Origin of the sequence: Levilactobacillus wangkuiensis (assembly GCF_016861605.1) — a bacterium.
Lineage (GTDB): Bacteria > Bacillota > Bacilli > Lactobacillales > Lactobacillaceae > Levilactobacillus > Levilactobacillus wangkuiensis.
Map to the genome: position 1 here is coordinate 1 of NZ_BOLM01000023.1, position 40841 is coordinate 40841.

The window sequence follows — 40841 nt, forward strand, 5'->3', positions numbered from 1 at the left end:
CACAGGTCTTCAAGAACATGCATCCGGTTATGCTTACGCCTTACTGTCCTGTGTTGCACTTGATTTGACAATTGGGGTCTAAAAGATTGCGTAGAACTGAACGAATTAAGCGCCGGATGAACCCTTTTTCTAGTACAATGAAGGTGTATTCTTACAGGTGCTTTGCTATGGCGCCGGGTTACCTCGTCTTTGAGATTGAAAAGAGCCTCAGAGGCCGGTGACACTAGCGTAAGAGGCACAAATATAATGGTAAAAACATCGTGGGTTAAACGTCTGTGAGTCGGAAGGTCGGTGAAAATAGACTCAGCCGTGGGAGTTTCCTTAGTGGCTGTGCCACTTAGGAAACTGATATTTTTGAGACGTGAACTTCGGCTCAAAATAAGGCTGGAGACCGGTTTATGGCTCCGGCCGTGCGCCCACCGCGTCCCAGTCTATTTTCACCGACCTGGAGACGCAAAAAACGAGTAACCCAAAGAAAGGGAGGTTGCGGGGAAATGACCACAACAGAACGTTATGAAACGCCGTTAGATCAAGGACTAACCGCGGATGAAGTTGCGCAGCGGGTGGCTGCTGGTCTGCAGAATGACCCCTTACCCCCGCTGACCCGAAGTGTGAAACAAATCTTTCGGGATAATTTATTAACCCTCTTTAATTTAATCAACGTGCTGCTGGGGGCCTTGGTTTTGGTCACCGGTAGCTATAAAAATCTACTCTTCTTGGGCGTCGTCGTGGTCAATACGGGGATTGGTATTTTCCAAGAAGTTCGGTCCAAACGGCAGGTCGACAAGCTGGCACTCCTGTCTGAAGGCACGATTGACGTGCTGCGGGACGGTCAGCTGACGGCACGGCACCAAGATGACATCGTGAGTGACGATCTGCTCGAACTCCATCGCGGGGACCAGATCCCCGTCGACGGCCTGATTCGGGATACCGCCGGACTAGAGGTCGATGAATCCCAGATTACTGGGGAGTCCACGCCAATCTTAAAGGCGACGGGCGACTCCCTAATTTCCGGCAGTGTCCTCCTTGGGGGGCGGGCCATGGTGCAGGCCACCACGGTCGGCCACGGTAGCTTTGTGAAACAATTGGCGCACTCGGCCAAACAAAAGCGGCGGAGTGCCAGCCAGCTGCTCATCATTATTAATCGTATTATTAAAGTATTGACGTTTGCCATTATCCCTTTAGGGGCGGCCTTGTTCGTGTCCGCGATGTTGCGGGGACAGAGCCAGAACCGCGCCATTCTGGGAACCGTGGCCTCAATGGTCGGCATGATTCCGGAGGGCCTGGTCCTACTGACCTCGGTAGCGCTCGCGGCCGGGGCGTTTACCCTGGGGCGTCACAACGTGTTGGTGCGGGAATTACCCGCCATCGAGGCGCTGGCTCGGGTCGACGTCCTGTGTTTGGACAAGACCGGGACCATCACCAACGGTCAGCTACAACTTGACCGGGTGGAACCGTTGGCAAATGTGCCAGCGGCAGACCTCCAGACGCGACTGGCACAGCTAGTGGCGGCAACCGGCGACGATAACGAAACGGCACAGGCGGTCCAGCAGGCGTACGGTTCACCAGAAGTTGCGGCGCAAGACGTCTTACCGTTTTCCTCCGGGCGTAAATGGAGTGGGGCGGTCATCGACGGCCACGCAACGCTCATGGGTGCGCCGGAATTCATTTTCGACACGGTGCCCAGCGACGTCCAGCGACGCATTCAAACCTTAGCGGCCGCGGGCTACCGGGTCCTGTTACTGGCGGAAGCGGAACAGCTCACGACGCCCAAGCCAACGAAACCGCGAGCCATCGGGCTAATTTTAATTACCGATGAGCTCCGGCCGCGTGCCAAGGATACGTTTGGCTTCTTTGCTAATCAGGACGTGGCTTTGAAGGTCATTTCCGGGGACAATCCCGTGACGGTGGCCAGTATTGCCGGCCGGGCGGGCATCGCCGGGGCGCAACAGCTAGTCGATATGAGCCAGGTGGGCGCTAACCCAGACTACGCCCAGCTTGTGGCCGACTATAACGTGTTTGGTCGGGTCACGCCGCAACAAAAGGAACGGTTGATCAAGGCCTACCAGGAAGCCGGGCACACGGTCGCCATGACCGGTGACGGCGTCAATGACCTGTTGGCGCTGCGTCAAGCCGACTGCAGTATTGCCATGGCCTCCGGGAGCGAAGCCACCAAGAGTCTGGCCGATTTTGTCCTGGTCAACTCGAACTTTGACGCCATGATCAATGTTTTAAACGAAGGCCGCCGGGTCATCAACAACATCGAACGGGTGGCCTCGCTGTTCTTGATCAAGACCATGTATTCGGTCGCGCTCACGCTGATTTTTATCTTCATGAGTCGCAGCTATCCGTTTGAACCCATTCAGCTGACGCCCATTTCTTCATTGATGGTGGGAATCCCCACGTTCTTCCTGGCGCTACAGCCTAACTACGCGCGGATTGCCGGTCGTTTTATGAAACAAGTTATGGAAATTGCGGCGCCGGCAGCCATCTGTGTGGTCGGCTACATTCTGGTCATCATGGCGATTGGCACGCAATTCCACCTGACCTTCGCGACGACCTCCACGTTGAGCGTGCTGATCACGGGGCTGATTAGTCTCAACGCCCTGGTCATGGTCGCGCGGCCGCTGAACCGGTTCAAGGTCGGCCTGGTCGTGTTGATGGCGAGCTTGTTTGCGGTCATCTTCATCTTCTTTGGCCCGATTTTCTCGCTGGTCAGCCTGTTGAATTGGCAACTAGCGCTGATTTACCTGCCCTTGATGATTAGTGTGATTCCGGTATTCATCCTGGTCCAAGACGGACTGGGTCACCGGATTCTCAGTAAGATTCGTTGGCGCTAGATGAATTGCCGTTTTTAGGTTTTAGCTAGTCACTAAGACTAGATTATATGTTATAATCAGAACTAGAAACGGAAGGGTAGGGAAAAGACATGGCTGATTTCAATCAATATACGCGGTGGGAACACCAGATGCACGGGGTTAAATTACCCCGGTGGGACGATTTACCCAAGTTTGACCTCTATATGGACCAGGTAACGGCGCTGATCAATGATGTTTTGGGCCCCTTGGGTGTCGACACGATTACCCCGGCGATGATCAATAATTACGTGAAACACAACGTGATTTTGGCCCCCGTCAAGAAGAAGTATCAGACCATGCAGCTGACCGATATTTTAATGATCAGCCTCCTGAAGCCCATGTTCCAAACGGATACGGTCCGTTCGGGGATCGACCAGATTACGGCGGGCGATTACCCCAAGCAGGCCTATGACAACTTCATTGACAGCCTGGAAGACCGGCTCCACCATTTAGGTGAGGACCAGGTTCAACCGGCAGCCAAGGACTTGAACGAAAAACTCATGCAGGTCGCCGTCGACGCGGTTGTGGCGCGCTTGCAATCAGAAAAGCTGCTACATCTCATCAAGCGACCTTTACGAAAAATTGAAAAGAAATAATCAAAAAATGCCATCCCGACTATCAATGGGATGGCATTTTTGGTTGCAGTAGTCAGGGAAATTCCCGGTTACTAGGTGTTTTTAGCGTTCAGTCTATTGCGTCTGCGTCTCCAACGACAAATCATTCATAAACGTCAAAAGTAAGTTGGCGTAGCTCGGATGATCCGTGTTGTCCTTGATTTCCTGTTGAATCAGCGACAGGTTATTGGTGATGACGCCGTTGACACCCATGAACATCATTTGGTCCAAATTGGTGATGGTGTCAATATCCCAAGCGTAAACCTTCTTGTGTTCACGAGCTGCCTGGTCGATAAAGGTATCGTTCAAAGTCGTCGATTCCATGGTGTAGGCGTTGGCCCGGGTCTGCGGGAACGTCAGGTTGTAGGGCATGATGTAGCTGACAAATAGCTGCGGGTGCTCTTTTTTCAGTCGGTTCATAATTTTGTAACTCAGTGTGTGCACCTGCTCATGATTTGCCATGATGCGTGACCCAAACTGCCGGTAGAAGCGTTCGGGCAAGTCCTTAGTGTCGGCCCCGCCCGTCTTGATCTCGATCAGTAATTTCTGGTGATGGGCAATAGCCGTGTTCAGGTAGTGGTTGAAGCTGGGAATCTTTGCCTGATAGCCATTTTCCGTGACGGTAATCTGAGTCAGTTGTTTCAGCGTCAGCTTAGACACGGATTTCTTGATGTTGGCGAGGGCCTTCAGGTTGGCGTCATGCATGACTACAAACTGATGGTCCTTAGTCATGCGAATGTCCATTTCCACGTAGTCGGGCCGCTCCTTGCTGGTCTTGACCATGGCGGGAATCGTGTTCTGTACGCCGTTGCCGTTATCGACGCCTCGGTGGGCAATCGTCAGCGGCTTGCTCATGGCGAGGCCGTTTAGATAGACCAGGTTGAACCCAACCAGGGCGGCGCTGATGACGACCAGACCGCTCGTAATCAACAGTCGCGTCCGGAACTTAGTCTTCGCTGGTTCGCGGAAACTGAACAGGGACAGTGGTGTCCGGCGATGGGCCTCGTGACTGCTGAGGATGACCATCATGAACAGCACGGTGGCGTAGCAGACGATAAACTCCGTAATGACTTCCATCAAAAAGAGGTTCACGGTAGCGGCAACCAAGCCGAAGCTGGTCTTGTCGAAGAGCACTTGCCCGATGTAAAGCGCGGCATAGATGACAAAGACGGCGGCACTGACCAAGGCCAGCGTCACAATAATTTTGCTAAAGTAGTTCCAAAAGTTTCGGCGCGTCTGTTGCCAGCTGAGGCGAATGGCCTCGCGGCTGTGGTAATGGTCAATCATCATCAGGGGCAACACGGCAATCAGCCGAATCCCCAGATAGGCCGCACCGACGTAGAAGATTCCCAATAGAGCCGTCCACACGGGATTTTCCATTAAATAACTAATGATAAATGCCGGAATCTTGGCCTTGTTGAGCAGTGGCGTGGTAAACAGCTCGCTGCCAAACGGGATAATGACGATGAAGTACCCAATAAAGAAGAGAAATGTGCTGGGGGAGGCGCCGGCAATGCTACGGATGGTGTCGCCCAGTAGCGCCCGCGTGGAGTCCGGTCGCCCAGTCCGAATGTTGGTGATTCCCAGTAGGAGAAAGGCAAATTGCCAGTAGATCAGCGTGACCACCGCTAACAGAATTAGTAGGAGACCGATGATGGCCAGGGGATGCTGCAACGTGATAGCAGCGATGTTGGTGTAGGACACGTAAGGGACGTGCTGCCATTTCAACAGCGCCGCGGTCAGCCAGGTAAAGGCCGGCACCGCTAAGTAACTAATGACCAAGTTGGTGATAAAGACTAGGGTGACGTAGCTGCCCCAGTGTTGGAAAAAATGGCGGGTTGATTCTCGCCAGAACTGCCATGCCTGCACAGTCCTCAACTCCTCTCAGTAACAAATATTATGTAGGTGATTCTGTTAAATTGGTCTTGGTTGCCGCCTCCGGGGCGCCAGAAATGGGCTGTGACGCTGTGGGGAGGACGCCCCGAGCCAAAGGGCGGTCTCGGGACTTACTTTGAGCCGCCAAGAGCGCGTCTCAAAGTCACCATTTCCTGAGGTTCCCTCAGGAAATCCCACGGCTGAGCCCATTTCTGGCGCCCCTGCGGCTGACACGGTGACTCTGATTGTACGGCGGTGGTATTTGTTTCTGGTCGTTTTCTGGTTTTGTTCTTACCAACAGAATGTTGGCTTGGTGCGTTTCATTGTGAGATGGAAGCTCAGTTGTTGCGAATTCTACATATAGTCAGTCACCAAACAATTATTCCCTTAAACGGCTTCCATATCTACTACTTTAGCATAATCTCTATGGAACAACCGGAGAAAATAGTTGGTTACTTCGGGTCATTTCGGCTAGTGGGGGATGTGGGGAGGGGGAGTGGGCTAATTTAGGTTATTTTCATAGAAATCATGAAAACAAAACAGTTAGGTAGTGATTTAATTCACAGACTTATTTAACCAGAAATTTCTTTTCCAATTGTGTATGCGCTTTCATTACAGACAGTCCTATGCCTTGATACTAATGGGTTAACCAGCTAAACAAATTAATTGTGATATTTTTAACAAAAAGGGCTTGCGTAATCTCAAAATCATGATATGATATATCTCGTGAAGAAGTTAACAAGGATGTTTTCAAAAATGGAGGCATAAGAATGTTAAAAGACGTGAAAGAGAAAAAAACTACTAAAAACCAAGAAAGCACTGAAACCGTTGATCAAATGATCGACCGGCTCACTGCTAAAGCCCACGATGCTTTATGTGCTATGGACAGTTTCGACCAAGAAAAGGTTGACCACATCGTCCACCAAATGGCCATCGCCGGCCTGGACCACCACATGGAGTTGGCTAAGGCTGCCTTCGACGAAACCGGTCGGGGTGTTATGGAAGACAAAGCCATCAAGAACATGTTCGCCACTGAAGAAATTTGGCACTCGATTAAAAAAGATAAGACGGTCGGCATCATTAAAGATGACCACGAACGTCAACTGATCACCGTTGCTGAACCGCTGGGGATCTTAGCCGGGGTTACCCCCGTTACCAACCCAACGTCCACGACGCTGTTCAAGTCATTGATTGCTGTGAAGACGCGGAACCCAATCATCTTCGCCTTCCACCCACAAGCCCAAAAGTCATCCGTGATGGCCGCTAAAGTCGTTCGCGACGCTGCTATCGCTGCTGGGGCCCCAGAGGGTGTGATTTCCTGGATTGAAACGCCAAGTATCGAGGCCACGACTGCTTTGATGAACCACCCAATGGTTGCCAGTGTTCTGGCTACCGGTGGTCCTGGCATGGTCAAGGCTGCTTACTCAACCGGGAAGCCAGCCTTAGGGGTTGGTCCTGGTAACGGTCCAGCTTACATCGAAAAGACCGCCAACATCAAGCGGGCCGTCTACGACATCGTCTTATCCAAGACGTTTGATAACGGGATGGTTTGTGCTTCTGAAAACAGTGCCGTTATCGATCACGAGATCTACGCGGAAACGAAGAAAGAAATGCAAGACCGCGGTGTCTTCTTCATTAAGAAGAGCGACGAAAAGGCTTTGGCCGACGCAATGTTCAAGCCTGAAGGCGGCGTTAAGGGACCAATTCCTGGGATGTCTGCTCAAAAGATCGCTGACATTGCTGGCATCAAGGTTCCCGCTGGCACCAAGGTCTTAGCTGCTGAAATCACGGGTGTGGGGCCAAAATTCCCATTATCACAAGAAAAATTGAGCCCAATGATTTCCGTTTACAAGGCTACCAGCAAGGAAAACGCCTTTGATCTCTGTGACCAATTGCTCCACTTCGGTGGGCTGGGCCATACGGCTGCCATTCACACCATGGATGACGATTTAGCAACCGAATTTGGGATCAAGATGAAGGCTAGCCGGGTTCTGGTTAACACGCCATCCGCCATCGGTGGGATTGGGAACCTCTACAACGAAATGGTGCCTTCATTAACGTTAGGTACTGGTTCATGGGGTAAGAACTCCGTGTCCCATAACGTTTCCTCATTTGACCTGTTGAACATCAAAACGATTGCAAAGCGGCGAAATAATATGCAGTGGATTAAATTACCTCGAGTTTACTTTGAAAAGACGTCCGTTCGTTACCTCGACGACATGCCTGGTATCAAGCGTGTCTTCCTCGTGACCGATCCAGCCATGGTTGAATTGGGTTACGTTGACACGGTGCTGAACGAATTGAAGCGCCAACCAAACGGCATCGAATACTCGCTGTTCTCCGACGTTGAACCTGACCCAACGACTGACACCGTCAACCGTGGGGTTACGCAGATGCGGATGTTCAAGCCAGATACCATCGTGGCTTTAGGTGGGGGCTCCGCAATGGATGCTGCTAAGAACATGTGGTTATTCTACGAAGACCCATCCGCAAGTTTCTTCGGTGCCAAGCAGAAATTCTTGGACATCCGGAAGCGGGCTTACAAGTTTAACAAGCCACACAAGGCGCAATTCGTTGCGATCCCAACGACTTCAGGGACTGGTTCCGAAGTGACACCATTCTCCGTCATCACCGATTCCAAGACCCACGTGAAGTACCCATTGGCCGACTACGCTTTGACGCCAGACGTTGCCATCGTGGACTCACAATTTATCGAAACGGTGCCTAAGAAGACGGTTGCTTACTCTGGACTGGACGTTTTGACCCACGCCATCGAATCCTACGTGTCAAACATGGCGTCCGACTACACCCGTCCATGGTCACTGCAAGCAATCAAGTTAGTGATGGATAACCTGACCAACTCTTACAACGGCGACATTACTGCCCGCGAAGAAATGCATAACGCCTCAACGTTAGCCGGGATGGCCTTTGCCAACGCCTTCCTCGGGGTCGACCACTCTATCGCCCACAAACTGGGTGGGGAATTCGGTCTGCCTCATGGGTTAGCCATTGCCATCACTTTGCCACACGTGATCCGGTACAACTTCCAAGAACCAACGAAGCTGACCATGTGGCCTAAGTACGAATACTTCCGGGCTGACGAAGATTACGCCCAAATCGCGCGCTACCTTGGCTTGCCAGGAACGACCAAGGAAGAACTGAAGGAAGCCTTAGTCAAGAAGATCATCGACTTGGCGCACTCAGTTGACGTGACCTTGAGTTTGAAGGCTAACGGCGTGGACAAGGCCCACTTCGACAAGGCAGTCGACAAGTTAGCCGAACTGGCCTTCGAAGACCAATGCACGACCGCTAACCCACGGGAACCACTGGTTTCTGAACTGAAGCAAATTATGATTGATGAATACGACGGGAAGAACGTTGAAAAGTAACGTTTGCAATGCTTGTCGGTAGATTCGAAAAATCCGCTTGGCCTGAGGGCTGAGCGGATTTTTTGTGCGTGGTCAAAAGGGGTGATCGATTGGGAGATCTTTCCACTTAAATGATCGGTTTCTACTATAATATAACGAAATTTATTTAACTGATTGGCGGTGGGATTTTACGATTGGTGATTGGTTTATTTTGATTGGTTGGGCAAAATGTTGGGAGAGTTAGGGTAGCTAGGCCAGTTCAAAACGGCCGATTCTGCTTAACTGTTAATACGCAGAACTATGAAAATGGCCATAAATGGACCGGAATTTCATCAAATTTTCATGAAAACAGGCAAAAAAAACACGATTTTAGGTGCAAAAAGCACTCAAATACCGACCTCGTTTCGCCTCATCTGGGTAAAAACAGGGGTAAAAAAGCGGTTTATGTGACAGTGACGTTACAAATATTACGGAATGTCATACTGTAATATTTTTCTTAATGCTGGCGTAACGTAACGCCAATCTAACTGACACAACCATCAGTTATTCTAATAGCCGTTAAGCAAACAAAGGAGGACGTTCATTTATTATGAATATCAAAAAAGCTTTAGTTAATACTTTGGGTACGGTTGCCATTGTCGGTGCCGGCCTCTTCGCCACTAGCGTAACGGCCAACGCCGATACGAATGTTACGGTCAAGCAGGGGGATTCTGTTTGGTCATTAGCCAACAAGTACGACTCATCCGTTAACGCTATCGAAAGTGCTAACAGCTTGAGCAACAGCAACTTGATCTACGTCGGCCAAACGCTGAGCGTCCCTTCAAGTCAACAAGCTACCACAACTTCTACTAACAATGTTGCTAGCCAAAACACGACTGCGACTGCCAACCAAACTAGCCAATCCACGACTAGTCAAAGCAGCCAAGCAACCACGAACACCCAAGCTAGCAGCAAGACTGCTTCAACTGGTGTGTCTGGTTCAGAAGCCAGTGCTAAGGCTTGGATCGCCAACAAGGAATCTGGCGGTTCATACTCAGCAACTAACGGCCAATACGTTGGTAAGTACCAACTGAGCTCTTCCTACTTGAACGGTGACTACTCAGCCGCCAACCAAGAAAAGGTTGCCAACTCATACGTATCTTCCCGTTACGGCTCATGGTCAGCTGCGCAAGCCTTCTGGCAAGCAAACGGCTGGTACTAAACTAGAAATAGCTTAGATAAGCCAATAAATTAACGTTTAAATTCAAGTGGCGCCCACAGATGCAGGTCTGTGGGCGCTTTTTTAGAGTGCGGAGCGGGGCGGTTAACTGGCGAGCATTAACGGCGTAACGGGAGTGCCCCCGGGTTTGGGGCGTTTCCGTTACGGTGTTAAGCGGAACCAGTTGCCCCGCGTAGCACGTTTCAGAGGCCGCCAGCATCGGGATAGGACCCGTGGAGAACCGGTCAAACGGTCTAAGGCAAGCCAGATTGAACGAAAGTCTCGGGCTTGGGTCGTTACTGAACCGGGGTTAAACGCAGGGACCTGGCTGTCGTAGCACGTTTCAGAGGCCGCCAGCATCGGGATAGGCCCGTGGAGAACCAGTCAAGCGGTCTAAAGCAAGCCAGATTGAACGAAAGTCTCGGGTTTGGGTCGTTGCTGAACCGGGGTTAAGCGCAGGGGCCTGCCCCGCGTAGCACGTTTCAGAGGCCGCCAGCATCGGGATAGACCCGTGGATAACCAGTCAAACGGTCTAAAACAAGCCAGATTGAACGGAAGTCCGGACTAGAATTTCGGCCTAACGCTATGTGGTGCTGGCAATCATCAGTAGTCCCACTGAAAATAATTTCTAATTACTATAGAAGAAACGATGATTAACCATACGACAACAATCATCTTTTAACGCGGATCAAAGGCAGTTCACAACGACTGCTTCGCCATTATTAACGGCAATTTCAAACAAAAGCCCAAATTTAACAACAACATTTCTGAGCTCCAGACAATCTCAACCGCTAAGTTCAAGCAAATCAGGACCGTTACCCCGTCCGTAATCGTCACACGACCGCAACGTAAGGACCGTAAACCCGGTTAATGTTGCAACGGGATTAACCACGTTACGGTTTGTCATTTAAGCCGGTTTTTCTTAATGTGGCCGTAACTTAGGAACAATAGCGGTGTAACCTCCGCGGGTTATGATAGGTCTCGTTAAGTAATTGATAGACAGATTCACTAATCAAAAGGAGGACATTCATTTTTATGAATATCAAAAAAGTTTTAGTATCTACTTTAGGAACTGCAGCCGTATTAGGTGCCGGGTTATTTGCCAGCACTACTTCCGCCAACGCCGACGTCCGGGTAACGGTGAAGTCGGGAGACACGGTTGCTAAGATTGCTAACCAGTACAAATCTAGCGTCTCCTCAATCGAAAAAGCAAACAACTTAAAGAACGTTAACTTGATTTACGTGGGTGAATCCTTAGAAATCCCTGACGCCACTAGCACCACGACGTCAACGACTAGTGCCGCTACTACTACGCCTAGCCAATCCACGACGACTAACACCACGACCAACAATACCGCTTCAACCAGCAACTACAGTAGCCAAGCAACCACTGGGACGACCAGCAGCGCTTCTACGGCCACTTCAACGACGTCCACCTCTGGCTCTTCAGCTAAGGCTTGGATCGCTAACAAGGAGTCTGGTGGCTCTTACACGGCCTCTAACGGTAACTACTACGGGAAGTACCAATTGAGCAAGTCATACCTGAACGGGGACTACTCAGCCGCTAACCAGGAAAAGGTTGCCAACTCTTACGTTAGCTCCCGTTACGGTTCATGGGCCGCTGCGAAGTCCTTCTGGCAAGCAAACGGTTGGTACTAAACCCAACTTGGTTCGGTCAATTAAATAAATAATTCAGAAAACGACGGTGCAGTGCCTTTGACTGACCGCCGTTTTTTCGTGGTCCCACCGGGCTTAAACGACAATATATTACACCAGACGGGCCAAAATGGGGTGGGTCGTTACAGGTTTGTAACATTTAGACAACGGGGCTGTAACTTAAGAACGTTATGATATTCTTAACAAATTCATTAAGGAGGGTGTTCAGTTGAAACTTAAAACTCTATTCATGGTTATCGTGATGGTCGTTTCACTGACCCTCCCTAGTGTTTCATCCGTTGTGAATTCAACAACGACTGCCGAAGCCAGCGTGACCTACGTGTCCAACTTATCCAAGAAGGAACAACGCGCCAAGGCCTGGATCGCCGTTAAGGAATCCGGTGGCAACTACCGCGCCCGTAACGGCCGGTACTACGGCAAATACCAACTCACCATTTCCATGTTGAAGGGTGACTACAGTAAGGCCAACCAGGAAAAGACCGCTGACCGCTATGCCCATAACCGTTACGGCTCATGGACGCAGGCCAAGCATCACTGGTTAGGCTACGGCTGGTTCTAAAAACTTAAATTTAAACGAATCTCACTGACAATTAATTGTTGGTGGGATTTTTTGTTGCTTGAGCTTTCAAGAAGCACCCTTTTGCAAGTCGCGTCTAAAAATTCTCACAGAAAGTCATTCTTTTCTTGAAAGCGGTTACAGAATCATTTAAACTGGGAAGTAACCGAGAAAAGATTGGGAGGATCGACTCATGGCAAAAACATTGGCAATTAACGCAGGTAGCTCAACTTTGAAGTGGAAGCTCTTTTCTATGCCGGAAGAGACTGTTATCGCATCAGGAATGGTAGACCGGTTGAATTTACCGGGCTCCATTTTCAAGGTCAAGCTGCCCGATGGTACTAAGAAAACGGAAACACAGGATAACATTACGAACAAGCTGGCGGCAGCGATGGTCCTGACGCGGCTGAAGTCTTACGGGATCGTGAAGCACCTGAGTGAAATCACCGGTGTGGGTCACCGAATCGTGGCCGGTGGGGAAGTCTTCAAGGACTCCGCGGTCATCACGCCCGTCGTTTTGAAGCAGATCAAGGAACTGAAGGATTATGCGCCACTGCACAACCCGGTTCAGGCTTACTACATCGAGGTCTTCCAACAATTATTGCCGGAAGCCAAGCAGGTCGCCGTTTTCGACACATCTTTGTACACAGATATGCCAGCGGTCAACTATATGTACAGCATTCCTTATGAATATTACGAAAAATTTGGGGCCCGGAAGTACGGGGCTCACGGGACCAGTCACCGTTACGTGGCGCACCGGGCAGCCGAAATCTTAGGCAAGCCATTGGCCGAACTGAAAATGATTACCTTGCACTTGGGATCAGGCTCCTCCATTACCGCCTTCAAGGACGGCCATGCGCTGGACACCTCCATGGGCTTTACGCCACTAGCTGGGGTCATGATGGGGACGCGGTCCGGGGATATCGACCCCTCGTTGGTGGCCTACCTAGCTGAAAAGCTCCACAAGACCATGCCAGAAATGATCGACATTTTGAACCATAAGTCTGGGTTGCTGGGGATTTCTGAGCTGTCACCCGACCAACGGGACCTGGAACAGACCCAGGATGAACGGCCAAAGTCTAAGCTAGCCTTGGACATGTTTGTGGACCGGGTTGTCAGTTACATTGGTAGTTACATCGCCGAATTGGGTGGCGTGGATGCCATCGTCTTCACGGCCGGTTCCGGTGAGAACGGCGTGGACATGCGGCAAGCCGTTGCTGATAAATTAAACTACTTTGGCATTGCCATCGACCCTGCCAAGAACGACTTCCGTGGGGAAGAACACATTGTCAGTCCAGACGACGCCAAGGTTAAGACCCTGGTCGTGCCAACGAACGAAGAATTAATGATCGTTCGTGATGTGGAACGGCTAACAAAATAAATTAAGTTGCGAGGAGGTCCGGGAATCTTTCCTGGGCCTTTTTTGTTGTCTGCGCTTAGAAAAATGGCGATTAGCAGCGTAAACCAAGGCAACTATACCGTATCAAACTGATGTTAATGGCACCTTAAGTCGGGACTTAACGTTTTCTTGACCACTATGACAATCAGGTAAAGACCGTGTCATTTTGTCATCTGACGGGCGATTCCTTAATCGAGCGGTAACGATTTGCTAATGCCGTTGAGATATCTCGGCGGTAAGCTGGGGTCGTTAAATAAGGGAGGAACCATTTGATGATTAAGAAAGTTATTTTGACGACCATTAGCTTCGCCGCTGTGTTAGCAGCCGGTATCGGTTTTTCCAGTGTCACGGCGAGTGCCAACACCTACCGTGGCGCTGCTTCCAGTTATCATTACCAACCGCAGACCAGTACGTACAGTCAGTCCACGCCGGTCAAGAATACCAGCGTTGCCAGTCAAACCACTAATACGAGTAGCACGGCTGGTGCGACTATCAGCGTGGCCCAATTTGAAAGTCAGGGCGTCGTTTACTTGAACGGCAATAAATGGACCTACTATTCCGGTAGTTTAACGGCCGATGGTACCAGCATTAGCGCTAACGGGTTGGATCCCAACGGCTATCGCGTCGTTGCGGCGCCGGCCAACGTGGCGTTTGGTACGAAAATCATGACACCACTCGGTATGGGCGTCGTGCATGACCGCGGGACGGCCATCACGGGCAACCATTACGATGTAGTGATTCAATAATTTAATTATGGCTAAACTTAACCGCACCACTTCTGTTAGGAGAAGGGTGCGGTTTTGTTTACGTCTAAATGGCTGGGGGAGCCAACGTATTCTTAGCATACCTGATGTTTTGCCGAATTGCGAGAAATATCTAATGAAAATGGTTGGTTCGTTATGGGTTAACTGCTTAAACTAAAAGCCATGGGACTCACACACCACTCAATATTGTAAATTTTGTGTTGAAATATAGATAACATTATTGATGGTTAATGCTTGCTATTTGATTTGGAGACGGTTAAGCTGGTGAAACCAAGTTGATTGTTGCTGCTATCAAAACAAAAACCACCAGCCGTGATGGACTAGTGGTTGGAAACTTTAACTCATGTGTAAATCCCGCCGTCGGTAACCTTGCCAGCCGATAATGACCAGGGCAATGGCTAAAACGACCATCCAACTAAACGTGGTCCAGTTGATGTCGTGCAGGGGTACCCGTGGCATCCAGCCGGTGGGAGTCACGTTTTGAACCCAGTCGGGAAATTTTAGGAGACTGCCCATGTAGACACTGATGAAGCCCAGAGCCAGGTAGGCCCAACTGAGAGACTTCAAGCGAGGCCAGCAACCGACCAAGAGAACGGCTAGGCCGAGGAAAACCCAAATTTCCGGCAGCTGAGCCGCGATGCCGTGCCAGAATTCACTGGCACTGATGCCATCTTTCACGTGCGTCAGGCTGGCGTCCCCCATGACCACAATGCCACCCAGGCCACCAATGAAGGCGAGGGTGCTGGTCACAAATGCCGTGCCAACATAGCTAAAGAGCAAGTGCGTGCGGCTGAGTGGCCGTGCGTACAGGGCCTCTAACCAGCCACGGGTCTCATCGCTGTGGACCTTGAGAATCAGTTGCATGCCGGGGATGATGGCCACGGCAGCCATGACGATTGACAGGAGTGATGTGAAGCTCAACAGAATCTTGTGGTTGGCCTCGTGAACCATGGCCGCGCCGAAGACCTGTTGCATGGTCGGGTTAGTCTTAAGAATATCGCCAATCGTGTTGAAGACGGTTCCGTAAGCCACGCCAAAGACGATAACGGCAACAATCCAAGCGATGATCACGTTACGTTGGCGCCGCCAGACCAGCGTTGCGGGTCCTCGGAGAAAAGTCGAGGCTTGTCGGCGACCGGGACGGGTCGTTAGGGCACCAGCGCCCAGGTCCCGGCGATTGTTCGCCATGAAGGCGAAAACAAGTAGAATCACAGCGAGACCCAGACTTAGCCAGATGGGGGACCAGTGCGGATCGTTGTAGGGTGCGAGCTTTTCGACCCAGCCCAGCGGAGACCACCACGTTAACTTAGGCTGCTGAACATCCGTGATCATCCGCGCCAGGTAGCTGATACCAAATAGGGTGTAGGCCAGTCCCGTTGCACTAGCCGAGTGGTCAGCCAACTGGGCAGTCAGAAGTCCTAGCATCCCGAACAGGAGCCCCGTAGCGGCCAGTCCCATGCCAATCAGCCAGTTACCCTCGGTAGTGGCACCAGGCATGTTAGCGGCGCTGAGACCCGCACTGTAGAGGATACCCAGGACACCGTTGATGATAACGAGCTCGCTAGCTGCGGCGGCCAACGGTGAAAGTGTCCCGACCGCGTGAGCGCGCACCAATTCGGTGATACCCAGATCTTCTTCAGCCCGGGTGGCGTGAACGCTGAGAGCGAGGTTCATCACGACCTGAATCAGGGCCATAAATAAGAGCATTTCGTTCGCAAAAATTTCAGCTGTGGTGACCTTAGCCGTAAAGGGAAAGGCCCCAAACATGGCAACGATTCCGGGACTGGCTAGGGTCCCTTTGATGGCATCAATTTCACTAGGCGTTCCGTAAATATCTTCGAACTTCCAGGCAACGCTAGCCATCAAGGCTGCTAAGAGAATGAGCCACATGAGAATTCGGAACCGATCCCGCCGGAAATTCAGGTGAATCAGTTGGCCGGTACGTCCAAAACGCGTCATGGTGGGTCACTCCTTTCCCGTGTAGTAATGCATGAAGAGGTCTTCCAACGTTGGCGGCGTACTCTGTAGCGCCACGACTTGGTGTTGGGCCAACGTGTTCATGACCGTGCTGAGGTGTTCATCTTCAACGGAAAATTGCCATTCGTGCGGGGCATGACCAGCGGTAACCCCGTGAATGCCGGGGAGGGTGGTGACATCAAAGTCATCGCCCAACGTAACGGTGACCATGGTTCGAGTCAGGTGCCGCATTTCAGCCAGACTCCCGGATTCAATGATTTGGCCTTCACGGATGATGCCAATCCGGTCACACATGCGTTCCACTTCGGAAAGGATGTGACTGGAAAGTAAGACGGCCTTGCCGCGCGCCTTGAGGTCCATGACGGCATCCTGGAAGATGCGTTCGTTCAAGGGGTCCAGCCCGGAGGTGGGTTCGTCAAAGATGTAGAAATCAGCCTCTTGGGAGAAGGCCGCAATCAAGGCGACCTTCTGTCGGTTCCCTTTGGAGTAGGTACGGGCCTTCTTGGTTGGGTCCAGACCAAACTGTTTGATTAAGTCGTCGGTCTTGGCGGAATGTGCGGTGCCGTTCATTTTAAGAAGGAGATCAATAATTTCGCCACCCGTTAAATTGGGCCAGAGATACACATCGCCGGGGACGTAGGCCAGTCGTTGATGAATCGCGACGCTATCAGTCCAAACGTTTTGGCCGAAAATGGTGGCCGTCCCACCGGAAGCCCGGATGATGCCGAGCAGGACCCGAATAGTCGTGGATTTTCCCGCGCCATTTGGGCCGATGAAGCCAAAGACCTCGCCGGGGCGCACCTCAAAGGTGATATCCTTTAAGGCTTGGAAGTGGCCGAATTTCTTTTGCAGATGGTTAATTTGAAGTACAGGATTTGTCATAAGTAATCCCCTCCTCACAGTTTTAAATCGTTTACATCGTAAGCCCCTGGGTACCCAAAGTCAACGAAAAAGTGAACTTTTATGCTGAAATAGTTCACTAAAATTAAATTCTTTCCTTAAATGGGGTATGATAAAATGAATAACGAGTAGCGCTGTTGCTGATTCGAGCTGTAAAATTAGCAACGAATGTGACAAGTGGACGAGGGTGGTGACAGGCATGGCAACGAATCAAGAACGGAAAACTCGCCAACGGCAAGGCATCTTGGACGCCGGTATCAAATTATTTACGCAAGACGGGTTTAAGGCAACGCACGTGACGACGGTCGCTGAAGCGGCGGGGGTCTCCCAGGTCACGCTGTATAAGTATTTTCCGAGCAAATTAGCGTTGGGCCACCAGGTCGTCATTGAGATGATCAATCAGGGCTACGCGAGTTTTCAAAAGCTGATTGATGACGCACAGGTCCCGTTTCCTGAGATTATCAAAGCCATGATAACGAATAAGGTTCGACTGAGTGATGGCATCCATCCCGATTTCTATCAGTTTGTTATGGCCGAGATGCAGGGGAAGAACGGCAGCAACGTGGTACGGCAAGCCTACGAAGACGGTGAGCAAAAGTTTTGGGGCACCGTGATTGCGCGGGGCCGAGCCGGTGGCATCATTAGCCCAGATATCTCCGATGAAGCGCTGTTGATCTACCTCCACATGTACGTGTCCTACTTCAGCACAGCCAACATTCCACCGGCCACGTATCAACGGCTGGTTAATCAATTAATGCATTTATTTTTCTACGGATTTGCGGGGACACCAGCAGTGACGCCACCGGAATCGCAAGCGAACAAGGAGGACGATTAAGTTGACAGAGACCACAGTTTTAGCGGCGGTTCGACAATTTTCACAATCGAAAATGGGGGATGACGAGACTGGTCACGGCTTTGACCATATTCAACGGGTCGTCGGCCTGGCTGACCGCATTAGCCAATCCTATCCGGATGCCGATCACCTCGAAACGTTGACCGCGGCCTATTTACACGATGTTATTGATGAAAAACTGGTCGACGATACCGTGGCAGCCAGTGAGGAAGTTCGGCAGTTCTTAACCGACCAAGGATTTACGACGGCCCAGATCGATGCGATTTTCTTAATCATGGACAACATGTCCTACCATAAAACGCTAGATGGCACAGCGAAACCGTTGCCGCTAGAGGGCCAAATCGTCCAGGATGCGGATCGGTTAGATGCCATTGGGGCCATTGGTATCTCCCGAGCAATTTATTTCGGCGGGCACTTTGGTGAAAAAATTTATGACCCAGCCGTGACCCCCCGAACTGAGATGACGCACGCCGAGTACCGTAACTTAGATAACGAAACCATCATCAATCACTTTTACGAGAAGTTGTTAACGCTAAAGGACTTGATGAATACGACGGCTGCTAAGCAGTTAGCCGAGCATCGGCAACAGGTCATGCTCGATTTTCTAGCTGAGTATAAAGCCGAATGGAACGCGGAAGCTTAGGCCACCGCGTTTTTATTTTGCTGTGAAACCGATTTAATCTAAATTTAACGGTGCATTTTAACCGAAAAATGCGTATGATTGAAGATAATGCTAAATTTAGAGAGAAGAGATTGATTTGCAAATGACAGCTCAGTCCGAGAAGGTGCCACGGGGCAATCTCATTGCAATTTTTGCGATTGCCCTGATGGCCTTCCTGGGAATCTTGGTGGAAACGTCGATGAACGTGGCCTTTCCTACCCTGATGAAACAAATGCACGTGTCCCTGAATACCGTGCAGTGGATCACCACCGGTTACCTGTTAATGGTGGCGTTATTGATGATTACATCGGCCTTTTTGAAGCAACGATTTAAAAATAAACAATTATTCGTGGCCGCCGCTTTGGCGTTTATTTTAGGCGATTTAATCTGTGCGCTCGCAACTAACTTTCCGATTTTGTTGGTTGGTCGCTTGATCCAAGCGGGTTGCGCCGGTCTGGCAATTCCGCTGATGTTTAACATCGTCGTCGAAAGTGTTCCCCGGTCGCGACTGGGATTTTACATGGGGATGGCGGGGCTGATCCTGATGATTGCGCCTGCCAGTGGCCCTACGTTTGGGGGCATCATGGTTTACCTGGCCAACTGGCGGATGATTTTTTGGTCCACAATGCCGGTGGAACTGATCATCCTGTTGCTGGGGGTCGGGGCCATCAAGCAGTACGCGCCAGTCAAGCTGGTTAAGTTCAACTGGGGACAATTCTGCTTACTCGCAATTGCCTTTATTAGTTTTACCTTGGGACTGAACAGCGTATCGACCGCGGGGGCCCTCAGCTGGGAGTTCCTGGGTGGGATTGGTTTGGCAATCGTGGCCATCTGGGGCTACATTGTTCTGGCCAAGCACAGCAGTCGCCAACTATTAAAACTGGAAATTTTCAAGAATCCAGTCTTTACTTACAGCTTCTTCGCCTACTTTACCCTACAATTTTGTAATATCGGCATCAACTTTGCGCTGCCAAACTACGCCCAAATTGTGGTGGGTGCCACCTCTTTGATTGGGGGACTGATGCTGTTGCCAGGGAGCCTGGTGACGGCGATTCTTCAGCCCTGGTTCGGTCATTTGTTGGACGAACATGGGGCACGGTTGCCGATTTTGATGGGGAGTACGCTGTTTATGATTGCGGCGCTGGTCTTCATGACCTTTGGCCAACACCTGAGCGTCGTGCTGATTGCCATCATGTATGTCGTCTTCAGTGTCGGACGGTCGATGGCGTTTAGTAACACGCTGACCAACGGACTGAAGGAAGTCGACATGAGTCAACGAGCCGATGCCAACGCAATTTATAACACGGGGCAACAGTTCGCTGGGTCGATTGGGACCACAATTTTGGCGGCTCTGATGTCGTCGGTGAACGTTAGTGGCATGTCGTATGCCCACGAGACGGCGATTGGGAGCCAACTGGCCTTTGGACTGATTTTCGTGTTGAGTCTCATCAACTTTGGCTTTTACTTCATTGTTTTCCGTTATCAAAAAAATGATAAATAACCACAAACAGGGCCATGACGATTGTCATGACCCTGTTTTCTCGTAGATTTATTGTTGTTTTTTCAAGCGAGCCCAGTAGGTGAGGCCCATAATGACACCGAAGAAAAAGCCGCTGACAATGGCCCCCGAAATATTGGCGAACGACACAAGTTCCTGCGTGAACAACTGGCCATCGAAAAAGGTCCCCAGAAAAGCCTGTTCCAAGTACATGAAGACAGCGAAGTAAATGGCTAGCCCCAGTGACACCCACAAGATATGTTTCCGCGCGGCCGGCAGATCCTGGACACTGACTTCGTGGTCCGTCAGGTGGGCCCGACGACTGGCGGCCATCAGGTAGGGACAGATGACAATTGTGATGAACGCGACGTCAAAACCGGCGAGTCCAATCAGGGCCATGTAAGCCGATTGGGTTTGCCACAGCAACGCGATGACCGGACCCAACAGGAGCACTGGTAGGCACATGAAAAAGGCGTTGGTCCCAATCCGGTTGACCTCTTGCCGTTTGTATTCATCGAAATCCCCGGTAATATTGAAAAAGTGTTTAACAATCTTATCACGTAAATTTTCCCCGTTTACCATGATTATGCCTCCCAGAATAAGTGATTGAGATCCGTGTGGAGGGCCTTGGCGAGCCGCAGACACAGATCGAGTGATGGATTATATTTGTCGTTTTCGACTAGATTAATGGTTTGGCGGGCAACTGCAACTTTTTGAGCCAGTTCAAATTGCGTTAGGCCAGCTTGCTTACGATAGTCTTTGACTCGATTCACGCGGGTACCTCCTTTGAAATATCAGATATATATGACATCTTTAGAATACAAAAGCGGTGATAAAATGTCAAATATAAATGACTTTTTGGTGGCAAAATCGGTCGGAATTCGGTAAGCTAGGGGGGAATAAGTCTAGTGAATCGGGGAGCTATGGAACATGAAAATGAAGTGGGTTTTACGGGGAACGTTATTGGTGTTACTGGCCAGTAGCCTGGTGGGGTGTGCGGCTAAGACGCCGGGATACCAGGCCAAGCGGACAATTAAATCCGGTCAGCTGCGGGCGACGACCTTTGCATTAGTTGCTAGCGCAGAGAATTCGACCATCAATTACCGGCAGCAATATGGGTACATCGAAGATATTGGGGATGGTCGTGGTTATACCGCTGGCATCATTGGGTTTACGTCCGCCACTGGTGACCTGCGGCAGGTAGTTCAGCGCTACAGTCGTCTACAAACGCACCATAACGGACTAAAACGCTATTTACCAGCGTTGCGGCGGGTAAACGGGACGGCCTCCCATGTTGGCCTGGGTCCCAAATTTGTAAAGGCTTGGCGCCGGGCAGCGAAGGACCCCCAAATGGTGCGGGCCCAGGATGCCATTTTGAATCGGCAATATCTCAAGCCGGTTTTACGGGCGGCCAAGCAGGACAACTTGAGTCCACTCGGACAGTATATTTATTACGACGCCATCGTGGTCCATGGCCCGGGTGCGGACCGCAATAGTTTCGGGGGTATTCGCCGGCGGGCACGGAAATTGGCCAAGACGCCACGGCGAGGTGGCGATCAGGCGCAGTATCTGCGGGCCTTTCTGAAGGTACGGACGGGTGTGATGCGAGAGGAGAAGGCGCACAAGGATCTCTCCCGGTTAAACGTACAGCGTCGATTCATCAAGGATGAGAATTATCAGTTAAAACGACCGTTGCATTGGCAGATGTATGGGGATTCGTATCGGTTGAGATAAACAAAAGCTCTGACCACCTTTGCTGGTGATCAGGGCTTTTTGGTCTGTAGCGTAAATTGGATAAGTAAAGAGCGGAATTATTTTTCTAGGAATATTCCTTGGATGGATTGGTCAAAAAGCAACGAATTATAAAGGCTTTATGGCCAAATCATAGGTTAAATAAGCGGACTTCCTCTTTGATAAGGGACTTAGTCATCGGACGGAATGACGTATTCATATAGAAAGGATGCCGTTTTAACAGGACCTGCTTCCGAAACTTACCACGGTATAATGTGATTTTTCGTGTGTGGTGACTGACTTTAAACTTAAATGTCCAGGCACCCTTGATCTTTTTGTAGCGTTTGAGGGTGAAGGCCTGATTGTTTTTAATTTTAGTCGCCAATTTGAGTTGTCGGTTATTGGTCCCCGTGTTCGTGAAGTATCGCCAAGTCGCTAGGTTGGTGTGGGGTTTGTTCTTAATGGAAGCCCATCTGAAGGTCTTAGCGGTTAGCGTTATCTGTTCGGACAATTGTGCTTCATTGCCTTCCATGTACCATTTGCCACGGAGTGCGTTTGGTACAGACCGAGTCTTAGCCGCGGCCGTTGTCGTACTGATACCGGCACAGGTTGTCAGCGCCAGTAAGGCCACGACGAAGGGAATCATTTTTTTAATTTTCATACTTATGTAAGCCTCTTTTCAAAATACACTAACCAATCACCCAGTTAGTTATCATCACCATAGACTGTTTGAGGAAACGATACAAATGCAGAATACCCCTGGGAATTCCCTAGGAAGACAAAAAGTGATCAGCGCGACCGGTGTGATATGGAAAGAAAGACGTCCAAGGATGAGGTAGTAAAAAGCCCGCAATCCTCTGTTTGTAGAGGGCGCGGACTTTTGCTGGTTGTTTAGAAGGTTATAATTTGAGTCGTATAGCTGTCGGGGGTCAACGTGATTAAACGTGCACCGCGAGCTAGTGAACCATAAGTGTTGTAACCGGTGACATTGCCATAATTCAGACCGATATCCCGGTAATTGGCAGTGAAATTGTTGTCGTGGTCGTGTCCGGCAAAGAGTGCTTTGACATTCTGGGCTTGAAGCAGGTTGTAAAAAAGCCCGGAGTTGGTGACGGGTGAGCAAACCGGTTCTCCCTGGACGCCGGTTAGGATGTTTTGACCAGCCAGCGTATATTCCGGTAGGGGAATATGGAGAAAGCCCAGATCACAGCGTTTGACTGTGTGGGCGTACGGTAATCGATTGAACCAGTCAATTTGAGCTGGCTCGATGGCGGCGTACTGTTCGGCGTCGGGCCAATGGGAGTAGGCCCCGCTATCCCATACGTAGAGAACGTGCGCTAGTTGGCCTTCGCGCAGGACTTCAAGCGTGTAACTCTCGCGGTCGTCTACCGTCATAGCATAGTGCTTATCTGCATGATGGGCCAGTTTGGATTCAAGTTCTCGTAAGGCTGATCGACTAATTGTGCCTTCCGTATCGTGGTTGCCGTAAGTAATGGCCACGGGGGTAGATATCCGGTTAAGGACATCGTAAAGTGCCGTCAACGTTTCTTCTGGGTGTTGGGCTTCAGTCCCCCACAGTAGATCACCCGTAATCATAATCAAATCAAAGTCGTGTGCTTGGAGGAGCTCATCAATGGCAGTAAGGGTCTTTTTGCTAGCGGCATTCAGTGGCGTATTTCCCAAGTGAATATCAGTTAACTGGCAGATTCGAAAGGGAGCTTGGCTCGTTGTGGTGAGTTGCATCCGTTAGACTCCTTTCTAAGCGTTGAAGTGATTTTCTAGATAGGTGTTGTATCCTTGGCCGACAGCAGCTACGTTATGAGCGTCGGCGCCGAAGACCAGAGGGATTTGTTTAGTTTGTGCTACCTGAACCCACGGAAAGGTAGGTGTAAATTCAGTCTGGGTAGGGCGAAACAAGCCAGCAAAATTACAGTCGAGTAACTCATTATGGTCTGCAATGGTCGTTAATAGTTTCATTAAACGCCGGTCGGTTGTCTCGTCGGCCCAAACTGTTCTTGCGGGAAAGGTGTTGCGCCATTTGCGATACAACATGATGTGACCGTAGCGTGAGGGCTTGTTGGGCACCTGCCAATCAGCAGCGGCCTGTAGTCGTTCCAGATAAGCGTTCGCAACAGCGAGGGGTGAACCGTAGGCCGCAACGACCCCGTTCTTGAAGTCAGTAGCGGTGTCATCAATGGCACGTAATCCCTGAGGGGTGGGGAGAAAGTGGACGGATAAAATTGCGTCATCAATCTGAGCCCCATATTGTGCTAGTTGCGTTGCTGTCCAGTCAGAGAATTCTGGGAAAAAGTCGAATTCAAAGCCGACTAGAATCTTTAACTGTGAGCGGTAGGTCTCCTTTAACCGGGTCATTTTTTCTAGGTAGGCAGGAAGCTCAACCTGGCCAAATGAAGCAGTATATACGGCGTGTCGTGAACCAACGGGATGTTGATAGAAGGCTGGTGGTAAGGGAAAATGTTCGGTAATGCTGTAGGTCTTGAACCCCTGGGCGATGGCTGCTTGAATGTAGTCTTCGACGTCCTCGCCGGAACCGTGAGGACAAAATTCCGTGTGGTTGTGGCCACTCCAGGTGCGACGGTCAATGTCCTGGAGCGCTGTCTTACTCAGCATCGGTGGTCCCCACTTGGTGGATCAGTAAGGGATTTACAAACAAGGTTAAGGGGATATTGGTGGACAAGGGGCGCATAAAGTTTAGTTCTTCCACCTTGAGGACCATACCGCTGTCGGTTAGAAATTGATAGCGGACCCGGTCACCAAGCATGGTCAAAGACGTGACTTTACCTGCAAGTGCAACACTATGGGGGACCTGAATTTGAGAAATTAACTCGGGTCGAATGACATAGTGTTCAGCGACTGCGAGGGGATGATTACCAGCTGTAGTGATTCCTAACCGTTGCAGCTGTTGACCCGTTAAGAGATTGTGATTGCCAATAAATTCAGCCATGAAGACGTTAGCCGGTTGGGCATAGATGGCCATAGGTGATCCTTGTTGCTGAACACAGCCTTCATTCATCACGATAATATCGTCTGAAATAGCCATGGCCTCTCCTTGATCGTGGGTAACGAATAGCATGGTAATTCCCAATTTTTGCTGGTATTCTCGAATTTGTTCCCGTAAGCTAACACGAATCTTGGCATCGAGGGCGCTAAGAGGTTCATCCAACAATAATAATTTGGGCTTGAGTACCATGGCCCGGGCAATCGCAACCCGTTGCTTCTGGCCACCCGAGAGTTGGTCAGGGTAGGCATCCCGTTTGTCGGTGAGTCCCACGGTTTTGAGCATGGCGGCAACCGCTTCGCGAATCTCGGCGGGAGCTTGCTTTTGTACCCGTAGCCCGTAAGCAACGTTATCGAAGATCGTCATGTTGGGAAATAGTGCATAGGATTGGAAGACCATCCCGATATTACGCTGGTTAGCCGCTTGGTCTTGAATCTCTTGATTATCCAAGAGAATTTTTCCGTTAACATGCTGATTGAGCCCAGCAATAGCGCGTAAAACGGTGGTTTTTCCACTTCCACTGGGACCCAGAAACGTGGTCAACGTGTTACGGCGAACCTTGAACGACATGTCCTTGATGACTTCATTGCCAGAAAGTGTGATATCAAGGTGCTGAATTTGGAGAAAATCTGCTTGCATTAGTTGTGAGTCCCTTTCTGACTGGATTGGTCGTGTTTGGCATAGTGGCGCATGATGACAATCAAAATTAAGGATACCAGGGCTAAAAAGATAAAGTAGATGGTTGTTAGCACGCTACTAGCTTGACCATTACTCTGCATTAGCCGGTACATATAAATTTTGAGTGTTTCAAAGTTACCACCTAACAAAATGTTTGTGAGCACGTACTCCCCAAAGGCACTGGTAAAGGTTAGAAGCATGGCAATCAATATTCCCGCACGAATATTGGGTAGAATCACCTTAATAAAGGCTTTGAGGGGAGAATCGCCAAGAACCAGGGCTTGTTCAAACATGGCCCGAAAGTCTTGACCAATGAAGGCGTTGTCGAGGGCCTGATAGGTGAGTGGCAAGCTGAGCAACGAAATTGCCAAGACTAGGATCAAAAGTTTTGGAATTGGTAGGTCAGCGTACAGCTGAATGAGACCCGTGACCAGAATAATGCCCGGAATGGTGAAAGGTAGAACGGTCACGAAACGCAGGTGTGACTTTACCCGAGCATCGTAGACGTTGGCGTAGAAAACCACAGGTAAAAAGCAAATTTGGGCAATTATAGTGGTCAGTAGGCCTAATCCTAGCGAGCGTAGGAGAGATGATGTGAAATCGGCATTGGTGATCAACTGACTGTACCATTTCAGAGTGAAGCCGCTGGGCAGAATTGTTTTTACCCAGGAGGTTGAAAAGGAATAAATCATGGTGACCACGATGGGTGTAACCAGGTAAAGGAAGAGGGCGGTCATGATGCCCCGAGCCCAGTAAGTGCTTGCTTTATGATGCATTAGGCAGCTACCTCGCGCTTGCTACGGGTGACCCGGTTTCCTAGCCAAACTAGGGCCGTCATTACCAGAGCAAAGAGGGTGGCAAACGTGCAAGCAAGTGGAATATTTGCGGTTAAGCCGCCGTCAATCAAAGTTCCAATCAGGGTTGGAATTGTGACGATACTATTGCCGGTTAAAGCAAAGGTTGTTTCGTAAGTCCCCATCGCATTTGCAAAGAGGAGAATCAAGACCTCAATGATGTTGGGGAAAATAATGGGTAGAATCACCTTCTTGAAGAAAAAGAAGGGGGATGCGCCTAGAACGGCGGAAATTTCGCGCCATTCGGGGTTGAGTTCTTCAAAAACGGGGAACAAGAATAAAATTCCCAAGGGAACTTCGAAGAAGGTGTAAGCCAAGGTGGTACCGCTCAAAGAATAAATCTCAAATAAACGGGGCAGGTGGAGCGCCGTCGTCAGAGCTTGCCAGATCCCGGCATTACCAAACAGAATGATTAACGAGAATGCCAAAGGGACCCCGGCAAAGCTAGCCGACATGTTAAATAAGGAAATAAACATGTTTTTGGTCGACGGGGCTAAGTGGGTTAAAGACCAGGCGCCAACGATGGCAATCAATAAGGAGAATACGGACGTAATCAGTGCGATGCCTAGACTGTTGCGAATGGCTTCGCTGTAGTAATGGTTGGTAAAGACTTGGCGATAGTTATCGAGACTAAAGCCAGCGTCGCCTCCTTGAAAACTGGCGACAATCATCACACTAATCGGTAATAGAAGGACCAGGATGACCAACAGACTCAGCGGGGAAAAGACTTTTAGTCGGGTTGTCATGTGACTACTTCGCCCCGAGAACGTCGTTTTGCCATTGTTGTCCTAGCTTAACGGTTGCCTTGTTCCAAACGTCATTACTCTTCACGTGGAAGACTTTCTTGTAATCGCTTTGAGGTAATAGCTTCTTCTTCACATCTGCTGGTAGCTTGACACTGCTTCGAATAGGCCGTGCGTAACCCTTAGCTAAGTTAATTTGACCTTGGTCGGACAAAATAAAGGCCCGGGCTAACTTGGCGGCGTTGGGGTGAGCGGCGTTTTTGTTAATGATTTCCGTGTACCCGCTGGTGACAGTGCCATCGGTAGGTACCGTGATTTTGAAACGTTTTTCATTAACTTGGTGTGCGTAGTTGAGGGCGTTGAAGTCCCACATCACAGCAACTTGAATTTCACCTTTTTGGAGGTTCTGAACAGTGGCGTCGACGGTTGAGAGGCGTTTTTTGGCGTGTAGCTTGGCAAAGTATTTCAAGCCGGGTTCCACGTTGTCTTCACTACCGCCATTTGCGTAAGCGGCGGTTAACACGGCGTATTGAGCCTGAGCCGCAGTGGCGACGTCACCCAGGGATACTTTGTATTTGCCACTGGCTAAATCAGCCCAGGACTTAGGCGCATCGGCAGCTTTCACATTCTTGGTGTCGGTGATAAAGACCATCGAGCCAGAGTAGCCAGCAGAGTAGTAGCCCTTTTTATCTTTGGCCCAGTCCGGAATTTCCTTCCAGTACTTGGTCTTGTAGGGTGTCACCAGTTTCTGCTGAACGGCAGTGGGGGCCACGTTTAAACCGATATCACCAATGTCGGGAGAGTCACTAGATTTAGCACGTTTGAACTTTTGGAGTTCTTGGGCACTAGACATGTCAGTATCAACGTGTGAAATACTATATTTGCTCTTGATGTCTTTCCAAGTGCCAATCCAGTTGGCCCAGGTATCTGGCATACCTACGGAAGCAATTTTGCCTTCCTTCTTGGCTTGTTTCTCAATCGTTTCCCAATTATCGGATGTTCCTGCGGCATTCTTGGTTGAGCACCCAGCTAACGTGGCGGTCAACGTTAAGGCGGCTGCAGCAATAGCTAAATTGCGTTTGTTTAACATGAAAATCAACACTTCCTCTTCTATTAGGTACTAGCAGTATATTAGCGAACTCGTGTAAAGTGCTTGCAAAATTGCCGTATTATTTTTGTAAACGGCATATTTATTTAATTATGTAAACGTTCACTGCCAACGCAATTAACTAGTTGGGATTCAATGTAGATATTGCGCTTAAACTAGTGAACCCATCGAGCAGAATTCAAGCTTTTTGATTTTCACGAAAACACGAAAAACCCGTGGCCAGGACGACCGCGGGTTCCTAATGATCTTTAATTTGTAAGGCCAAACGAACCAGCAAGTTGGTCAGCAGTGAAATCAGTAGCGCGTAGCCCAACACCAGCGCCAACAGGATAATGGCGCCGGTCAAAAACGTGAGAAAGCCGCTGGCCACGTTTAGCAGAGTGAGGCCCACCGTTAGAATCACGATGATGGTCACGAAGCCAATCAGGCCAATCCGGGAGTTTGCGAAGTCGGCGGCACTTAAATCAAAGCCACCGATACTCAGATTGAGCGATAATAGTACCATAATTGTCCACCGAATCCAGGGATGATCGTCGCCACCCAGCGCACCCAGAAAGCCCGACCAGTCCAGGTTGAACGGGTCAGCAATCAGTGTTAACATGCCCTGAAACCAGCTGGGAATCAGGAGAGCCGTTAATCCCAACAAGACCGCCGCACAGCCGAAGATGGGGGCAATCCCAATAAATAAATTACCGGTGACCTGGTACCAATTTCGCTGATTCCAAGTGTGATTGACGTAGCCCAACGCCAGGTCGGGCTGGCCATCTGCCCCGCGGCGATTGGGATGTGGCCGTTTAAGCAGCCGGACCTTATCGATTCGGTGACCAAACACCACGGCCGTCACCAGATGGCTGAGTTCATGAAAGAAAATACCGATGAACCCCAAGTACAGCTCACTGTTTACGCCAAATCCATTGGCTAAAAAAGCCTTGGTGTTGCGGTTTAGAAACGTTAACAGCGTGACAAAGATAAAGGGGATCACCAGTAGATCCAGGCCGACGATCCCCAAATTCTTGAAAATGAGGACCAGGTCCGTATTCATCGCTTACTCCAGCAAGTCGGTGAACGTGCCGTGAACCAGCGTAGCGAGCGCCGTGGCATCAACTTCAACCGACCGACCAATCTGACCGGAAGAAACGAGAATTTGCCCCTGTTCTTGGGCAGTGTTGTCGAAATAAATTGGGAAGTGGTTCTTTTCCCAAATTCCAACCGGGGTGTTGGCGCCATGCTCGTACCCGGTCGTCTTGACCAAGTCCTTCAGTGGCACCATATCGACCTTCTTGTTGCCAGAAGCCTTGGCCAACTTTTTTTCATCTAGGTGTTCATCGATGGGAAGCACGCCGACCACTGGTCCGGTCGTGGGACCGCTCAACACCAGCGTCTTGTAGATGTGGTGCTCGTCAACGTCTTCGTGATCGACGTCTAATTGGGCGACGTCGCCCTGGGTGTGGGTCGCAAACTCGAATTGTTTGTAAGCGACTTTGTTCTTATCTAAAATCTGTTCAACTAACGTCTTATGCAGGCGTTTACCTTTTTTCTTTTTGGACATGGGACTCACCTTTCAAAATTTTATTGATAAATTGGACCGCACTTTAAAAATAAATGGACCGGTTGTTTTTCTATAAAAGAAGACACCGCCACCAAAACCTGTTATACTCTATCAAAGAGAATACCTGTTGAGCGGTTGCGCTCAGCGTACAGTGACGTCTAGTTGAAGAGTTATGAGGAGATATCATGGCAGATTTAGTCTATCGACAAGTGATGCGGGACTTAAAACATCGTATCCATCAAAATGAATTTCCCAATAAACGGCTGCCGGACGAGCGGAGCCTCAGCGAAGCTTACGGTGTGAGCCGCAGCTCGGTGAAGCGAGCACTCAGTATTCTGGCGAACCAGGGACTGATTTTTAAAAAGCGCGGTTCGGGAACCTTCATTAACCCATTATATATGAAAAACCAAACAATTTTTCAATATGAGGGATCAAATTTAGGAATTACTGACAGTATGAAATCAGCGGGGAACACACCGGGCATTCGGTTGCTCAATTTTAACGTGGTTCCGGCCAGCAAAGAAATCCAACAGGACCTGTTCCTCGAGGAGGGCGACTTCGTTTATGAAATCAAGCGGCTACGGCTGTTTGACGACAAGCCGTTCATGATTGAAACGGGCTACATTCCTATTAAAATTGCGCCGAACCTGACGCAGGCAACGGTGTCGGACTCTATTTTTAATTACCTGGAAAGTCAGGACAAAGTTGTCACTAAGTCCTTCATGTCAATTCAGGCCCAGCCATCAACGGCGGAAGATCAAGAGTTGTTGCAGCTGAAGCCGGTGGAACCCGTCGGCATCATGGAAGGAATTTTCTTTCTGGATGACGGGACGCCGTTTGAAGTGTCCAACATGCGGTTACACTATCAGTATTTGAACTATAACACCTTTGTTTCCCTAGATGAAGAATAACGTTCGCTATGGGGGAAATAGGATTATTGCGTCGCCTCCGGGCTGGTGAAAAATGGCCGTGGCGCGCTGGGTACTAGCAGTGAAATTAATATATTTTTGCCATAAGTCTGGGACGAGATGTCCTGGACTTTTTATTTTATCCAAGAAGTGGCACGGATTTGGTTCACGTTTTACACAAATTGATACGGTCCAATTGTCAAAAAGGTTGACTTTTATAAAAATCAGCCTATGATAGAGGCTGTAAAAAGCATCCCGGTAGTCACTACGAGATAAATTTTACGCGTTTTCTAACCATTAGATAACGATGTCGTTACGAATTCACAGAAGGAGTGTTAATTACATGGCAAATGCAGACTTCGATTCCAAGTCCTACTTGGAAGGCGTTGACAAGTATTGGCGTGCAGCAAATTACTTGTCAGTTGGTCAGTTATTTTTGCGTGACAACCCATTATTGAAGCGTGATTTAACCTCTGACGATGTAAAGATTAAACCAATTGGTCACTGGGGGACGATTGTTTCTCAAAACTTTATCTATGCTCACTTAAACCGGGCTATTTTAAAGTATGACTTGAACATGTTCTATATTGAAGGTTCAGGTCACGGTGGCCAAGTGATGGTTTCTAACTCATATCTTGATGGTAGTTACAGTGAAATTTATCCAAACATTTCTCAAGACGAAGCTGGATTGAAGCGTTTATTCAAGCAATTCTCCTTCCCAGGTGGTGTGGCTTCTCACGCTGCTCCTGAGACACCAGGTTCTATCCATGAAGGTGGGGAACTCGGTTACAGCCTTTCTCATGGGACCGGGGCTATCCTCGACAACCCAGACGTCATTGCCGCTGTTGAAATCGGTGATGGTGAAGCTGAAACTGGTCCATTGGCCACTTCATGGTTCTCAGACAAGTTCATTAACCCAATCAAAGATGGTGCGGTATTACCAATCATCAACATGAACGGGTTCAAGATTTCTAACCCAACTATCCTGTCACGGATGTCCGACGAAGACTTAACCAAGTACTTCGAAGGTATGGGCTGGGATCCACACTTTGTTGAAATTGACGAAAACGAAAAAGACTTCACGCGGGTTCACGAAGACATGGCTAAGACCATGGATACGGCCATCGAAAAGATCAAGGCTATCCAAAAGCATGCTCGTGAGAACAACGACGATTCATTGCCTAACTGGCCAATGATCATCTTCCGTTCCCCTAAGGGCTGGACTGGTCCTAAGGCCGACTTAGATGGCAACCCAATCGAAGGCTCCTTCCGTGCCCACCAAGTGCCAATTCCTGTTGCCGCTGGCGACATGGAACACGCCGACATGCTGGTCAACTGGTTGAAGTCTTACAAGCCAGAGGAACTCTTCAACGAAGACGGTTCTGTTAAGCAAGAAATCCGTGACATGGCACCTAAGGGTGAACAACGGATGGCCATGAACCCAATCACTAATGGTGGGATCAAGCCAGAACCTTTGAAGCTCCCTGACTATAAGAAGTACGCCGTCGACACCACTGAACACGGTAAGACGATTGCGCAAGACATGTTAGTTTGGTCCGATTATCTGGCTGACGTCATGAAGTTGAACCCGAATAACTTCCGTGGCTTTGGTCCTGATGAAACGAAGTCCAACCGGTTGTACGCTGCCCTGGATTACGGGAAGCGTCAATGGATGGAAGACATTCATGAACCAAACGATGAAAACATGGCCCACGAAGGCCGGATCATTGATTCACAACTTTCCGAACACCAAGCTGAAGGCTGGTTGGAAGGTTATGTCTTGACTGGTCGTCATGGTTTCTTCGCCACCTACGAATCCTTCGGCCGGGTCGTTGACTCTATGTTGACGCAACACATGAAGTGGTTACGTAAGGCCGTTGAACAGGACTGGCGCAATGATTACCCATCATTGAACTTCGTTGACACCTCGACTGTCTTCCAGCAAGACCACAACGGGTACACCCACCAAGATCCAGGTATGCTGACCCACTTGGCTGAAAAGAAGCCTGAATTTATCCGTGAATACCTGCCAGCCGATGCCAACACCTTGTTGGCTGTCGGTAACGTGGCCTTCCAGAGCCGCAACAAGATCAACGTCATTGTGACGTCTAAGCACCCACGTCCACAATGGTTCTCCATTGATGAAGCCACGAACTTGGTTAACAATGGTTTAGGCTACGTTGACTGGGCTTCAACTGATCAAGGTCAAGAACCTGACATTGTCTTCGCTGCTGCTGGGACTGAACCAACTTGGGAATCATTAGCCGCAATTTCATTGTTGCATGACGAATTCCCTGAAATGAAGATCCGCTTCATTAACGTGGTTGATCTTTTGAAGTTGCGTTCACCTAAGCTGGACCCACGGGGGATTTCTGACGAAGAATTCGACCGTCTGTTCACGACTGACAAGCCTGTTATCTTTGCCTTCCATGGCTTTGAAGGCTTGATCAAGGATCTCTTCTTCGACCGTCACAACCACAACGTTCACGTTCATGGTTACCGTGAAAATGGTGACATTACGACACCATTTGACATGCGGGTCTTGAACCAATTGGACCGTTATGACTTGGCCAAGGAAGCCGTCAGCGACATTAAAGAATACGCTGTTAAGGGCGCCTACTTTATCCAACGCATGGACGACATGGTTGCTAAGCACACGGCTTACATCCGTGAGGTCGGGACTGATTTGCCAGAAGTTAACAACTGGCAATGGAAGCCACTGAAGTAACTTAAAAATGTTTGATGAGGCACCTACCTGGTCCATTTGGACTGGGCGGGTGCTTTTTTGTTGCGACGCTATGATTCCAGAAAGTAGTGTGGTATAACTGGTTAATGGCATAACTGGTCACGACGAGGAATCATGGCCCGTGGCCAAACTGGGAATAGATAGGGGACGACGGTATGCGTCGAGGTCGGGGTTTAGTATTAGGCATATTAGTGGGGTTATTGTTAATCGGTTTTGGGTATCGGAGTGGGCGGTTGCCACAATTAACCGCCGCCATTGATCAGATTCGGGGTGGCAACGCCTTCGGATCACCGCAGGACCCAACGATTACGCACGCGGCATCCGTGAAGGTGCCTAAGGATGCCACGCCCATCGTGGACATTGTGCAGGGCGTAGGGTTGTCGAAAACGTATTACTACCGGTTCAGCGACCAGCTGCCGGCGGACGGTAAGCAAGTTTTTGCTGACGCCGTTCAGGTCTATAATCAGACGGGCATCGTGCATTTAGTTGAAAATTCGGGCTGGTCGGGCGCAGGTCATAACCAGATTACCTTTTCTGTGTATCACAAAAAGATGGCTAAACAGGCCGCTACGGTGGAGCTGGGTCATGGGGGTCCCGAGATTATTCAGACGAATGATGGCTGGGGGACCGACAGCGAAAATCATGCGGAGGCTAGCCTTAACGGCGATTACGCAGCGGCTTATACGGATGCCGTGGCCGTCCATGAATTGGGGCACGCGTTGGGCTTAGACCACAGTAAGTCGCGCAAGTCGGTGATGTATCCCATTGCTCACGGTCAGACCCGATTATCACGCGGGGACTTGAAGAGTTTGAAGCTGATTTATCAGTAAAAATTGATGGGGTATTTGTTGGTAAACCTTGGATGAACATGGTAGACTAAAGCCATCAGAAAAGGCCCGTGTCTGTTACACGGACCTAGTCTGTGAAAGCTAGCCGCTGAGACAACGGTAACTGATCAAGATTGACTCATGGAGCGAGTCTTCCCTAACCTGCTAAAGTTAGAGGGAAGGCTTATTTTTTTGCCATCGTTCGCGTAACTGGGTCTATTAGCCGGTTACAGATCAAAAAACGCACCGACCAGTAGCAAGCAGCTACCGAACCGGTGCGTTTAACATGGTATACTAATGGGATGAGGGACACTCAAGGTCAACGGCAACGATTTGCACGTCGTAACTGGCGTTGGGGGCCTGAATTGTGACCGTTTCGCCGGGATGATGTCCCAACAGGGCCTTGCCCAACGGCGATACCCGGGTGATTTTTCCCGCCTCGAGGTCGGCTTCTTGAGTGCCAACCAGTTGGTAAACGGCCTGGTCATCGTCGTCCATAAAGGTCACGGTGACCCATTTGCCGAGCTCGACCTGGTCGTTGGCAGCGGGGTTGACGACCTTGGCGTACTGAAGCTGCTTATTGAAGAACCGCAGCTGACTTTCTAGGTGACGTAGGTCTCGTTTAGCGGCGGAATATTCCGCGTTTTCTGAAAGGTCCCCGTGCGCCCGGGCCTCGGCTAGAATCGCAATTTTTTCGGGACGGTCGGCTTCGAGGGCCGCAATTTTTGTTTGCAGCTCTCGGTAGCCGGCTGCTGTGATGGGGTTAAAGTCTTCTGCCATCGTATCACCTCAATTTACATAGTTATTTGTTGCCGGTCTGGTGAAAACTGGTCCTGGCCGCGGTGGTTTTCGTTCCCGGCGGCAGATTCAAAGTGCCCGGCTATGGGGTCGGTTCCAGCCAAAGGGCGGGCTTCCACCTCGATTTTGAGCCGAAGAGCGGTCTCAAAAGTCGCCCCGTGGACTAGGCTGGAAAAGAACTCCAGCCAAGGCCACCGACACAGCCGGTCACTTTGATCTGCCTCTGGTCACTAACAACGACCTAGTTAGGCCCAGTTTTCCCAGTTTTGCTGCTGACACTGGTTTAGCCCGTCAATGAATCGTGGTCAAATAGGCCCAGCTTGTTTAACTATTGGCGTAATCTTCTCTGAAGCAAATCAGTTAGGCGAGAATATGAATAGTAAAAGGTTTCGTGGTTCAGCCAGTTAGCAATGATTGACCAATCTCAGCGACCGGTTCCCAGGCTCAAAGTTGAGGTGGAAGACCGCTCCTCAGTCTGGAACCGGCCCCATAGCAGGGCACCCTGAGCCCGCCGCCGGGAGCGGCATGCCCAACATATTGCCAACCGCAGTTCCATTTTAACGAACGATTTGGAAAAAGAAAAGGAGTCACCTCATGAAATTATCCGTACAGTATTGGGTCAAACAAACCGGAATTGGTCTGATTTTTACCCTGATCTTTATGTTACTCGGGCACCTCAACTATGCGCAGTGGCGCCTGATACCGGGAATGTCGATTGCCGACTGGTACTTCCTGGTCTGCCTGTTGTGTTTTGCCTTCGCCAAGTGGGTCATCCTCGAAGACAACCGGGATGTGAAGGCCCCCACGATTCGGCGACGGCGGAAGCGGGGATTGAAAAAGGCCAGTGATGACACGGCCTCCGTCTATGAGAAAATGGCCAAGCCAGCCCGGGCCCCGCGACTTCAGGCAGCGCCGAAAACGACACTGAAGTGGTATTGGTTAGTCCTGCTTGACATCGTGCTCGCCTTCACGAGTCCACTGATTTTAGGTGGCTTTATCACTTATTCATTACGGCACAATTAAATTGTGTGATTTTTTCAAGCTTTAACGTGCGTTAAATGACGTTTTTGCGACTTCCCCCCTTATTGAGGCGTTTCATGTTAAAGTAGTAACAGTTGGAAGAGGTCAGTTTTACGGCAACTGATTTTGCCAGTCAATCGGTTAAAGTATACGTGAATAACGGGTTAACATGATTGAGGGGCATCCACTGGTTATCTAATCAGATATTGTCGGCCTGACAGTGCGTCAGAATGAGTTGTCACTTAGGTTAATGGCGTTTTGAAGATTTGACCAATGTGCTGAAGAGTAAGTAGTGGTTATCGGAGGCCTAAGGGACACGAGTAGTTAGAACTTGGGGGAGTGCTAATTTGCCGACTGGAATTAAATAATCCACTTAGAAGAGGGCTACCAGGACTGGTGGTTCTTTTTTATGCCTAGATGGCACCGCAAAACGATTGCAAACAAGTCAATTTCAAGGTACATTAGTGGGTAATAGGTACTGTGCAAGACTAGTTGAAAGGGTGTGATAGTTGTGTTGGCCGTTTACCTTTGTGAAGACAATCCTGAACAGTTGAAACATTATACGGATGTGGTTCAGCGTTACATGATGATCAATGATTACGATATGCAGGTCGTTTGTGCGACAGCGAGTCCAGCAGAGTTGTTGCATCAGTTGACGATTGACCCACCAGAGTACGCACTATTTTTCTTAGATATTGAGTTCCCGGCCGAACAAATGTCGGGGTTAGAGACCGCCATTGCCATTCGCAAACAGTTGGGATTCGCTGAAATCGTGTTCGTGACGACCCACTCAGAAATGGCTTTGTTAACGTTTGAGCGGAAGGTGGAGCCAATGGACTTCATCGTGAAGGACCTGGGGCGCGAGCAGATCGACCAGAAACTCCGGGAAAATATCGATTACGGGTATGAGCGCTATACCAATTACTTAAGCAATACGGAAAATCTCTTTAGCTACACGATTGGTGGCCGAAATTTTAGCCTACCGATGGGCGATGTTTACTTCGTGGCGACCGCGGAGACGCCCCACAAGGTGACGGTTCACGCGGCCAGTCAACTGGTTGAATTTCCTGGATTCCTGAAGGATATTGCGGATCAGTATCCGGAGCTTTATCGAACGGACAAGAGTTTTCTAGTGAACTTGGCGAACGTGAGCGGTATCGACGAAGTTAATCGCCAACTGCTTTTCCCTAATGGGGATCGAACGGACGTGGCGACCCGGCGTTTTCATGAGGTCAAAACGTTGGTGCAGAAACATCTGAAGGCTTGAAAGGGTGACAGGCGTGCACGTCTTTGACTCACATTTTTGGATAAATTTGGTGCTGGCCGTGACCATGCAGTGGTTCATCACGCTCTGGATTGGGGTCATTCGGCCACAAAACTGGAAATTGCCGCTCAAGTGGATTGGATGGGGCCTGATTCCCGCCGTCATCGGGAAATCCTGGGCCCTGATTCTACCGCCACTGAGCGCACTACTATACTTAATGCACCACCGGCCACGAATGACGGTAATCTTTGTCAACGCGACCATCGTGATTTATTTGGTCGTGGTGCTGGTAAACGACGTGATGCGGGCCGTCACAATTGAATTGTTTGGCTTTGCCACGAGTCAGACGCCGCTGGTGATTGCCTGTCGCCTTATTTTTCAATTGGTAATCTACAGTTTATTTTCGATTGCCGTGACGGGGATGCGTCTGCAACCGGGGAACTTGGAACGACTGGCTTTTAATCGTAAGGAACAGGTGACGGTCATGTCCTTGCTGATTAGCCTGGGGGTTCTGGCGCAATTGTCCTCAACCATCATTCACCGGCTGGCCATCACCCACGCAATGATGACGTTTGCGCTGAGCGTGGAACTGGTGATGATCCTGTTGATCAGTACCAGCCTATTTTTCTTCCTGCAAAGTTTTTTCCACCGGCAGCGGGTCCGGGCCTTGTACCAGGAAACGTTGCTACGGACGCGTTATGACCGTCGGATTTCCAATCAGGTCCGGGCCATTCGCGAGTTCAAACAGATTTATCAAAAGCAGATGTTGCGGTTGGGTGACTACCTGGACGCTAAGGATTACCAAGGGTTAACGGCCTATTATCAAACGCTGAATTCCCGCTGGCAGGCGACCAGCCACCTGGCGGGCATCGAAGAGGAGGGGCTGCAACGGCTAAACGACCCCGCCCTAAAGAGTCTGCTCTTCCAGAAAATATTGGCCGCGCAGAATCGGGGCCTGTCACTACGGCTTGAAGTGCCGACCGCCATTCGTAGTCTGCCCATGGACAGTGTGCTACTGTTGCGGGTGATGGGGATTCTGTTGGACAATGCCATTGAAGCCGGCGCCGTTGCTGGGCGGACGGCTATTTACTGTGCCGTGCTGGATTATCCCGATTCCGTTGAGCTAGCGGTGGCGAATCCGGTGTCAATCACCAAGCCGCCGAAGATTAATGAATTTATGACAGCGGGGTACACGACCAAGGGTGAGGGCCACGGTCAGGGCCTGAACACGGTTCGAGAAATTGTCGATGAGACGCCTAATGCGGCCCTACAGATTGCTTTGAAACGCGGTATGTTGTATCTGACACTAATCTTAACGAAGCCGGGGAGGTGAGCACGTGATTACGGTGAGTCAATTGAGTCTGGGGCTGGCGGACTACTCGATGAGCTTCTGGTTCGTCCTGTTTCAATACTATTGGTTCCCACAATTGTTGCCGATGAAGCATACGTCATTATACTGTGCGCTAATTGCGGCAGTCTATACGACGGTCGACCTACTAAATCCTTTCACGGCGCATAGCACGCTCCTGGGGGCGTTGCCCGTTATCTTGCTATTAGGCTTTGAATTCGCCGTGATGGGATTGCGGCACCAATGGCAGTACCTGCCGGCGTTTATCGACGTGACCATGCTGGCCTACCTGTTGATTGAGTTCATTGATATGATGATGATTGCCGGTGCGATTGCCTTGACCGGGAAGGTGTTTGCCGCTAGTTTCTGGGGAACTTTGATTGAGTTGGTGATTAATAATATTATTTTTGCCGTAATTGGCTCCGGCCTGTGGCTGACCAGAGCACCGATGGAAAATCTGATTCAAGACATCGTGGGGCGCTCAATGGAATACCTGTTTCTGGCTTTCATGTCGGTGCTGGGCGTGATTTACATTTTATTCGAGTATTCCTTGCAATCCCTGCAAGACTCGGAATCCTACCTGGTTTTTCTAGGCGGCATCGCGGGCACCCTGGTGGTTGGCCTGTCGTTGAGCACGTACATGCTGATGCAGACCCACTTACAAACGGAGCACACACGATTTCAGACTGATCAACGAGAATTTCGGGAGCAGTATACCACGGAATTGAATCGGCAAATGGGAGCGGTCCGCAAGTTTAATCACGACTACCAAAACATGTTGCTAGGCTTAGGGGGCTACCTCGCGGATCAGGATTACGACGGCTTTCGGCAGCTGTATATCGACATCCGTTCGGGCTGGGAAACCAGCAATGCCGCGGATCTAACGATTGAGGACCTGGTCAATGTTCCCAGCGCGGCGCTTCGATATCAGCTTTATCATAATTATTTATTAGCACAGCAGCAGGGCGTTCAGCTCTTCGTTAAAGTGCCCGAGCCCCTCACAGCGACGGTGATGACGCTAAAGGATATGGGGCGAATCGTGGATGCAGCCTTGCCACCGATTTTACCCGTTCTGGGCCAGCGTCAGTCGGCTATCGTGACGTTTGAATTAAAAGAAACGGCGAAGGAACTTCGGTGGTCGCTGACCTTTCCGGTGCCTAGGGAGGCCCAGCTAGACGGGCATACCCGAATAGTAGCCGACGAAGGAATATTAGATTTTTCTAATGCTCATGAGTTATTACCGGCTAAAGCGGTGCTGACTTTGCAGATGAAACTCCATTGGGGTCAATTAAGTGTGGCCCTACCGAAGGATTAGCCGAAGTAACCGGGGCCTTGGAGTATTCACAAAGTCAGCATGCAAAATCGTTTACAGAATGGTTTCGTTCGAATAAAGTAATTGTCTGAAAACGCTTGCATTTCTACACCCATCTGATATACTAGGTCTTGTAATACCAATCAATCTTTCAGGGAAGTCGGAAAATAAAGTGATTTTGCGGGTTCTCGACATTGTGAAATTACTCTCAATCTTTACGATTAGGAGAAACTTCACTGCACAATTAGTTTTAACTAACTAAAAGTGATTTGAATTGCTCAATACTACATATTGAGATTATGGCTGATTTGAGTGACAGCGTTATCCTGACTACAAACTGTGATTATGTTGAATGCTCTAATGATGCTAGTGGGAGTCGGAGAGTGGTTACTCCGGCTTTTTTGTTGTATAAGAAAAGAGTGCGGAACCAGCTGCCTTGCGGAACACGTTTCGGAAGCCGCCAGGACCAGGATAGATTGGTGAGAGCCAGTCAAACGGTCCAAAGCAGTTTCAGCAGAAGGCTCAAGGATATTTTCTTAGCCGGGTTAAGCGCAGGAGTCTGGCTCGCGGAGCACGTTTCGGAGGCCGCCAGGATAGGGATAGGCAGGCGAGAGCTAGTCAAATGAACCAACCCAAAATACAGATCATAAGCCCGGAGTTATTTATTAAGGACTAAGCAGAAAACCTGCGATTTTAATCGCAAGATGAATGCCAGAACTTAGTGATTTTTCTCGAAAC

General features: G+C 49.8%; 34 protein-coding genes. 19 read left to right on the top strand and 15 right to left on the bottom strand.

Annotation, left to right across the window (positions count from 1 at the left end):
- Positions 1–494: 494 nt before the first annotated feature.
- Complete coding sequence (locus tag JUF13_RS12365) at positions 495–2840, top strand: cation-translocating P-type ATPase (RefSeq protein WP_203639923.1); 2346 nt, start codon at positions 495–497, stop codon at positions 2838–2840.
- A gap of 89 nt (positions 2841–2929) precedes the next feature.
- Positions 2930–3454, top strand: coding sequence for a DUF1836 domain-containing protein (locus JUF13_RS12370; RefSeq protein ID WP_125765267.1), 525 nt, complete (start codon positions 2930–2932; stop codon positions 3452–3454).
- A gap of 93 nt (positions 3455–3547) precedes the next feature.
- Here JUF13_RS12370 and JUF13_RS12375 read toward each other — a convergent pair whose 3' ends face one another.
- Positions 3548–5341, bottom strand: coding sequence for a glycerophosphoryl diester phosphodiesterase membrane domain-containing protein (locus JUF13_RS12375; RefSeq protein ID WP_203639924.1), 1794 nt, complete (start codon positions 5339–5341; stop codon positions 3548–3550).
- 776 nt (positions 5342–6117) lie between these two features.
- On the opposite strand from JUF13_RS12375, the gene adhE reads away from it, so the two are divergent.
- The 6 genes from adhE to JUF13_RS12405 all read left to right on the top strand — a co-directional run bounded on the left by adhE (position 6118) and on the right by JUF13_RS12405 (position 14291).
- Positions 6118–8736: a bifunctional acetaldehyde-CoA/alcohol dehydrogenase gene (adhE, locus tag JUF13_RS12380; RefSeq protein ID WP_203639925.1), complete on the top strand. Its 2619-nt coding sequence runs from the start codon at positions 6118–6120 to the stop codon at positions 8734–8736.
- A 568-nt stretch (positions 8737–9304) separates the two neighbouring features.
- Positions 9305–9916, top strand: coding sequence for an aggregation-promoting factor (apf, locus tag JUF13_RS12385; protein ID WP_203639926.1), 612 nt, complete (start codon positions 9305–9307; stop codon positions 9914–9916).
- A gap of 1032 nt (positions 9917–10948) precedes the next feature.
- Positions 10949–11572 (top strand): aggregation-promoting factor, encoded by a 624-nt coding sequence (gene apf, locus JUF13_RS12390; protein WP_203639927.1) that lies wholly within the window; start codon positions 10949–10951, stop codon positions 11570–11572.
- A gap of 226 nt (positions 11573–11798) precedes the next feature.
- Positions 11799–12149, top strand: a complete 351-nt coding sequence (locus JUF13_RS12395) for an aggregation-promoting factor C-terminal-like domain-containing protein (RefSeq protein ID WP_203639928.1) — start codon at positions 11799–11801, stop codon at positions 12147–12149.
- Positions 12150–12339: 190 nt separating this feature from the next.
- Positions 12340–13527: an acetate/propionate family kinase gene (locus tag JUF13_RS12400; protein WP_203639929.1), complete on the top strand. Its 1188-nt coding sequence runs from the start codon at positions 12340–12342 to the stop codon at positions 13525–13527.
- 290 nt (positions 13528–13817) lie between these two features.
- The gene (locus tag JUF13_RS12405; protein WP_203639930.1) at positions 13818–14291 is read left to right on the top strand and encodes a hypothetical protein; all 474 of its coding nucleotides are present in this window, start codon (positions 13818–13820) and stop codon (positions 14289–14291) included.
- Positions 14292–14645: 354 nt separating this feature from the next.
- Here the strand turns inward: JUF13_RS12405 and JUF13_RS12410 are convergent, their stop codons facing one another.
- Both JUF13_RS12410 and JUF13_RS12415 read right to left on the bottom strand, forming a co-directional pair.
- Positions 14646–16268, bottom strand: coding sequence for an ABC transporter permease (locus tag JUF13_RS12410; RefSeq protein ID WP_203639931.1), 1623 nt, complete (start codon positions 16266–16268; stop codon positions 14646–14648).
- A 6-nt stretch (positions 16269–16274) separates the two neighbouring features.
- Positions 16275–17168 carry an ABC transporter ATP-binding protein gene (locus JUF13_RS12415; protein WP_203639932.1) on the bottom strand — a complete coding sequence of 298 codons (894 nt, stop codon included), beginning with the start codon at positions 17166–17168 and terminating at the stop codon, positions 16275–16277.
- 217 nt (positions 17169–17385) lie between these two features.
- Between JUF13_RS12415 and JUF13_RS12420 the strand changes: the two genes are divergently transcribed.
- The 3 genes from JUF13_RS12420 to JUF13_RS12430 all read left to right on the top strand — a co-directional run bounded on the left by JUF13_RS12420 (position 17386) and on the right by JUF13_RS12430 (position 20201).
- Positions 17386–18021 carry a TetR/AcrR family transcriptional regulator gene (locus JUF13_RS12420; RefSeq protein WP_203639933.1) on the top strand — a complete coding sequence of 212 codons (636 nt, stop codon included), beginning with the start codon at positions 17386–17388 and terminating at the stop codon, positions 18019–18021.
- Between the two features lies 1 nt (position 18022).
- Positions 18023–18682: an HD domain-containing protein gene (locus tag JUF13_RS12425; RefSeq protein WP_225893667.1), complete on the top strand. Its 660-nt coding sequence runs from the start codon at positions 18023–18025 to the stop codon at positions 18680–18682.
- Positions 18683–18803: 121 nt separating this feature from the next.
- A complete protein-coding gene (locus tag JUF13_RS12430; RefSeq protein ID WP_203639951.1) occupies positions 18804–20201 on the top strand; it encodes an MFS transporter in 1398 nt (465 codons plus the stop codon).
- 48 nt (positions 20202–20249) lie between these two features.
- Here the strand turns inward: JUF13_RS12430 and JUF13_RS12435 are convergent, their stop codons facing one another.
- Both JUF13_RS12435 and JUF13_RS12440 read right to left on the bottom strand, forming a co-directional pair.
- Positions 20250–20780 carry a DUF3278 domain-containing protein gene (locus tag JUF13_RS12435; RefSeq protein WP_203639934.1) on the bottom strand — a complete coding sequence of 177 codons (531 nt, stop codon included), beginning with the start codon at positions 20778–20780 and terminating at the stop codon, positions 20250–20252.
- 2 nt (positions 20781–20782) lie between these two features.
- A complete protein-coding gene (locus JUF13_RS12440; RefSeq protein WP_203639935.1) occupies positions 20783–20971 on the bottom strand; it encodes a helix-turn-helix transcriptional regulator in 189 nt (62 codons plus the stop codon).
- A gap of 157 nt (positions 20972–21128) precedes the next feature.
- On the opposite strand from JUF13_RS12440, the gene JUF13_RS12445 reads away from it, so the two are divergent.
- On the top strand, positions 21129–21932 hold the full coding sequence (locus tag JUF13_RS12445) for a chitosanase (protein WP_203639936.1): 804 nt from the start codon (positions 21129–21131) through the stop codon (positions 21930–21932).
- Between the two features lie 148 nt (positions 21933–22080).
- Here the strand turns inward: JUF13_RS12445 and JUF13_RS12450 are convergent, their stop codons facing one another.
- From JUF13_RS12450 to JUF13_RS12490, 9 genes are all read right to left on the bottom strand, one after another.
- Positions 22081–22590: a hypothetical protein gene (locus JUF13_RS12450; RefSeq protein WP_203639937.1), complete on the bottom strand. Its 510-nt coding sequence runs from the start codon at positions 22588–22590 to the stop codon at positions 22081–22083.
- Between the two features lie 230 nt (positions 22591–22820).
- On the bottom strand, positions 22821–23672 hold the full coding sequence (locus JUF13_RS12455; RefSeq protein ID WP_203639938.1) for a metallophosphoesterase: 852 nt from the start codon (positions 23670–23672) through the stop codon (positions 22821–22823).
- Positions 23673–23687: 15 nt separating this feature from the next.
- Positions 23688–24560, bottom strand: a complete 873-nt coding sequence (gene hisJ / locus JUF13_RS12460) for a histidinol-phosphatase HisJ (protein ID WP_203639939.1) — start codon at positions 24558–24560, stop codon at positions 23688–23690.
- A complete protein-coding gene (locus JUF13_RS12465) occupies positions 24550–25587 on the bottom strand; it encodes an ABC transporter ATP-binding protein (RefSeq protein ID WP_203639940.1) in 1038 nt (345 codons plus the stop codon). Before JUF13_RS12465 ends, hisJ begins: the two co-directional genes overlap by 11 nt.
- Positions 25587–26402, bottom strand: coding sequence for an ABC transporter permease (locus JUF13_RS12470; protein WP_203639941.1), 816 nt, complete (start codon positions 26400–26402; stop codon positions 25587–25589). The genes JUF13_RS12465 and JUF13_RS12470 overlap by 1 nt, the downstream gene beginning before the upstream one ends.
- Complete coding sequence (locus JUF13_RS12475) at positions 26402–27226, bottom strand: ABC transporter permease (protein WP_203639942.1); 825 nt, start codon at positions 27224–27226, stop codon at positions 26402–26404. The genes JUF13_RS12470 and JUF13_RS12475 overlap by 1 nt, the downstream gene beginning before the upstream one ends.
- A 4-nt stretch (positions 27227–27230) precedes the next feature.
- On the bottom strand, positions 27231–28313 hold the full coding sequence (locus JUF13_RS12480; RefSeq protein WP_203639943.1) for an ABC transporter substrate-binding protein: 1083 nt from the start codon (positions 28311–28313) through the stop codon (positions 27231–27233).
- Between the two features lie 256 nt (positions 28314–28569).
- Positions 28570–29373, bottom strand: coding sequence for a hypothetical protein (locus JUF13_RS12485; RefSeq protein ID WP_203639944.1), 804 nt, complete (start codon positions 29371–29373; stop codon positions 28570–28572).
- A 3-nt stretch (positions 29374–29376) separates the two neighbouring features.
- Positions 29377–29880: an aminoacyl-tRNA deacylase gene (locus JUF13_RS12490; protein WP_203639945.1), complete on the bottom strand. Its 504-nt coding sequence runs from the start codon at positions 29878–29880 to the stop codon at positions 29377–29379.
- Between the two features lie 185 nt (positions 29881–30065).
- Between JUF13_RS12490 and JUF13_RS12495 the strand changes: the two genes are divergently transcribed.
- The 3 genes from JUF13_RS12495 (at position 30066) to JUF13_RS12505 (ending at position 34364) form a co-directional block, all read left to right on the top strand.
- Positions 30066–30791: a GntR family transcriptional regulator gene (locus tag JUF13_RS12495; RefSeq protein WP_125765250.1), complete on the top strand. Its 726-nt coding sequence runs from the start codon at positions 30066–30068 to the stop codon at positions 30789–30791.
- A 340-nt stretch (positions 30792–31131) separates the two neighbouring features.
- A complete protein-coding gene (locus tag JUF13_RS12500; RefSeq protein ID WP_125765248.1) occupies positions 31132–33516 on the top strand; it encodes a phosphoketolase family protein in 2385 nt (794 codons plus the stop codon).
- Positions 33517–33689: 173 nt separating this feature from the next.
- Complete coding sequence (locus tag JUF13_RS12505; protein WP_203639946.1) at positions 33690–34364, top strand: matrixin family metalloprotease; 675 nt, start codon at positions 33690–33692, stop codon at positions 34362–34364.
- 291 nt (positions 34365–34655) lie between these two features.
- Here JUF13_RS12505 and greA read toward each other — a convergent pair whose 3' ends face one another.
- Entirely contained in the window at positions 34656–35141 is a 486-nt protein-coding gene (gene greA / locus JUF13_RS12510) for a transcription elongation factor GreA (protein WP_203639947.1), read from the bottom strand.
- Positions 35142–35753: 612 nt separating this feature from the next.
- On the opposite strand from greA, the gene JUF13_RS12515 reads away from it, so the two are divergent.
- The 4 genes from JUF13_RS12515 (at position 35754) to JUF13_RS12530 (ending at position 40106) form a co-directional block, all read left to right on the top strand.
- The gene (locus tag JUF13_RS12515) at positions 35754–36182 is read left to right on the top strand and encodes a hypothetical protein (protein ID WP_125765241.1); all 429 of its coding nucleotides are present in this window, start codon (positions 35754–35756) and stop codon (positions 36180–36182) included.
- Positions 36183–36690: 508 nt separating this feature from the next.
- Positions 36691–37446, top strand: coding sequence for a response regulator transcription factor (locus JUF13_RS12520; protein WP_203639948.1), 756 nt, complete (start codon positions 36691–36693; stop codon positions 37444–37446).
- 4 nt (positions 37447–37450) lie between these two features.
- A complete protein-coding gene (locus JUF13_RS12525; protein ID WP_225893669.1) occupies positions 37451–38776 on the top strand; it encodes a GHKL domain-containing protein in 1326 nt (441 codons plus the stop codon).
- A 4-nt stretch (positions 38777–38780) separates the two neighbouring features.
- Positions 38781–40106, top strand: coding sequence for a sensor histidine kinase (locus JUF13_RS12530; protein ID WP_203639949.1), 1326 nt, complete (start codon positions 38781–38783; stop codon positions 40104–40106).
- The last annotated feature ends 735 nt before the right edge of the window (positions 40107–40841 follow it).

Bases quoted from the DNA above. Each gene is read 5' to 3' on its own strand.
- JUF13_RS12365 (WP_203639923.1), top strand. From the start codon at position 495: ATGACCACAACAGAACGTTATGAAACGCCGTTAGATCAAGGACTAACC.
- JUF13_RS12370 (WP_125765267.1), top strand. From the start codon at position 2,930: ATGGCTGATTTCAATCAATATACGCGGTGGGAACACCAGATGCACGGG.
- adhE (WP_203639925.1), top strand. From the start codon at position 6,118: ATGTTAAAAGACGTGAAAGAGAAAAAAACTACTAAAAACCAAGAAAGC.
- apf (WP_203639926.1), top strand. From the start codon at position 9,305: ATGAATATCAAAAAAGCTTTAGTTAATACTTTGGGTACGGTTGCCATT.
- apf (WP_203639927.1), top strand. From the start codon at position 10,949: ATGAATATCAAAAAAGTTTTAGTATCTACTTTAGGAACTGCAGCCGTA.
- JUF13_RS12400 (WP_203639929.1), top strand. From the start codon at position 12,340: ATGGCAAAAACATTGGCAATTAACGCAGGTAGCTCAACTTTGAAGTGG.
- JUF13_RS12405 (WP_203639930.1), top strand. From the start codon at position 13,818: ATGATTAAGAAAGTTATTTTGACGACCATTAGCTTCGCCGCTGTGTTA.
- JUF13_RS12410 (WP_203639931.1), bottom strand. From the start codon at position 16,268: ATGACGCGTTTTGGACGTACCGGCCAACTGATTCACCTGAATTTCCGG.
- JUF13_RS12415 (WP_203639932.1), bottom strand. From the start codon at position 17,168: ATGACAAATCCTGTACTTCAAATTAACCATCTGCAAAAGAAATTCGGC.
- JUF13_RS12420 (WP_203639933.1), top strand. From the start codon at position 17,386: ATGGCAACGAATCAAGAACGGAAAACTCGCCAACGGCAAGGCATCTTG.
- JUF13_RS12430 (WP_203639951.1), top strand. From the start codon at position 18,804: ATGACAGCTCAGTCCGAGAAGGTGCCACGGGGCAATCTCATTGCAATT.
- JUF13_RS12435 (WP_203639934.1), bottom strand. From the start codon at position 20,780: ATGGTAAACGGGGAAAATTTACGTGATAAGATTGTTAAACACTTTTTC.
- JUF13_RS12445 (WP_203639936.1), top strand. From the start codon at position 21,129: ATGAAAATGAAGTGGGTTTTACGGGGAACGTTATTGGTGTTACTGGCC.
- JUF13_RS12450 (WP_203639937.1), bottom strand. From the start codon at position 22,590: ATGAAAATTAAAAAAATGATTCCCTTCGTCGTGGCCTTACTGGCGCTG.
- JUF13_RS12455 (WP_203639938.1), bottom strand. From the start codon at position 23,672: ATGCAACTCACCACAACGAGCCAAGCTCCCTTTCGAATCTGCCAGTTA.
- hisJ (WP_203639939.1), bottom strand. From the start codon at position 24,560: ATGCTGAGTAAGACAGCGCTCCAGGACATTGACCGTCGCACCTGGAGT.
- JUF13_RS12465 (WP_203639940.1), bottom strand. From the start codon at position 25,587: ATGCAAGCAGATTTTCTCCAAATTCAGCACCTTGATATCACACTTTCT.
- JUF13_RS12470 (WP_203639941.1), bottom strand. From the start codon at position 26,402: ATGCATCATAAAGCAAGCACTTACTGGGCTCGGGGCATCATGACCGCC.
- JUF13_RS12475 (WP_203639942.1), bottom strand. From the start codon at position 27,226: ATGACAACCCGACTAAAAGTCTTTTCCCCGCTGAGTCTGTTGGTCATC.
- JUF13_RS12480 (WP_203639943.1), bottom strand. From the start codon at position 28,313: ATGTTAAACAAACGCAATTTAGCTATTGCTGCAGCCGCCTTAACGTTG.
- JUF13_RS12485 (WP_203639944.1), bottom strand. From the start codon at position 29,373: ATGAATACGGACCTGGTCCTCATTTTCAAGAATTTGGGGATCGTCGGC.
- JUF13_RS12490 (WP_203639945.1), bottom strand. From the start codon at position 29,880: ATGTCCAAAAAGAAAAAAGGTAAACGCCTGCATAAGACGTTAGTTGAA.
- JUF13_RS12495 (WP_125765250.1), top strand. From the start codon at position 30,066: ATGGCAGATTTAGTCTATCGACAAGTGATGCGGGACTTAAAACATCGT.
- JUF13_RS12500 (WP_125765248.1), top strand. From the start codon at position 31,132: ATGGCAAATGCAGACTTCGATTCCAAGTCCTACTTGGAAGGCGTTGAC.
- JUF13_RS12505 (WP_203639946.1), top strand. From the start codon at position 33,690: ATGCGTCGAGGTCGGGGTTTAGTATTAGGCATATTAGTGGGGTTATTG.
- greA (WP_203639947.1), bottom strand. From the start codon at position 35,141: ATGGCAGAAGACTTTAACCCCATCACAGCAGCCGGCTACCGAGAGCTG.
- JUF13_RS12515 (WP_125765241.1), top strand. From the start codon at position 35,754: ATGAAATTATCCGTACAGTATTGGGTCAAACAAACCGGAATTGGTCTG.